The following is a 57021-nucleotide window of genomic DNA, read 5'->3' on the forward strand; positions in this document are numbered from 1 at the left end:
AGAGCGCCGTTGCTGTGCTTGCCCGGGGGCGATCCCCGGACCCCTGGCCGGGAGGGTGTTGCGCTAGCCGTTGGCCAACGCCTGCACCCGGTCCAGAGCACCGTTGAACTTGTCGTGGTCGCCGACGGTGGGGCCGGAGGAGGTGTACTGCCACATCGTGTAGTACGACCAGCCGGCCGGCAGTGTCCCCGGGTCCGAGGCGTACCGGGCGATCCACAGCGGGTTGTTCGCCGCGAAGCCGCCGTAGTTCCCGGTGCAGTCGCTCCACCAGCTGGTCGCCGTGTAGAGGACGGCGTCCCGGCCGGTGCGCGCCTTGTAGGTGTTCAGGAAGTCGGCGATCCAGCTGACCATCGCGCTCGCCGACTTGCCGTAGCACTCGGCGCCGTACGGGTTCCACTCGATGTCGAGGGCGCCGGGCAGGGTCTTGCCGTCCCTGGACCAGCCGCCGCCGTGGTCGACGAAGTAGTTGGCCTGGGTGGCGCCGCTGGTGGTGTCCGGGGTCGCGAAGTGGTAGGCGCCGCGGATCATGCCCACGTCGTACGAGCCGTTGTACTGCTGGGCGAAGTACGGGTTCGTGTAGTACGTGCCTTCCGTCGCCTTGGTGTACGCCCAGCGCACCCCGCTGCTCCACAGGGTCGACCAGGCGACGTTGCCCTGGTAGCCGGCGACGTCCACGCCCTCGGTCTGGGTGGCGTCACCGGTGCTCGGCGTGCCGCTCTGGCCGTCGTGGGCGAGGACGCCCATGCCCATGTGGGCGGAGCCCCGGCTGGGCGCGGTCGTGGCCTGGGCGGAGGTGAGGGGAAGGCTGCAGGAGAGCGCCGCGAGCAGGGCCGTGACGAGGACGGCGACGGGGCGCGGGCGGAAGGAGCGCGGTGTGCGGGGGGTATGGACGGAGCCGGGTCTGTGCACGGGCATGACGTGCCTCCGGGGAGTGGGGTGGGGGGACCGTGGCCGTGACATCCGATCGGGTGCTGCACTGGCGTGGGCATGCCATTCATTACCTGGTAAAGAAGCTACGCACGTAGATGACGGCGTGGGAAGGGGGTCCGGGCGCCGCCGTTGGTCTACGCCTGCGAAATACTGACGGAGCTGCGGCAATGACGACTTTTGGCAGAAACTTTCAGGATCGCGAAACCGAGCAGGGGTGCTGACGTGCACGAGGCCGGAAACGACGGCGCACATCGCGCCGCCGGGCAGATGACGCCCAGTGGTGCAGACCGGGAATTCCTGGCGCTGGAGCGGGAGTTGACACTGCTGCTCCGGCGCGCCCGGGCCAACCAGGGCGAGATGGCCCGCGAGGTCCATCCCGACCTGGAGTCCTCCGCGTACGGCCTGCTCATCCGGCTGGACGAGCTGGGCGGACAGCGGGCCACGGAACTCGCCGCCTACATCGGCGTCGGCAAGGCGACCATGTCCCGCCAGCTGCGCGCCCTGGAGGAGCTGGGCCTGATCGCCCGCGAACCCGATCCGGCCGACGGCCGGGCCTGGCTCGTCACCCTGACCGACGAGGGGCGCGGCCGGGTCGGCAAGGTCCGCGAGGCCCGCCGCGCCCGCTACGTCAGCCAGCTCGCCCACTGGGACCGCCACGAGGTCTCCGAACTCGCCCGGCTGCTCCATCAGTTGAACGGCGTCATGGAGAAGTAGGCGAAGCCCGAGCCGCCCGCGGGTCCCGGCGGACCCCGACGGGCCCCGGCGGTCCGCGGAAGTCCGGTCCGCGGAAGTCCGGTCCGCGGCCGCTCACAGCTCCACGTACGCCACCGTCGCGTCGTCGTGCGTCTTGCCGCGCCGCAGGAACGCCCGCTCCACGCTGTCCGCCGTCTCCAGCTCCCGCACCCGGTCCACCAGCGACCGGGCACCCTCCTTCTCGACCACGTCGAACAGGGCCGTCCAGTCACCCTCGCGGAACTTCTCCGTCCAGCGGGTCGCCCCGTCCGTCAGCGCGGCCAGGGCGCGGACCGCGCCGCGGGGTGCGGTGCCGGTGACCGCGCGGGCGGCCACCGCGGGGTCGGCGGCGGCCGTGAAGAAACCGCCCTCCTTGTTCCGCAGGTCGGCGTCCACCAGGGCCTCGGTGGCGAGCGCGGAGCGCGGGAGTCGGTCGAGACGGTCGTCCAGGACCGGGGTGACCGCGCCGTCGGGGGCCTTCAGGAGCAGCGCGGAGTCGGACAGCACCAGGTACTCGACGGCGTCGGCGGACCAGCGGGCCAGGGCGACGGTTGCCTGGGGGGTTCGCGGGTGAGAAAGGTCACAGGTGTCCGCGTGGGCCTCGGCGGTGCGCGCGATCGCCCGGGAAAGAATCTCCGGGAGCGTCAGATCTCGCCTTGAAACGGTCAGTTCGGTCAGCGCGCCGCCGAGTCGCGCGGTGAACCAGGGGACCGGGTGAAGACACCCCGTCCCGCCCTTCGGCGGTGTCACCCCGTCCAGGACGATCACGCAACCGCCCTGTCCGGAGGCGGGTAGTCCGACACCGGCGAAGTCCTCGTTGGGGCGGTTCGCGTCACCGGGTTCCGAAACGAGATCAGTTCGCATCCGGCCAGTCTGCACGAGGTCTTCACGGGTTTCGTCAAAGGCTGGCAAGTGCCGTCGAATCGATACGACCTCGCAGGTCAGGCGCCTGTTTTGAGGGGGAATAGGCCATTCCGGGAAGGCGTGGTTGGCGAATACTGCCAAAGCCTGCCGCGTGCGTCCAACCGGCGTGCCGGGCAAGAGCGATGCACACGCCACAGGAACTTGCCCGCCAACTCACCTCCGATGTTCACTCCTTCGGGTGGCGGGTCAGGTGATGCGCGACCACCGCCAACCGGCGCTGGGAGGGTCGGGAACCGTACGAACCGGGTGTACGCACCACTTGGCACCGAGATGACGGGGCGCCACCCGGGCCCCTGCGTAGACGAGTTCAGGATTGCGAGCACCGGTGCAGAAAATGCGGCCTCGGCGCACAGGCAGGCAGACGGACCCCGTGGGGACCGCCGAGCGGACCCCCGTGGGCAGCGGCCGCCCCACTCATGTGCGCACCCGGCTGATCGTCGCCGTCGCCGTGGTGGCCGCCGCCATCGCCGGTGCCGGGGCGCCCTCCCTGCTCGGCGCTTCCCAGCAGGTCAGTGACTCCCAGGACCTGGTGACGCTGGCCGCCCGCACCCAGGACGCGCTCCAGCTCGCGCACTCACTTGCCGACGAGCGCGACGAGGTCACCTCCTACATCGCGGCGGGGCGTGCCAAGTCCAAGGCGCCGTCAGAGGACCGCAGCGCCCGCGTCGACCGCGAGGTCGAGGATCTGCGCGCCGACTCCGACACCCCGGCGGACCTGCGCGGCGACCTCGACGGCATCGCCGCCGTCCGCCGGTCCGCGCTCACCGGCAAGACCACCGCCCTCCAGGCCCACCAGGCCTACTCGCAGACGATCGCCGCCCTGCACAAGGTCGCCGAGCAGCTGGCCGAGCAGTCGCCCCCGCGGGCCGGCTCCGGCGCCCACGCGCTCGCCGAACTGGACACCGCCGTCCAGCAGTCCGCCGCCGCCCGCGGGCTGCTGCTGGCCGCGCTGAACGTGCCCTCCGCCTCCCGGACGGTGATCAGCCCCGTCACCGGCCTGCCGACCACGACCTCCACCGCCTCGGAGGCCGACAGGAAGCAGCGCGACGGCCTCACCGCCGCCGCCCAGCAGGCCCGGCTGCGTGCCGACGCGGCCCTCGCCGACTTCCGCGAGACCGCTCCGCAGTCCGCCGTCGACTCCTACGACTCCACGGTCACGGGTTCCGACGTCAACTCGGCGGACACCTACCTGGCCACGCTCACCGGCCAGCCCACCCTCGCCGACAGCGAGCTGACCACGAGCACCAAGAAGCTGGACGCGGCCCTGTCCGCCCGGGTCGACCTGATGCGCGGCGCGGAATCGGCCCTCTACGACCACCGCACCAAGGACCTGGCGAAACTCCGGGACGACGACGTCACCGCCCTGGAGATCCGCATCGCCGTGCTCGGCGCCCTGATGCTGGTGGCCGTGGGCATCGCGACGGCCATGGCCCGCACGCTCACCCGCCCGCTGTCCGTCCTGCGCCGGGGCTCGGCCCGGCTGGCGGAGTCCGAGGACCCGGCGGCCCAGGAGCCGATCGCCTTCACCGGCCGCAACGACGAGTTCGCCCAGGTGGTCCGCGCGGTCAACGCCCTGCACGGGCACGCGGCGGCCCTGCACGAGCGCGTGAGCACGCTGGAGACGGACCGCAAGCACCTGGTCGGCCAGCGCCAGAAGATGGCCGACGCCCGTGCGGAACTCCACGCCGAACTGGCCGACGCGGAAGCCCAGTTGCGGCGCCTGCGCACGAGCATCGGCGGTACGTTCGTCAACCTCGCCCTGCGCACCCTCGGCCTGGTCGAGCGTCAGCTCGCCGTCATCGAGGGCCTGGAGGAGCGCGAACAGGACCCCGACCGCCTCGCCACGCTCTTCAAACTGGACCACTTCGCCACGGTCATGCGCCGGCACAGCGAGAACCTCCTGGTCCTCGCCGGCACCGAGCACGTCCAGCAGCACCACGGCCCGGTCCCGCTGGTCGACGTCGTCCGCGCGGCGGTCAGCGAGATCGAGCGCTACGAGCGCGTCCGTATCGCCGCGCTGCCCCCGCACGCCCACGTGGCGGGCTTCGCGGCCGACGACCTCTCCCATCTGCTGGCCGAACTGATGGAGAACGCCACGTCGTTCTCCCCGCCGGACCTGCCGGTCGAGGTCTCCGGCTGGCTCCTGGAGAGCGGCGAGGTGATGCTCTCGGTCCAGGACGAGGGGATCGGCATCGCGGCGGACCGCCTCGACCGCCTCAACGCCCGCCTGGCCGACTTCGACCCCGAGTCCCACTACGACAACGAGGGCGACGCCGGTCTCGGCCTCGGCCTCTACGTCGTCGCCCGCCTCGCCCACCGCCACGGCGTCCGGGTCCGGCTGCGCGAGCAGAAGCAGGGCGGCATCGCGGCGGTCGTGGTCCTGCCCGCCACCCTCCTGACCGAGGCCCCGCCTGCCGCCCTGCCCCCGCAGACCTCGGCCATGGGCACCACCGGCGCCTTCTCCCTGCCCGGCGCCGACGCCGAGGTCAACTCCAACGTCCTGCACGGCCGCACGAAGGACACCGACCCGCTGGTGACCCTGGCGGAGCAGGTGATCCGGGCCGAGGGAACCGCGGTCCACGAGCAGGCCGAGCCGAGCGCCGCCCAGCACACGGCAACCCGCCCGAAGGCCCCGGCGGAGACGCCCGCCGAGACGACGATGGAGCTGCTGCTCCCGGACCTGACGCAGGAGCCGGCACCCGCGGCCCCGGCGGCACCCGCGGCCCCGGCGGCCGCCGACGGCGAGGACGAACGCGCCGAGACCGAGGTCGAAGCCGAGGCCGAGGCCGAGACCGAAGGCGAGACGGTCACGGCCAAGGGCCTCCCCAAGCGCACCCCCAAGATCACCGCACCGACCCGCGCCCCGCGCCAGCGGACCGGCACCGTCGACGCCGAAGCCCTCCGCAGGAGACTCGGCGGCTTCCGCCGCGGCGCCCAGGCCGGCTACCGCGACGTAGAGGCGGAGATCGAAGAACAGACCGCCGGCCACCAGCGGCCGACCAGCTACGCACACGCCGAAGAAGCCACGGGGGGCACAGCCGAGGAGGCAAGCAGTTGACCGCGCCCAGTACCTACGGACTGAGCAGTGAAGCACGCAACCTGCACTGGCTGCTGACCAACCTGGTGGAGGAAGTACCCGGTATCGAGTCGGTCGCCGTGGTCTCCTCGGACGGCCTGCTGCTGCTCTCGTCCGATCCCGCCCGGACCGAGCAGTCCCGGCAACGCCGTCCGGCGAAGGGGCCGCGCGGCTCCTCCGCCGACCTCGCCACCATCGTCTCCGGCATCGGCAGCCTCACCGTCGGCGCCGCCAGGCTGATGCAGCTCGGCGGGGTCAAGCACACCATGGTCGCCATGGAGGAGGGCAGCCTCTTCGTGATGTCCATCAGCGACGGCTCGCTGCTGGGTGTGCACGGTTCCGCCGAGTGCGACATGAGCGTGGTGGCGTACCACATGGCCCTGTTCGTCGGCCGCGCCGGCCACGTGCTGACCCCCGAACTCCGCACCGAGCTGCGGAAATCCCTGGAAGCCGAGTCGACAGGGAGTGCCCGATGACCGGCACGCCGAACAAACTCCCCGTGCGCGGCGGCGACCGCAAACCCGCCCGCGTCCGCCCCTACTCGCTCACCGGCGGCCGTACCCGTTTCGGCCACGTCCTCCTCGTGGAGACGTTCGTCGCGGCGCTGGAGGCCCCGGAGGAGCGCAAAGAGCTGACGAATGGTTCCCTCACCACCCGGGTCATGCCGGAGATGCGGGCCATCGTCGAACTGTGCCGCCGTATGCGCACGGTGGCCGAGATCGCCGCGCTGCTGAAGATGCCGCTCGGCGTGGTCCGCGTCCTGCTGAGCGACCTCGCGGACCAGGGAAAGATCCGTGTGTACGGCACCGGCACCGGTCACGGCACCGGCCGCCCGGACCGCGCTCTGCTGGAAAGGGTGCTGAGTGGACTCCGTCGTCTCTGACGCCGCCCCCGTTGGGGGCACCCCCCTCGTCGCCGGGTTCACCGAGCCCGACGAGGACCTGAGGTCCTGGCAGACGGACCGCACCCGGGCTCCGATCGCCACGAAGATAGTGGTGGCGGGTGGCTTCGGCGTCGGCAAGACCACGCTGGTCACCGCCGTCTCGGAGATCACGCCGCTGCAGACCGAGGCGCTGATGACCGAGGCGAGCGAGGAGACCGACGACCTCACCGCCACGCCGGGCAAGCTCACCACCACCGTGGCGATGGACTTCGGCCGCATCACGCTCGACGACGACCTGGTGCTCTATCTGTTCGGCACCCCGGGCCAGCAGCGGTTCTGGTTCATGTGGGACGACCTGGTGCGCGGCGCGATCGGTGCCGTCGTCCTGGCCGACACCCGTCGTCTGAAGGACTGCTTCCCGGCGCTGGACTACTTCGAGAGCTGCGGACTGCCGTACGTCGTCGCGGTCAACCACTTCGACGGCAGCGATCGGTTCGATCCCGAGGACGTACGGGAGGCGCTGACGATACCGGCGCACATCCCTGTCATGATCATGGATGCGCGGCGTCGAATTTCGGCCATCGAGACCCTCCTGGCCCTGGTCGGCCACGCGCTGGACGAAACCCCCGAGTAGTCCCGGTTAGGAGCCATCACCCGCATGCGGAAGATACTCGTCGTCGGAGCCGGCCAGTCCGGCCTCCAGCTCGCCCTCGGCCTGCAGTCGCACGGCTACGAGGTCACCCTGATGTCGAACCGGACCGCGGACGAGATCCGCACCGGCCGCGTCATGTCGACGCAGTGCATGTTCGACACGGCACTGCGGTACGAGCGCGATCTCCAGCTGAACTTCTGGGAGTCCCAGGCCCCGAAGATCGAGGGACTCGGCGTCTCGGTCGCGGCCCCCGGCTCGCACGACCCGGGCCCCACCCAGCGGGCCATCGACTGGGTGGGCAAGCTCGACGGGTTCGCGCAGTCGGTCGACCAGCGGGTGAAGATGGCCGGCTGGATGGAGACCTTCGCGCAGCGCGGCGGCCAGCTGGTCATCCACGGCGCGGCGGTCGGCGACCTCGACTACTTCTCCCGCGCCTACGACCTCGTCCTGGTCGCGGCCGGCAAGGGCGAGCTGGTCCAGATGTTCGGCCGCGACGCCTCGCGCTCCCCGTACAGCGAGCCGCAGCGGGCGCTCGCGGTGGCGTACGTCCACGGGCTCGGCCCGCGCCCGGAGCACCCGGACTTCGACGCCGTGCGCTGCAACCTGGTGCCGGGCGTCGGCGAGCTGTTCGTCATGCCGACCCTGACCACCTCCGGGCGCGCCGACATCCTGTTCTGGGAGGGCATACCCGGCGGCCCGCTCGACGTCTTCAACGGCGTCAAGGACCCGGCGGAGCACCTCTCCCTGACCCTGGAACTCATGGAGAAGTTCACGCCCTGGGAGTACGCGCGGGCGACGAAGGTCGAACTGACCGATGCCGGCGGCACGTTGGCGGGCCGTTACGCGCCCACCGTCCGCAACCCCATCGGCCGCCTCCCCGGCGGCGGCCTGGTCCTGGGCGTCGCGGACGTCGTCGTGGCCAACGACCCGATCACCGGCCAGGGCTCCAACTCGGCGTCCAAGTGCGCCGCCGCCTACCTCGCCTCGATCCTCGAACACGGGGACAAGGAGTTCGACGAGACCTGGATGCAGGCGACGTTCGACCGGTACTGGAACACGGCGCAGCACGTCACCAAGTGGACGAACGCGATGCTGGCGCCGCCGCCGGAGCACATCCTGAACCTCATCGGCGCCGCCGGCCAGCTCCAGCCCGTCGCCGACCGCTTCGCCAACGCGTTCAACGACCCGGCCGACTTCGAGAACTTCTTCTACGAGCCGGACAGGACGCAGGCCTATCTGACGTCGGTCGCCGGGGCCTGATCCGGACGTACGGCGCCGAGCACCGGGTACGACGCCAGGGGTGACACCCCGACGGCCACGCCCGGTCTCGGCGCCTGCACGACCTTGCCGTCCCCGACGTACATCGCCACGTGCGTCGCGTCCGGGAAGTAGACCACCAGGTCACCCGGCCGCAGCGCGCTCAGCGGGATTCTCGTCAGCCGCTCCCACTGCCCCTGGCTGGTGCGCGGAATGGGCGTGCCCGCATGCTCCCAGGCCTGGGAGGTCAGGCCCGAGCAGTCGTAGGAGTCGGGCCCCTGCGTGCCCCACTGGTACGGCTTGCCCAGCTGGTCCATGGCGTAGCGGACCGCGCGGCCGCCGGCCGGGGAGGCGGTGCGGCTCGTGGGGAGGGCGCCCGCGGTGCCGAGCCGCTGCTGGGCCGCGGTGACGCCGCGCTGCTCCAGCCCGGCGATCGCGGCCAGCTGGTCCGGGGTGAGCGTGGCCAGCAGGCGTTCCACGCCGGCCAGTTTGGCCTGGACGTCGTCGCGCTGCTTCTTGTGCTGGTCCGCGAGCGTGAGCTGGGTGTCGAGGGCCGTGCGGGCCGCCCGGGCCAGGGCGTCCCGCCGTTTCTCCGTGGCCGTCAGCCGGGACACCGTCCGGGCCCGCTCGCGCGCCAGCTCGCCGATGACGTGGCCCTCGTCCAGCGCGCGTTCCGGGTCGGAGGCGAGCAGCAGGCGCACATACGGTCCGAGGCCGGTGGCGTTCTGGTACTGCTGGCGGGCCAGCCGGCCGGCGTCGGTCCGGCTGCCTTGCAGGGCGAGCCGGGAGCGGGCCAGTTCGCCGTCCAGCCGGGACACCTCGGCGCGCTGCCGCGTCAGCTTCTCGGCGGTGGCGTTGTAGGTCTCGGTGGCCTGTTCGGTCTGCCGGTACATCTGCTGCAGGTCCGTCAGCAGCTGGGCGACGGAGCGCTGCGGGTCCGGCGCGGCCACGGCGGGTACGGGTGCGAGGACGGCCTGGGCCGCCATCGCCGCCGTACAGGCCAGGCGCAGAAGTGTTCCTGACACGTCGTCACCTCGGGTGCGGGGAGGGCGGGCTTCTTCTCGCCTCCTATCGCACCGGGATAATCAGATGAATCCGTGCGGGGCGCGCGCCCGGTGTGCGCGGTTCGGCCCAAGCCTGTCACCCGTTCGCGTCGTCCGGCTTGCCGGGCGGCTCGGCCGCGGGCTTCGACCAGGGCCACCTGAGCCTGCCGGCGGAGGTGTCGTCCGGGGTGTAGGTGTACTTCCACCCCTGGATCAGGCCCAGCCGCTTGCTGTATCCGCGCGGCACGCGGTGGTAGACGAGCACCGTGGGCGGGCCGCCGTCCGGGGCGGGGACGGGGATGCGGTACGTCTTCGGGGGATGCCCGGTCGGGCCGACCGTCACGGGCAGTACCCGCCCGTCCATGGGGCCGCCCTCGAAGGGGGTGTCCTGGCTCTTCACGGGTTCAGTCTCGGCCATCTCCGGCGAGTGCGCCGACGAGGGCGGCCGTCTGCGGGTCCCGGGCCGCGGTGACCGTGAGGACGGCCACGAACTGCTCCACCAGCCAGTCGCGCAGCTCCTCGACCGGGGGCTGCTTGTCCTCGTCCAGCCAGATCAGGGAGGCGGCTTCGACGGCGGTGATCCACATCCGGACGGTCATCCGCAGCCGGGGGCCGGGGGCGGCGACGCCCAGATGGCGGTAGATGTGCTCGGCGGCGGCCCGGCGTACGCCGTCCACGGTGGCGGTGGTGCGGGAGGTCTCCACCACGCTGCCGCCCTGGAGCAGCGCGCTGAACCCGGTGTCGTGCTCGTCGACGAAGGCCAGATAACGGTCCAGGGCGCGGGACAGCCGGTCCAGCAGGGGGCCCCGCCGGGGTTCGTCGAAGCACTGCCGCAGCTCCTCGGCGGCGGAGCGCAGCGCGGCCTCGTACAGCTGCTGCTTGCCGCCCGGGAAGTACCGGTACACGAGCGGCCGGGACACCCCGGCCGCCTCCGCCACGTCGTCCAGCGACACGTCCTCGGGGGCGCGGTGCGCGAAGAGTGTGAGCGCGGCGTCGAGGAGCTGGCTTCGCCGCTCCTCGACGCTCAGGCGGCGGTAGGCGGGAGTGGCGGACGGGGTCATGTCCGGAAGCCTAATCGCTCCGCTGAGGCGGCCGTCCTTCGTTCGCGGCCTCGTCGTGGCTGCTCGCGCCCACGCGGCGGAGCCGCATACGGACACGGCCCCGCGCCCCTCGGGCCGGCGCTCCGGCCCTACGCCAGGAGGCCCGAGGACCTCCACAGCCGCCGCCCCACTCCCCGGAGCACCCCGATGTCGTCCAGGAAGTCGGTCAACCGCTTGGCGCCGGTCTGCATGACCTCCCGCCGGTGCCCGCTCGCCTTCACCTGGGCCATCGCCTCCCGCTTGTCCAGTCCCACGTTCGTGTAGACCTCGGGATTCACGAAGGCGACCGAGAAGACGCGCGCGAACTCGCCCGAGGTGACCCGGGTGAACTCCTGCGACCACTTGGGGGCGGTCAGCATCTGGCGGCGCAGTTCCTCGCGGGCGTAGCGCACGTGCCGGGCCTCCTCGACCACGTGGATGCGGGTGACGCCCCGGACGAGGGGCTGGACGCGCTCGTCCGGGAAGGTCAGGCGCTGCATCCAGTCCAGGACCTCCTCGCCGAGCAGGGTCGCCGTGAAGGAACCGGGTGTCGTGGAGATGGTCTTGAAGACCCGGCCGAGGTTCTGGTGGGCCCTGCCGACCGGGTACCAGGGCGTGCCGCCGTGCGAGATCAGCCGGGCGAACATCTTCGAGTGCCGGCACTCGTCCTCGATCTCGGTGAGCGCGTAGCGCACATGCGCGCTCGTCGCCGCCTTGTCGTAGACGTGCCGGACGAGCAGCTGCATCAGGATCAGTTCGAACCAGATGCCGAGCGAGGCCAGTGCCGCCGCCTCGTGCTGGGAGAGCAGGATCCGCTGTTCCTCGCTCATCCGCTGCCACATCGGGGTGTCGTACAGCGACACCAGCTCCGGCGGCCAGAACCACTTGCCCTCCTCGAAGGGCGCGTCCCAGTCCAGCTCCTTGTCCGGGTCGAAGGAGTGCCTGGCGGAGGAGGCGAGCAGCCGTTCGGCCACCTGTTCCCGGTCCTTGAGCAGGCCGAGCGCGTCGCGCAGTCCTTCCAGCGCGTCCGCTTCCGTCAGCGTCGTCATGGCTCCCTCACCTCGTTACCGGGGGGTACGTCGTCGTACCCCTTATGAGACTGCCTGTCAGCAAGGCCGTCAATCCCTTGCACATGACTTGTTGACTCCGCGTCTACGTGTGAGCCTGCGGGGTATGCCGACCCATGACCTGTACGCCAACGATCCGGGAGACTCCCCCTGGCCGGTGCCCGCGAGCGGCGCGGCCCGGTTCAGCTGGGAGTACGACGACGGCCGCGACCGGCTGCTCGCCCTGTACCAGAAGGGCAAGGACAAGCAGTGGGACGGGCAGCGGCGCATCGACTGGGACCTGGAGGTCGATCCGTACGACCCGCTCGGCACGCCCGAGGAGGCAATGGCCCTGTACGGCACGCCGTACTGGGACAAGATGACCGAGAAGGACAAGGACGAGCTGCGCCGGCACTTCGCCTCCTGGCAGTTCAGCCAGTTCCTGCACGGTGAGCAGGGCGCGATGATCTGCGCGGCGCGGATCGTGGAGTCGGTGCCCGACCTGGACGCCAAGTACTACTCCGCGACCCAGACGATGGACGAGGCCCGGCACGCCGAGATCTACGGCCGCTTCCTGCACGAGAAGATCGGGATGGTCTATCCGATCAACGACAATCTGCAGTCGCTGCTCGGTGACACCCTGCGCGACAGCCGGTGGGACATGCCCTATCTGGGCATGCAGGTGCTCATCGAGGGGCTGGCGCTGGCCGCCTTCGGGATGATCCGGGACACCACGAACAAGCCGCTGCCCAAACAGATCCTGGCCTACGTCATGCAGGACGAGGCCCGGCACGTGGCCTTCGGCCGGATGGCGCTGCGCGACTACTACAGGCAGCTCTCCGACGCCGAACTGCGCGAGCGTGAGGAGTTCGTCATCGAGGGCTGCTATCTGATGCGCGACCGGCTGCGCGGCGAGGAGGTGCTGGAGAACTTCGGCATCCCCAAGGCCGAGGCGGGACAGCTCAGCGAGCGCTCCGAGTTCCTCCAGCTGTTCCGCAAACTGCTGTTCAGCCGCATCGTGCCCTGCGTCAAGGACATCGGCCTGTGGGGCAAGCGGCTCCAGCAGGCCTATCTGGACATGGGCGTCTTCGAGCTGGGCGATGCCAGTCTGGACCTGCTCATGGCCCAGGACGAGGAGCTGGCCGAGCAGTTGGACGCGGAGCGCTTCGCCGCCGAGGAACGGGAGCGGGTGGCGGAGGTGGCCCAGGCCGTGGAGGCGGGCGCGGCCGAGGACTGAGGCCGGTGCCGGGGCCCGAGGTCCGGGAGCGGCGGCGGGGCGTTCACCCAGGTGCAGTAGCGTGCTGGCGTGTCCATGCCTCCACCACCGCAGCAGCCGCAGCCGCCGTACGGCCAGCAGCCGCCGTACGGCCAGCAGCCTCCCTACGGCCAGCAGCCGCAGGCCGCCCCCGGCCCGTACGGTTCCCCGTACCCGCAGCAGTACCCCCAGCAGCCGTACCCGCCGCAGCCCTACCCCCAGCAGCAGCCCTACCCGGCCTGGGGCGCGCCGCCCATGGCCCCGCCGCCGAAGAAGCGCCGCATCGGGCTGGTGCTCGGGATCGTGGGCGGTGTCCTCACGCTGATCGTCGTGGGGCTCGTCCTGATCGGGGCGGCGATGAGCAGCGGCTTCCCCGAGGCGAAGAACAAGCTCACGCTGCCCAAGACCCTGCTCGACGGGAAGTACCAGCTCGCCCGGGACCTCTCCGACTCCGAGGGCAAGAAGATCGAGGACGAGGCCGACGGCGCCTGGGACGCCAAGGACACCCACGGCGTGGTCGGCAGCTACAACCTGGGCGGCGACGCGGCCAAGGGCACCCTGGCGGTGTCGGGCATGTACGGCCGGTTCAAGAACGCCGACTCCGCCCGCCGGGCCATGATGAAGGGCGCCGCCCAGGGTGACGGCGCCACGGTCGCCGTGGCCCCGAAGGACTTCGACCTGAGCGGCGTGACGATCACCTGCGAGGTGGTGACGCAGGAGCAGATGGGCGCGAAGATCACCGTGCCCATGTGCGCCTGGGCCGACGGCAACACCGGCGCCACGGTCGCGGTGGTCAACACGCCGCAGCTGTCGCAGGACCCGTCGGAGGTGGATCTGCCGGGGCTCGCGAAGAACACCGTCGAGATCCGTACCGAGGCGGTCAAGCCGATCGGCTGACCGCCGTGCGCCCTCAGGTGCGGCAGCCGGTCCTCCGCCTCGGCGACCGTCGGGCGGTGGCCGGCCGGCACCCACCACGGCGCGGCCGTCGGCGAAGGCCCTCGACCGGGGCGATTCCAAAGGGAAGCCGAGGCCGGCGACGGCGGCCTCGGCACCCCCGTCTCACTTCCCGAGCACCGCCCGCATCACGTCCCGCGCGATCGGCGCCGCGTCCCCGCCGCCGCTGATCTCGCCCCGGTTCGCCGAGGCGTCCTCCACCACCACCGCGACCGCAACCTGCGGCTCCAGGGCGTCCTTGGCCTGCGCCCAGGAGATGAACCAGGCGTACGGCACACCGGAGTTGCCGACCCCGTGCTGCGCGGTGCCGGTCTTGCCGCCGACCACGGCGCCGGGGATGGCCGCCCGGCCGCCGGTGCCCTCCCGGACCACGTCCGTCATCAGCTCCTTCAGCCGTACGGCCGTCGCCGGGTTCATCACCTGCCGCACCGGATGCGCCCCGCTGCCGGCGACCGTCTCACCGGTGTGCCGGGTGGTCCGCTCCACCAGGTACGGCGAGCGCAGCTGCCCGCCGTCGGCGACGGCCGACGCGACCATCGCCATCTGCAGCGGCGTGGCCCGCGTGTTGTACTGCCCGATCGACGACAGGGCCAGCTGCGCCCGGTCCACATGCGGGTCGAAGGTGCTGGTCGCGGCGGAGAAGGGGATGCGCAGCGTGGTGTCGTCGAACCCGAACGCCTGGGCCGTGGCCACCATGTTCGTGACGCCGACGTCCACGCCGAGCTTGGCGAACACGGTGTTGCAGGACCACTCGAAGGCCGTCCGCAGCGAGGCGTCCCGGCAGCCGTCGGCCTCGTTGGTCAGCCGGGTCGTGGTGCCCGGCAGCCGGTAGGGCTCGGGGGAGTCGGTGGGCTCGTCCACGTCCATGACCGCCCCTGCGTCCAGCGCCGCCGCCGCGGTGACCACCTTGAACGTCGAGCCCGGCGGATAGGTCTGCCGTACCGCCCGGTTGAGCATCGGCTTCTCCGGGTCGTGGTTGAGCCGCTCCCACGCCGAAGCCACCGCCTCGCCGTTGCCGGACAGCTGCCCGGGGTCGTACGACGGGCTCGTCACCAGGGCCAGGATGCGTCCGGTGGCCGGTTCGATCGCGGCGACCGCGCCCTTGCGCCCCGCCAGTCCCCGGTACGCCGCCTCCTGCGCATGCCGGTTCAGGGTCGTCACGAGGTTCCCGGCCGGAGCGGGCTTGTGCGTCATGTCGTTCCACAGCGGCAGCGGCGACAGCATCGGATCGGTGCCGGAGAGCACCCCGTCCGCGGCGTGCTCCAGGAACGTGGTGCCGTACGTCTGCGAGGCGAAGCCGGTGACCGGCGCGTACAACGGGCCGTTGCGGTAGGCGCGTTCGTAGCGCAGCTGCTCGCCGGTGTCGACGGACCCGGTGACCGGTTCGCCGTCGACCACGATGTCGCCGCGCGGCTGGCCGTAACGGGCGATCGTGGGACGACGGTTGGCCGGGTTGTCGTCGTAGAGGCGGGACTGCACGACCTGCACCCGGGCGGCGTTGACCAGCAGGGCCGCGAGCAGCAGTGTGCAGAACGCGCAGGCGTGCCGGATGTAGCGGGCCATGGGCCGCCCGCCGCCGTAGTCGCTCACGGGGCCTCCTGCCCGTCGTACTGGCTGCGGGCCGAGTCGCTCACCCGGATCAGCAGTGCCACGATCGCCCAGTTGGTGACCACCGAGGAGCCGCCCTGGGCGAGGAACGGCATCGCCATGCCGGTCAGCGGGATCAGCCCGGTCACCCCGCCCGCGATCACGAACACCTGGAGCGCCAGGATCGAGGCGAGGCCGACGGCGAGCAGCCGGCCGAACGGCTCGCGCAGGGCGAGGCCGGCCCGGTAGCCGCGCTCCACCAGCAGCGCGTAGAGCAGGAAGAGCGCCGCGAGACCGGCCAGCCCCAACTCCTCGCCCGCCGTGGCCAGGATGAAGTCCGACTTGACCGCGAAGCCGATCAGGACGGAGTGCCCGAGCCCGAGCCCGGTGCCGAGCACCCCGCCCGCCGCGAACGCGAACAGCGACTGGGAGAGCTGATTGGGGCCCTGCCCGGCCTCGATCGTGGCGAAGGGATGCAGCCAGTCCTCGATCCGCTGGTTCACATGCGGCTCCAGCCGCCCGACCGCCACCGCCCCGAGCACGGCGAGCAGCAGCCCCACCGCGATCCAGCCGGTGCGCCCGGTGGCGACGTACAACAGCACCACGAACAGCCCGAAGAACAGCAGCGAGGTGCCCAGATCCCGTTCCAGGACCAGCACCCCGACGCTCAGCAGCCAGATCGTCACGATCGGGCCGAGCACCCGCCCGGTCGGGAACTGCAGCCGCCACAGCCGGCGGCCCGTGTACGCGAGCGCGTTGCGGTTGGCGGCCAGGTAGGCGGCGAAGAACACCGCGAGCAGCACCTTCGCGAACTCGCCCGGCTGGAAGGAGAACCCGGCGATCCGGATCCAGATCCGGGCGCCGTTGACGGCCGGGAAGAGGATCGGCAGCAGGAGCAGGGCGAGCGCGGCGACCACGCACACGTACGCGTACCGCTGGAGCGCCCGGTGGTCGCGCAGCACCGTCACGACGACGAGGAACAGCGCCACGCCCAGCGTGGACCACACCAGCTGGGCGGGCGCCGCCCGGTCGTTCGGGGTCTCCAGGTCCAGCCGGTAGATCAGGACCAGGCCGATCCCGTTGAGCAGCACACCGATCGGCAGGAGCAGCGGGTCGGCGTACGGCGCCCGCAGCCGTACGACGAGATGCGCGAACAGGGCGAGCACCCCGAGCCCGGCGCCGTAACCGGCGGCGCCGGGCGGGACGGTGCCGGTCCGCGCGAGTCCCACCGCGCAGTAGCCGTCCACGGACAGCAGGACGGCCAGCACGATCAGGGCGAGTTCGATGCCACGGCGCCGGGGGAGGCGTGCGACGGGTGCGGGAGCCTGCGCCGCCGCCACGGTGATTCCGGCCTTGGTCATGCCCGGAACCTACCCAAACGGGACGTCTTGTGTGCCGTGCCCGCTCACACCAGCGTGGCGCGCTGTCAGGGGTGCGGGGATTCGTCCACGGGCAGGATCAACGTGGCGACGGCCCCGCCGTCCACCGCGTTCCCGAACACCAGCCGAGCGCCCAGCACCTCCGCCTGTCCCAACGCGATGGTCAGCCCGAGCCCGTGTCCCGTGGCCCCGCCCTCCGTGCGGAACCGCTGCGGACCGTGCGCCACGAGGTACCGCGGATACCCCTCCCCGTGATCCCGCACGGTCACCACGGGGCCGTCCACCGTCAGCACCACCGGCGGGCCGCCGTGCTTGTGCGCGTTGGCCACCAGATTCCCCAGCACCCGCTCCAGACGGCGCCGGTCGGTCTCCACGCGCGCGTTGCGTACGACCCGCACCTCCGTCTCGGTGCCGGAAGCCCGCACCACGCGCCGGGCCAGCGCCCCCAGCTCCTCGGTGCCCACCTCCAGCCTCTCCCGGCCGGTGTCCAGCCGGGAGATCTCCAGCAGGTCCTCGGTGAGCGTGCGCAGCGCCGCCACCCGGTCCCGCACCAGCTCCGTCGGCCGGCTCGGCGGCAGCAGCTCCGCCGCCGCGTGCAGCCCGGTCAGCGGGGTGCGCAGCTCGTGTGCCACGTCCGCGGTGAACCGCTGCTCGCTCAGCAGCTTGCTCTGCAGCGTGGAGGCCATGATGTCCAGGGCCGCGGCGACCGCGGCCACCTCGTCCTGCGGCCGGGAGGTGTCCTTCGTCAGCGGGTCGTCCACGCGCGCGTCCAGGTCGCCCGTGCTGATCCGCCGGGCCACGCGCGCGGTGGCGTGCAGCCGCCGGGTCACCCGGGTCACCGCGAACACGCCGACCAGCACCGTCGCCCCGATCGCGAGCCCCGACGACCACAGGATCGACTTGTCGAGACCGGCGATGGTGCGGGACTGCTGCGAGTAGTCGACCTCCACGGCCAGCGCCCGGTGCCCGGCCACCGGGCCCGCCGCCCACATGGTCGGGCGCCCCCGGTGCTGGGAGACGATCGTGCCGCGCTCACCGGAGGCCGCCAGCGTCCGCAGGGCCGGGGGCAGCCCCTCGGGGTCGACCCCGGCGCCCGGCAGCAGCGTGTCCCCGGCCTCGTAGGCCTGGGTGGCGTCCGCGAGGCGGGACAGCGCGAGGCCGCGGGCCTGGCCGACGGTCTGGTTGGTCACCGAGACGTGCACCAGGACGCCGAGCAGCGCGGCCAGCGCACAGCACATCACCGTGATGAACGCGGCCGCCTTCACGGCGAGCGCCCCGGCCCACCGGGGCAGACCGGGCTTCACCGGCTGCTCGCCGAAGGGGTGGCCGACGGGGAGGCGGACGCGGACGGCTTCGTGGCCTTGCGGCCGTCACCGGTGTGCAGGTACTCGTCGCGCGAGAACACCATCGCCCGCTGCCCCGGGTCCCACTCCCAGGTCGTGCGGTACTCGTAGCCGGAGATGTCCGCCGGGGAGCGCTCGATCAGCGTCCGGCCGGCCAGCTCCACCCCGAGGATCGCGTCGTTGTCGGCCAGCACCTGCACCAGGTGGTGCTTCTCGACGGTGTAGACCCGCACGGCGGTCTGGTTGGTCGGATAGAGCCGGAAGCCGAGCGTCATGTCGTCCCGGCCGTCGCCCGTCAGGTCCCGGTAGTTCGGCTTCAGCAGCGGGCAGCGCGCCTTGTCGCCGCCGGGCCGGCAGTCCTCCAGCCGGTCCACGGTCGCGTGGTACGCCCCCTTGGACCCGTAGTCGTCCGGGGTCGCCTTGATCTCCGCCTCGACCACGTCGACCGGGTCCACCTTGCGGATGTCGTCACCGGGGACCTTGACGCCCTTGACGACCACCCGGGTCGATACGGCGTAGGGGTAGGCCGGACTGGACGCCGGCCGGAGGTCGGGCCAGAGCTTGGCCGGGCTGACCGCGGTCGGGGTCGGCCCGGCGGCCCGCAGTCCGCCCCGGTCCCCGCAGGCCGCGGCCGTCATCGACAGCAGGGCGACGACGACCGCGGTGAGGGCGGTGCGCGCGGGACGGCGGGCTGGCACGGTGCTCCTGGGGGCGTCGGGGTCGGGCGGGACCCCGTACACCTTATTCGTAGAATCGAAATTTCGTAGGTTAGTCCTTTTTGCGCCCCGGGGGCGACGCTGGGAGAGAGGCTACTCGGCCAGTTCCTCCAGCAGTCGAACGGTCGGCAGTCCCGCGCGCAGGTACTCCACGAACAGCTCGTTGTGCAGCGCCCAGGCCGAGCGCCGGGCCCGGATCAGCTGGATCACCTCGTCCGGCGAGCAGCGGCCGTGCTCGACCAGGGCGTGCGCGATGACCAGGCCGGACCGGTTGTACCCGTGGTAGCAGCGCACGAGCACCCGGCGCCCGGCGTCCAGCGCCTCGTTCACCGCCCGGGCCAGCCTCATCACCCCGGCGAGCTGCGTTCCGTCCAGCGGGCCGTCGGGAATCGGCCACACATGGTGCTCGACGCCCGGATCGGGGCCGTACCCCGGCAGCCGTAACAGTGACTGCACCACGTCGAACTCGTCGCGTACGACCGCCGACTCCGCTTGCCCGAAACGGCCCCGGAACACGTGCCCGCCCATCCACAGGCCGGGCACGATCTCGCTCCACGGACGCTCGGGAGCCGGTACGTCGGGCTGCCTTCCGCGGATCCGCAACGGCGCCTCCCCAACTCCTCCTCGCGGGGCCGTCCTCCAAGGTAACCGGTCTTGCCCCGGGAGCACCCCGCCTGGTCCCATGGTCGAGGGGTGATGGCGCATGAGCGCACTGCGCGTGGTGCCGGCCGTTCGGCACGGCCGGGAACGGCTGTACGTCCGCCGGCCGGACGGCGGCAATGTCGCCTGGTACGACCGGGAGACGGGCCGGGTCAACCTGCTCGGCGAGGACAGCAGGGACGACGTACTCGAAGCCCTGAAGCCCTTTCTGACCGGCCCGGTGACCGTGGGCCCACCCCCGGTCCCGACCCCTGCGGAACTGGCCCGGCTGACCCTGCACCCGGACGACGACCTGGCGCCCAACCGTCCCGGCGAGGCCCTGCTCGTCGCCCTCGACCGCGACCCCGGCCCCGCCCGCTGGCTGCGCCCCGACCCGCGCCGCCGCGCCCTCGCCGCCGAGCAGGCCGTCGGCCAGGCCCTGGACGCCCTGGAGGGCGCCGGCTGGCACACCCTGCACTCCGTCCCGCTGCCCGGCGGCGACCGCATCCACCATCTGCTGCTCGGCCCCGGCGGCCTGTTCGCCGTACACGCCCTGTACGCCCGCAAGAGCCGGATCCTGGTCGCCGACCCGATGGTCACCGTGGGCCGCCGCGAGGCCGAGCCGCTGCTGCGCCGGCTGCGCGCGGAGGCCGACCGGGCCTCCTACGCCCTGACCGCCGAGGTGCGCCCGGTGCTGGCCCTGGCGGGTCCCGCCGAGGTGACCGTCACCGCCGCGCCGCGCGCGGTACGGATCGTCCAGGACACCGAGCTGACGGGCCTGGTCCGGCTCGGCGGGGTGCTGAAGCCGGCGGACGTGGAGGCCCTGCACGGGATGGCACGGGACCGCACCACCTGGGGGAGGGTGTAGCGGCTCAGCGGGGCAGTGCGGCGGCCGCCTCCGGGTCCAGCAGGGGGGCCATCAGATCGCCGTGCTCCCGCAGCCGCGCCGCCATCTCGCCCGCCTCGAACTCCAGCTGGGCCGGGCGGCGGCAGTCCGCGACCTCCTCCCAGGTGACCGGAGCCGATACGAAGGGGGCCGGGCGGGCGCGCAGCGTGTAGGGCGCGGCCGTCGTCTTGCGGGCGGCGTTCTGGCTCCAGTCGACGAACACCTTCCCCGGCCTGAGGCTCTTCGTCATCCGGTGCACCACCAGCCGGGGCAGCGCCCGCTCGGCCGCCACGGCCAGCTCCTTGGCGTACGCGCTCGCTTCGTCGGGCGACCCGCCGCGCACCGCCGCCAGCAGGTGCAGCCCCTTCGACCCGGCCGTCTTCGGGTACGCCGCGATCCCGTCCGCCGCGAGCCGCTCGCGCAGCCACAGGGCCACCTCGCAGCAGTGGACGACGGTCGCGGGCGGTCCGGGGTCGAGGTCGATGACGAGCCGGTCGGCCCGGTCCGGAGCCTGCACCAGCCACTGATGCGTATGGAACTCGGTGACGAGGTTCGCCGCCCAGACGAGACTGGCCAGATCCTGTACGACGACCATCCGGGCCGGCCCCTCCGCTCGCGGCACCTCGGCGGTCATGACCCACTCGGGCGTACCCGGCGGCACGTTCTTGGTGAAGAACAGCTGCCCCTGCGGGCCGTCCGGATAGCGCAGGAAGGACACGGCCCGGTCGCGCAGATGCGGCAGCAGCACCCCGGCACTGGTCGCGTAGTAGTGCACCAGCTCCGCCTTGGTGAAGCCGGTCTGCGGATACAGCACCTTCTCCAGGTTGCTGAGCGCGACCCGCCGCCCCTCCACCTCCGTGATAGGCGTCATACGATGACAATCCCAGATGAAACGGGAAGGGTGGGTGTGGCACGTGCGGTCGATATGGAACGGCGCCATCTCCTTCGGTCTCGTCAGCATCCCGATCAAGCTGGTGAACGCCACGGAGAGCCACGCGATCTCCTTCCGCCAGATCCACACGGAGGACAACGGGCGCATCCGCTACCGCAAGGTGTGCGAACTGGAGGACCGCGAGGTCAGCCAGGCCGAGATCGGCAAGGGGTACGAGGACGCGGACGGCACGATCATCCCGATCACCGACGACGACCTCTCCCAGCTGCCCATCCCGACCGCCCGCACGATCGAGATCGTGGCCTTCGTGCCGGCCGACCGGATCGACCCGCTCCAGATGGACGCGGCCTACTACCTCGCGGCGGGCGGAGTCCCGGCCGCCAAGCCGTACGTCCTGCTGCGCGAGGCCCTCAAACGCAGCAACAAGGTCGCCATCACCAAGTACGCCCTGCGCGGCCGGGAACGGCTCGGCATGCTGCGGGTGGTCGGCGACGCCATCGCCATGCACGGCCTGCTCTGGCCGGACGAGGTCCGCGCCCCCGAAGGCGTGGCCCCGGACACGGACGTCACCGTCCGGGACAAGGAACTCGATCTCGCCGACGCCCTGATGGACACCCTCGGCGAGGTCGACCTCGACGATCTGCACGACGAGTACCGGGAGGCGCTGGAGGAGGTCATCGCCGCGAAGGCCTCCGGCGAGGCCCCGCCGCAGGTTCCGGAACCGGCTGCCGGGGGCAAGGTGCTCGATCTGATGGCGGCGCTGGAGAGCAGCGTGCGGGCGGCGCGCGAATCCCGGGGCGAGGCGGTGTCCGGGGGCGAGGCGGAGGTCAGGGCGTTGCCCCGGAAGAAGGCGCCGGCCAAGAAGACGACCGCCACGGCGAAGAAGGCTTCGGCTGCGAAGAAGTCGACTGCGAAGTCCGCCGCGAAGTCTGCTGTGAAGTCTGCCGCGAAGAAGACGACGGCGAAGAAGGCGGCGTCGCGCAAGCGGTCTGCGTGAGGGGCATGAGGGGCGAGCCCGTCCGCCGGGAGAACTGCGGTGCCGTCGGCCCCACCGGTCAGCCGTTCCAGGCGCGCCCCCGTCGCCCGGCCAGCACCAGCACACCCCCGGCGACGGCCGACGCCGCCAGCGTCACGCCGAAGGCCGTCGTGCCGGTCGTCAGTCCCACCGCGTCGCTCAGATGGCCCGCGGTGACCGGGAGGAGGCCGGCGGGGAGGCCGGCGGGGAGGTAGCCGCCGATGTTGAGGGCCGCGTTCGCCTCGGCCAGGCGGGTCGCCGGGACGGCGGAGTTCAGGAGGGACAGGCCGCCAGCCGGCCCATGCCCTGGCCCGCGCCGGCCAGCAGCGCGGCGGCGCCGCGCTCGTGGCCCAGGAGGCCGGTGAGCCGGGCGATGTCCTTCGGCTGGAAACCCGGCCTGTTCCCACACCGGGATCCGGTCAGGCGTTGATCCGGGTGAAGGCGACTCCGATTCACGCCAGCGACCTGCATGTGCTGCGTGGCCGCTACGGTTTCTCCCCCGGATTTCCCGCTGTCGGGGGGAACATGGAATGCGTGGGCCGTATCGAGGCCCTGGGCCCGGATACTGCGGGGCTGAACATCGGCGAGCGCGTGGTGGTCGCCGCTGTCCCTGCGGTACCAGGGCCGCGTGTGGCCGGCACGTGGCAGGAATACCTTGTCGCCGACAGGCACAGGCTTCTTCCGGTCCCCGACCGGCTGAGCGACTCCAGTGCCTGTCAACTCGCTGTCAACCCGTTGACCGCGCTGCTCCTGGTGACTCGCGAACTCGACGTACAGCAGGGCGAATGGTTGTTGCAGACCGCCGCGGGCTCCACCGTCGGCCGCCTCGTCATCCAGTTGGCCGGGCATCTGGGTACGCGCACGATCAACGTGGTGCGGCGGCGCGATGCCGTCGAGGAGATCAAGGCATGCGGCGGCGACGAGGTCGTGTGCACCGAGGACGAGGACCTGGTGCAGCGCGTGGCCGAGATCGCAGGACCGGCCGGCGTGCGCAAGGCCCTCGACTGCGTCGCGGGCCACGTGGGTGCCGAGGTGTCCCAGGCGTTGGCTCCGGGAGGAGAGGTCGTGGTCTACGGCGCGCTCTCCACCCATCGGCAGACCGACCCGGCGGCGCTGACGATCCCGCTGCAGGCGCGCTCGGTCATCTACGAGACCAAGGCGGTCCGCGGCTTCTGGCTGAACCTCTGGTTCGGCACTGCCTCACCTGCGGATGCGTTGCGCGCGCTGTCCGAGGTGCGCAGCCTCGTGGCCGATGGGGTGCTGACCATCCCCCAAGGCCGGCCGTTCCCGCTCGAACGCTTCGCCGAAGCCGTCTCACTCGCCGAAGCGCCCGCACACGGCGGCAAACCACTCTTCGTCTTCGAAGACGGCCGGGACGGAAGACGCTCGGCGGACGGGCTGTGCTAGGCGTGCCGCGAACGCCGAGAGACAACAACCCATCCAGGAATTCCACATGGGCTCGGTGGGAGGGGACCAGAGAGCGCGAGCGGGTCACTTCATCGGTCGCACATGGAACGCCATGTCGTCGCCGATCGGTGCTGTCACGTGCTGACCACAGGCGACGTACTCCGGCTGATCGCCGTCGGGGGTCACGATCCACTTCGCCCCGCTGGTGCAGGCGTTCCCGGTACGGCTCTCGAGATGGCGGCACTCTGCCGTGACGTACCGGAAGGTCACGGTGAGCTGCTCGGGGGCCTTTTCACCCACGTACCGGTCATGGATGGGGTGACCGGCTTCAAGGACACGGCCCACGATCGCTCGCGTCCTGCGTCCGCTTGGGGCGTGGCCGGCATCCTCAACGCGGTCTACCTCAACCGCCAGGCGCACGATGCCGTCACCGGTCGAGGCGAAAAGCGCGATCGTGTGCCGGTCCGCTTCCTCACCCAGCTCCCAGCAACCGCGGTTGAGGGCGTAGGTGATCTCCGGCGCCATGCCGTCACGCCAGCCGTAGCAGGGGCGTCCGAGAGCGTCGATCTCGGGCAGCGACGTGATGTCAGTGAGGCTGAACTGGATCAAGAAATCGTCCTCTGGGCGTGTTGTCCCGGCGGTAACCGGTCTGCGACCGATGGCTGAACCACGCGGACACCCCGCACGCCCCGAGGGGACGCCGGAGAGACGGCGCGGGTCTACTGGACGGTTGATCTTAGAGCGCTGCTCAGGCAGCGAATGCGGCAGTCCGGCCAAGCGTCGCTCGCCATCGGCAGGCTTGGGACCAGGCCCGAGTCGGTCGCCTCGGCGGAGTGCCGGCGGTCCTCGTGGACGCCCGCTGCCGGCCCCCGCGGCGTGCTGATTCGTGCGGGGCGGGGTGCCTGGCGGTGGCGCGGGCCTCGCCGTTTCCTGGACCTCGCCTGCAGCGACGCTCCAAGATCCCGTCCACGCCTCGTGCACAGACCCCGGCATACGGTCACTTCCGGCGGCTTACGTCTGCGGATACGAGCCGCCGTCCCGGCGCGGGCCCGGCAGTGGTACGCCGGGCGCCCGCGCCTCGGGGGCAGGATGCGGTCAGCCCTCCTTGGCGAGGGCCGGGACGAAGCGGGCCGCGTCGATCGTTCCGACACCGGTCGCCATGTCGTAGCCCTTCACCGCGGTGTAGCCGGTGACTCCCGCGTAGCTGTTGTTCGTGCCGTCCTTGACGTCCACGATCCCGGTGGACGGGTTCGACGAGGACTGCGCGTACAGCGAGTACAGCGCCTGGTGGATGTCCCCCAGCCGGTGCCCGGCGACCTGGTCGGCCAGGGCCACGATGCCCGCGAAGAGCGGGCTGGCCTCGCTGGTGCCGACGTAGACGTCCCAGCCGACCCTCTTCGGGTCGTAGCTGGAGTACACCCACCCGCCGCCCTTCAGGGAGGCGGACATGGAGACGTCCGGGGTGCTGCGGTGACTGTCGACCACCCCGTTCTGATACGAGGGACGGGCGAAGACGTGGGACTGGCCGCCGCCGCTGGCGCCGTGGTCGTTGTAGACGCTGTCCGGCGCGATGCGGTCGCCCTTGGCATCCAGGTGCAGCTGGGTGCCGCCGAGCGAGACCACCAGGGGGTCGTCAGTCGGCCAGGCGTTGACCCTGTACGGATAGGTTGTCTGGCCGTTCGCGGTGGTGCCGGTGGGTCCGCTGTCGCCGGAAGCGTCGGTGACGGTCACACCGTGCTTGGCCGCGTCCTTGAAGGCGTACCGCAGGTTCTGGATGCTGGAGAAGTCACCCTTGCTGAAGCCGGGGAAGTTGTTCTCCGCCACGCCCCAGCTCTGGCTGATCACATCGCCCACGCCGCGGTCGATGAGCGATTTCTCGGCGTCCATGACCTCTCGCAGGCCGGTGGTGCCGTCCCCGATCCGGCCGACCCCGGTCTCCGCCAGGACGATGTGCGCGTCCGGGGCGACGGCATGCGCCATCTCCACGTCGAGGGTGGTCTCACCGGCCCAGCCGATCTGGTCGGCGTCACCGGGATCGAAGCGCGGGACGTTGCCCCACTTGACCACGTCGACATGGGTGCTCTTCATGCCGAACCGGGCGCTGTAGACATCCAGGTCCTTCTGGATGGTCGGCGAGCCGAACGGATCCACGATCACGATCGTGCGCCCCTTGCCGGTCACCCCTGCCTGGTACAGCGGGTTCAGGTCGTACGCCTGGCGGTACTGGATCGCGTTGTAGCAGTCGAACCCCCACGTCGCCCGGCACTGCGCAGTGCTCATCAGGCTGCCGGCCCCGCTCTTCGATTGCTGCCCGGCCGCCGGCACGGGCTTGACTTCTTGCGCCGGTCGCACGGGTGCAGCGACGGCGACAGAACCAGACAAAAGTCCTGCTATCGCGGCGAAACTGGTGAGGCTGGTGACCCAGGCTGCGGCGACCGCAGTGCGCCGCCGCGCATGAATCCTGCGCATAGATGCTCCTCGTAGTGGACCAGGCCACGCTCGGCCGTGGAGTGCGATCCCATCCCGAGGCCGTCCATGAGGCAAGGGATTTCCCTTGTGTGGCTTTTCACTGCTTCATCCGATTCGATGCCCTATGTCCATGCCGAGGGCGTCCCGCAGGGCCTGGGCAACCCATCGAGGGTGCGCATGCCGGCCTGGCTGTCGCGCGGCTTCGGTCCAGGTGGCAGCGGGGCCTTCGTGTGCCGGGTTGCCTCCTGCGGGAGTCGCGACCAGTTCGATGCCCGCTGTGTCGGTTTCGCGAGATAAGTCGCTTCTGACCGCTTCATGAGATACATCACGATCTGACCATCGAGGAGCGGGCGGCCCGTGAGCGGGATCGGGGGTCGCTGGAGTCGGACATGGCGCCACGCGGCCACTTGGTGCCGAGCGGAGCGGTCGGTGGCGTCGGAGCCCTCGGAGGGGCAGCCGGACGCAGCTGACGGTCCGTCGAATGTGGCGACTGACCTCGGAGGACACTCCAAGATCCCGTCCACGCCTCGTCCACAGACCCCGGCATACACCCGCTCCGAGCGACATACGCCTGCACAAACGCGAAGACCCCGACCTCAGCGTTTCCGCTGGTGACGGGGTCTTTGGGCACTCATGTTGGGTGCCCCCGGCAGGATTCGAACCTGCGCACACGGCTCCGGAGGGCATGCTTCAAACCGTGTCGGCACTGGCTCTGACCTGCACGTATGACCATAGAAGTCATCCCTCGGCTCTATCTCTATCGCATACCGTGCACAGGACGGCTTCCACCCCCCCCTGTTGGTACAGGCGCCGGCCAGCTGCGGCATCTCTGTCCGCGGCTCGGAGCGCCGCTTCATGCCGCTTGTTGCGGAGGGAGTGGCGCGGCCTAGAAGCGACCTCACGTGATCGCTGCCAGCGCAGCGTTGGCCGGGGCCGAGCGGTCGTCATTGAATGTCGTTGATCGCCTTGGGCCGCCGTTCGACGGCCCACAGACGGCCCGACAACCTCTTAGTCCCGAACGCGATTGAGGCCTGTCCAACCTCGTGCCCGGACCATTGGCCTGCCCGTTTACCTCCGCCACAGTCCGTCACTGTCCGCCGCGATCCCGGGGCGGCTGCGGCATTTGGCCCCCTGCTTGACCCCCGCCGCGTCGGATCGCGAGCCCAGTCCGGCTACGCGAACGCGCTCCCCTGGAGAGCCCTCAGAGACCCTTCCTAAACCATTAGTGCAAGGAATTCATGATCAACTGAAGTGTGGGGTGTATGGTTCTTGGCTAACCGCTAGTTTCAGATGGGAGTGGTACGTGGACAGCTCGGTCCCTCAGTGGGCTCGTGACCAGTACGGCGACGATGCCGATGCCATCCGCGCCGCCGTCTGGTGGGCGCTGGAAGACACTCAAGAGGCAACGCTCGACGTGCGCGCTGCGGCCCGGTCGAAGTACGGGTTCGCTCCTGGTGGCGCACGGATGACCAATCAGTTCGAGAGGCTCGTTGAGCGCATCCTCGACCTGGGGGTTGAAGGCACCGAGATAGTGAAAACCGGTACCTGGTACAAGCTTCCGCTCGTTCACAACACCGTGCTGTTCCCCGTCTGCGCTGAGGTGGATGGCACGGAGCCGGCCAGTCACTGGCCGCGGAACAGGGATCTCTCGGGAGTCGTAAAGGAGATCTTTGCAGCTACCAGTCCATCCGAGAAGCTCTGGGTCGCGGATCCGTTGCCTGATCTGGCAGTTCCTGAGCAGGTCCTGCGCCCCTCGCTCGCAGAACTTGCAGGGCGGGACCCGCGCCCACAACTGGTTCTGGTGGTCTACGAGATGGACCGCTCCGGCCTCAAGCGCGCCTGGTGGGGCAAGGCTGAGCTGCTGGATGAGACTGGCACCCTTGGGTGGATGACTGAGCGGTCACTGATCACCGCGCCGGAAGGCACCCCCCTGTTCGCTGTGCTTGACCTGAACGCGGATGATGAACGCTTCGACTCCGGTGACCTGCCGGAGGTGCCGATGACTGGTCGTAGTGACGAAGAGCGAAAGCTTGGGACTCCACCGACGACGGAAGCGGCTGAAGAGACTGAGGACGACTCTGCTGAGAGCGATGAGGGCTGACTATCCAACGATCCCCGGACTGGGTCTGGACGACACAACGCTGAAAGCCGTTTGGGACGGCTTCCACCCGCCCAGGCTGACTCAAGCACGTCACCTTGCCGGGCTGACGAAGAAGGAGGTTGCGGAAGGGATCGGCGTATCACCTGCTGCCGTTGGGCAGTACGAGACAGGGAGTAGCAAGCCTCGTGTCGGGCTGATTCCACGATTGGCCGAGGTTCTGGACGTGCCCGTCCAGTTCTTCCTGGCGGGTCGTCCGATGGGCAAGCTAGACACATCCATGGCTCACTTCCGGGTATTGCGCTCCACCAGTGGGGCACAGCGTAATAGAGCTCTGGGCTTTGCCGGGCAGACGTGGGAGCTCACGTACGCGCTTGAAAAGCGCGTACGGCTGCCTCTTGTTGATGTGCCAGGCTTTACCGGCGGAGAGATCCATCCTGGGACGGAGATCCCGGCCGAACCCGTTGGTGCTGCGCGCGAACTGCGGAAACGCTGGCAGCTGGGGAAGGGCCCAGTCCGGCACCTGATCCGACAAATGGAAGCCCACGGAGTTGTGGTTGTCACCCCGCCAGAGGCAGACCAAGCGACTGCGAAGATCGACGCTTTTGCGAGCGGGGGCCTTCCTCGTCCCCTGGTCGTCCTTACGCCGAACCGCGCAGACGACGTGTATCGGCATCGATTTAGTGCAGCTCACGAGCTCGGTCACTTGGTGCTTCATGCGGCGTCTACAGGAGATGCTCGTCAAGAACGTGAAGCTGACGCGTTTGCTGCGGAGTTCTTGACGCCTCGGACCAGCATTCTTCCTCTGCTGCCGCGGAGGATGGATCTAGCGCAGCTGGCCGACCTCTCGCGTACATGGGGTGTGTCAGTTAAGTCGTTGATTTACCGGTGCCGGGAGCTCGGGCTAGCCTCAGAGGCCACGGCAAGTCGGGCTTACCAGCGCCTGAATGCACTGGCTGGCCAACCTGGTTTCTCCGCCGAACCGGTTAGTGGATTCCCCGGAGAGCAGCCCGTGATGTTGCGGCAAGCTTTCGAACTCGCGGAGCGTGATCAGGATCTAACCGTACGCGACCTCGCGCGTGAGCTTGCCTGGAAGCCGGCCCGTGTAAGGGAATTGCTCGGCATGCCTGATAGTCGTCCGGTTCTGCACCTAGTGTGAGTGTGACCGTCTTGAGGGGTCGGTGAATGCTTCCGGCCCCTCGATTCCCTTCTAGGCGTATTTCATAGAGCGTTGTACCACAGTGCCCACATCGCGGCTGCCAGTTCTGGCTCCTCGCGTAAGGTCGCACCGATGACGTCCATCACGCGAATTCCGTGCCGCTCGCATGTAAGCTCCACCTGGATTGCGTCCAGTTGAAAAGCTTTCATGAACAATATAGTGGCGTGGCTACGGTAACTCACCCCACTATCTGATACCGCCTGCGCGCTGTCAAATATGGCTATTTCTGTCAATCTCTCAGCGTGTTCCGCCGGATGTAGATCCAGGATGGACGCTGCGGACTCTAGTGTGCTATCTCCGAGAAGATCTGGAGCGAATTTTTCTTGATTTCTCTCGATTATTTCAAGCAATTCATGCTTGCTGAATTCAAATATGTTGACGAGTTGTCTGATTAGATCTCGTGGATACGGTGGGCGCTCCCAGTTTGAACGCTGCGCGGGAAGTAGTTCTTCGAGCTCATTATTCCAGTGGTGACTAAAATCTATAAGGGTCCGCTGTCCGAAGTGCTTCCTCTCCTCTTCGTTGATCCTGGCCGCCAGGAAGGAAAGATCCTCGATTTTCATTCGGCTGGTGTAGGCCCGTAGGAGGTCAAGGACTCTGCCGTCTTGTGGCGCTGTCAGTAGGCAGCCCTCGATGGCGATCCTCCTTGCCACTGGGTCGCTGTTTGATAGGGCCAAAATCCAGTCCCCGGGGCTCGCCTGTCTGGCAACTCTTAGAATCTGAGGGACTGTTTCAATGCTGAAGGGGTGCGGTGCGCTTAATACCGTCAAATCGCGGTTTCGATGCAATTGCTCGGTGATATCTCCCCAATGCATTATCCTGCTGTCTGGGTCCACCGTGATGAGAATCGATGGAATGGGACCGTCTGCGTAGTAGGATCGGTGTTCGACGTCAAGCTGACATCGGCCGGTTCCATCGCTCCTATGGTATTTATTTCTTCCGCTTTTGACTTGGATCCTCACCAGTGCGCCGGACAGCTGATTCGTTCCGTTGTGGGGAACCTGGGCGATTAGATCAGTTCCGTAGTCATCTCCTTGGTCCACGCTGATCACCGGCACGCCGGCTTCGAGGAATGTTAGGCGGACAAGAGATTCTCCTGCGTTTCCAATCAGATGTTGCGGCTTGATCTTTGGCCCGATCGGATGACTCACAAATATCTCCCGATAACGCTCACTGGGGAAGGAAGCCCGGCTTCTCCTGTCCCAGGGCTTGCAGTCGAGCAAGGTAGTCCTGCGCGGCAGGTTCTGTGGCGTAACGACGCCGCATCTCGGCAGCAAGTTCTCGGCTGGTCATGATGAGCGAGGGCACAGATTGCCGGTCACCTTCAAGGGCTCGCTCTCCCATGATGAGAGCCTGCTCCAAGTCGCCCTCACGCGCCGCGGTGACTCCGAGCGTGACGCGTGCTTCCGCGTTGCGCATCGGCGAACGCTCGGTGCCGTCGAAGTCCGTTCCCGCCCTCAACACCTCGTTGGCGAGTGTGCGGGCAAGCTTGTCTTCACCGACGAGGCGGTAGCAGTCCATCGCGTAGAAGTCGAACTTGGCCGGGTCCACAACGAAATGGTTGTCCAGGTTCTCGGGGTAGGGCATCCCTTCGAGTAGCCGCCGCCCCTTGTCCAAGGCCACCTCGACTTGTCGGCGGTCCCCGATCCGCGCCCACGCCTTTGCCTCCTGCGCAGCGAGCTGCACGGCCACGCCGTGGTGTGCTGCCGTCTCGGCTCCGGCCCGCGCTGCCGCGATAACGCCCCGGTAGTCGCCGGTCGTAAGGGCGAACCAGGCCCGCATCTCGTGCGCCCACCCGGCGACCTCCACGTGGTCAGCCTCGGTCGCAAGCGAGAGCGCGGCCTGCCGCGTCGACTCAGCGGCGTGCCGGGCGCCTGTGTCGTACTCGACACAGCCGACCAGTAGGGCAAGCCAGCCGGAGAGTGCGAGCACCTCGCGGTGCTGCGCGAGCGTGAGGCTCTTCGTGTGAAGCTCGACAACGCGGCGAAGCCACTGCCGCCCCTCGATAAGAAGCTGCTCGCTCGGCATGAACGGGTACTCCGAAGCGAGCCGGTCCGTCGTGATGCGGAGAGCATCAAGCGTGGCGTTGTCGACGTCGGACCGATTGAGACGGCTCACGATCTCCAGCGTCTCCATGCCGGACGCTGCAAGGATCTCCCTATCCCCGTCGCGCCGTGAGGGTGCTGGGAAGAGCGCGTGGGTCACGGTGCCGAAGAGGGCCGCGATGATCGGTTGGTAGAAGTCGTTCGGCATCTGGCCTGACTCCCAGCGCTTCCACTGGCGAATCATGCTTTCTTCTGCCGGCAGTTCCGTGGGGGCGTGCGCCCGCAGTGCCCTGACTGCATCACGTTGCGACCAGTCGCGCGCCGTCCGTTCAGCCGCGATGCGCCGCGCCCATGCGGGCCTGTCGTCGGTCATGTGCCCTCCTCCGAGTGCGTACACCGAGTCTCGCGCGCGAACCGGGGGGACAGGGAAGGGGACAGAGGGGTGTCACTGGACATGTCCCCTCCTCCGTTCCTTCGTCCCCCCGCTGTCACTTACTCCACACCCTCCGTTACTCGCATGCTGGTTGCAGATCAAGCGCCACCCGGTTCGGAGCGGTTTTCCAGAGCTTCGAGCCGTTCAGTCAACGCCTGAAGCTGGGAGCGGATCTCCTTGATGTCATCGCGTACGTTGCCACTGGGGGCAGACCCGTCGCTGACGAAGTTGCCCAGGTTCCCCGCCGACACGATCAGCCCTTCGGCACGGAGCGTGGCTAGTCCGTTCTGGATGGTCTGGCTCGCGTACCCGAAGCGGTCCATCAGCTCTCGCTGAGACGGGAGTTTCTCCCCCGGCTTCATCTTCTTGATGTCGTCGCGGAGTGCCTCCGCGACCTGCACCGCCTTCGGCTTCGGCCCTCCTGTGACAGTCATGCCTTGAGGGTACCCACCACAGCGAACTAGTGCGCATCACCTCGTAAGGGTTGTGCACCACAGCAGACTAGTGCAAGCTAGTCAGCACGGCCCCGGAACCTCCGGGTGGCAACTGTTTGACCTGCACGAATGGCTCGGGATTGCCCGTATGGCTGCCGCTCGCGGCAGCCGGAAAGCGGCTTCTGTCGCACGCCGCGGGCCCCGCGCTGGTTGTTCTTTGAGAACGCTCCACTGCTGGTGGAGCCGCATAAGTGGGTCTCTGAGCCGTCTCCCCCGAAGTGACGGCCGCGCGGCTGCAAGACCGCGCACCCAGCCAGCCCCGGACCGGCCGTGATGGTGCCGCATCGAATGCGGCCCGGGGCGCACGCCGCCACTCATCCACCGAGCAGGAAGAAGCCTGACGTGAACCGTACCTACCGCTTCACCGCGACAGTCACCGACTTGGACACCGGCAAGACGGAGGAGGTCTCCGACACCGCGACCTTCGACCACTTCATGGTCACCAGGCATGAGGCCAAGGTTGCCATCGGCCGGGAGTTCGCCAGCCAGCGCAAGACGGCCCGCAACATCCGCATCACCGGCTGATCGAACCGCGCCGGCGCTTCCCAACTCCAACCCGGAACATCCAGCCTCGGTCCCGGCATGACGCTGCCGGATCGAATCCGGCCCGGGGCACTCTCCCCGCCGCGCTCGCGGCGGGGGATTTCGGAGCGGTCGCCGTCTCACCACACGCCTGCGGCCCCTCCGGCTCCCAGTCCCTCCGTATCAGGAGCCCCCAATGCGCACGTACATCGGCGGTCATCAGGCCGTCTCCGTGAACGACTTCATCGAACTGGCCCTGGGCACCCCGGCTGAGCTGTGGCTCGGGGTGGAGGGCGAGACCGACGAGGAGCGCGCGGCCCGTCTGGACGCGGCGCGCGACATCCTCGCCGAGAACCCCGATCTTCCGGACGACGTGAGCCGGGTCATCAAGGTGATCGAGGCGCACGCCCCGGAGCTGTTCAACGTCGTCCCGCTGGCCCGCCCGGTTGGGCGCCGGCGGCCCGCGCGACAGGGAGCGGCGGCATGAACGAGCCGGTGACGCTGGACGCGCTGGCCGTTCCAATGCGCGTGCTGCGGCTGCTGGCCGCTGACTTCGGATACCTGCCCGCCCCGGACGTCGACCTGTCCCGCATCTACCCCGAGCGGCTGACCCTGCGGTTCCACGAGGGTCTGCACGCGTTCGAGGCGTGGCGGGAGGCCTTGGCCGTGCCGCCGGAGAAGGTGGCGCACGGGGTGCAGGGCGACGGCGCGACGCGCGTGCTGAAGGCGTCGACCGACTACGCGGGTGCAGAGGTGCACCTGATCGGCTACGCCGACGTGCCCGTTGCGGACGGGGGTGCGGAATGAACGCCCCCGAGACGACACAGACCGCGGAACGTCCGGCGGTCCCGCCGCTGACGAAGCCGGAGATGGGTCTTGCCGGTGTCGGTGCCCTTGCTGCCGCCGCGGTCGGCGCCCTGGGCTTGGTTTCCTCCTTCGACGCGGTGTCTCTCGCCGCTGCCCGTTGGGGCTTCTCTCAGCCGTGGATGCTGCCGGTCGGTAACGACGTAGCCATTCCGGTGTTCACCGTGGCCAACCTGCTGTTGATCCGGCTGGACATGGCGTTGGCGTGGGTTCGGTTCGTGCCCTGGGCGCTCACCCTGGTCACCTGCGGGCTGAACGTCGCCGCTGGGCACTCGCTGTGGGCGAAGGTGGCGCACGGGACGATGCCGCTGCTGTGGGTGGTCTTTTCCGAGATCGGCGCGCACGTCTACGCCGTCCGCATCGGCGCTGTGACCGGTCGGCGTATGGAGAAGATCCGGTTCTCTCGCTGGCTGCTGGCCCCGGCGCCTACGTTCGCTCTGTGGCGTCGGATGACGCTGTGGGAGGTCACCTCCTACGCCGACGCCCTCGCGCTGGAGAAGGAACGGCTGCTGGCCCGCGCGGACCTGCGGGAGCGCTACGGCCGCACATGGCGCCGCCAGACCCCCCGCCGCGAACGCGTCCTACTGCGACTGGGAGAACTCGCCCCGGCCGCCGCAGACATCAAGCCCGACCCGACGCCGGAGTCGGAACAGGCCCCGGCGGAGCCGAAGCGCGAGGTGCCCAAGCCGCGGCGCAAGCGGCCGGCCAAGGAAAAGGCCACCAAGCCGCAGCGCACACCGGCCGAACTGCTCGCTGAGGCACGCACCATCACGGCCGACTGGACGAACGCCAAGGTCAACGCCGAGGCACTGCGTAAGGCGCTGCACTGCGGAGCCCGTCCCGCCCGGCAGGTGCGGGATGCTCTGCTCGATGAGCGGGCCGCGAGCTACCCCCTGTACGCCGCCCTCGCCCCGGACGACGAGGCGGAGAGCGTCGCTGAGGGGGTGGCCGTGTGAACACCCTGACCACGGTCCTGCTGTCCGTGCTGCCGCTCGCCGTCGGTTGGGGGGTCCACGTGTGGTGGTTGCGGGGCTGTTTGAACACCGCCCGGCGTGACCCGCTCACCGGGTTACGCACCCGCGACGGCTTCACCCGCCGTGCCACAACCCTGCTCAAGGACCCGCGCGCGGTCGTCGTACTGGCCGACGTCGACAAGTTCAAGCACATCAACGACACCCACGGGCACGCCGCCGGGGACGCCCTGCTGAAGGCGACCGCGGACCGGCTCGCCCACTACGTCGGCCGCTCCGGTGTCGCCGGACGGCTCGGGGGCGATGAGTTCGCCGCCGTGCTCATCGAGGACCACGGCACCGCTGCGGACCTGCTCGCCGTCCTGCACGGCGTGCTCGCCCGCCCCGTCGACGGCCAAGACCAAGCCGTCCGCACCACGGTCAGTCTCGGGTGGGTGCGCGCCGCGGACTTCCCCGGCGACGACCTGTCCGGGCTGCTGCGCAGGGCGGATGAGGCGATGTACGCGGCCAAGCAGGGCCGCGCCGGGGCCCGCCGCGCGGGGCTTGGCTGGCTGTTCGCCACCGTCACAGGCCGTCGCGCCGGCCGAACTGGCGCCCGCACCGATGCCCCGGTCGTGGGGGTGGCGGCATGAAGTCCCAGCCGCTCGCCGCGGTCGGCACGTGGCGGCCGGTGATGGAGGTGGCGGGCTACCGCTGCCAGTGCACCGGCCAGTGCGGCAACCCGCATGCCAAGACGGAGGGTCGCTGTCCGCGCGAGCACCACGCGTACACCAGCAAGCGCGGTCACCGCATCCGCCTGATGGCGGCCCCTGCTGATGCGCTTACCCCGCCTGTGAAGGCCGCCGCGCTGCCGGTGGGGGAGCTGCGTGCCTGGTGCCCGGACTGCCACATCGCCGCCGCCCGCCGTGCTCGCACTACGGCCCCGGTGGACGACGCGCCGGGCCTGTTCGATCTGTGACGCCATCTGCTCCCGGCGGGCTGTGCGCCCGCAGACGACTCATCACCCCTAGGAGGGGTTAACCATGGCTAAGCCCGACACTCGCCGCCTGGACCGCGAGATCCAACAGACCACCCGCAAGCTCAAGGCCGTTCAGGACCGCGAGATGTGGCCGCTGACCGGCCGCGAGCGCCGCGCCGTCCTGGCTGCAATGGCTAGCGGCTCATACAGGGTCGTACGCGGCAACAGCCCCGCGCGAGCCGAACGGAAGCTGACAACCGCGTGGGGCTCGGCCGAGACGCGGCTGTCCACGGAGATCCACGCCCTGCAGACCGCGCGGCAACGGATCGTGAACGAGGCCGCCACCGTTAAGGCCGCCAAGAAGTCCTCGGGGTGGTGGTGACCGTGGCCGGCAAGAACACGCTGAGCCTGAAATGGATCACCGATCTATTCCGCGGCTCGGGTGACTCGATCCGTCAGCCGCTCCCCGCCGACTCGGCACAGTTCGTCTGTCTGTCCGGCAGCAACTTTGGCATCCACGGCCCGATCCCGGCGTCTCGGGCCCGCTTCACGGTCAACCGACGCCGGGCATGGGGACACGACGTCCGCGCTTATCCGACCACCGGCCGCGACGGCACCCCGTTCACGGTCATCTACACCCGCGTCGCCTACACCGACGCCCCCGGCCTTGAAGCCCTGATCACGGTCTTCGAGTTCCCCGCCGGCAGCGCACTCCCGCCCGGCATGTAACCCAACGGGCCCGGCCGCCCACCTCTCACAGCGACGGCCGGGCCTTCCCTCCCGCCATTCCGGAAGGACCCTCAGTGAAGCACCCCGACGACGACAACGAACTCTTCAACCGACTCGAAGCCGAGATGGCCACCGACTCCCGCCCCGACACGGGCGGTGAGGTAGTCGACCTCGACAAGGCCCGATCGGCGCGTGCCGAGTCGACCGACCCGAGCGCCCGCCCCGGCGCCGACCGGTCGCCCGACTCGCCCGCCGAGGAGTCGGCCGACCCGACCACCCGCGCTATGGTCGACCAGCCGACCCCGAAGGCCACCGGTCCGGGCTACCTCGGTCGGCTCGCCGCCGCCAAGCGCCGGGCCGTGATCCCCATCTGGCTGCGCTCGCTGGCCGAACTCAAGACCGCGTCCGCGTGGGTGGCCCGCCACTACACGCATACCGTGGCCTACCACGCGTTTCGCTCCCCGTGGTACGCCGCCCGCCTGTCCATGCAGGCTCCGGCCGGGCTGGCCCGGTTCACCGGGGGCACGATGCGGTGGGTGGCCGACCGCGAGGGCGAGCCGGTCCGCCTCGCGGCCGTGCGCCGCGAGGACGCCGCCGAGTACCTGAAGCTCTCGCGGCAGCGCGACGGACGGGTCCGACTGCGCACGCTGGTGGCCGTGCTGGGCATGTTCGTGGGCTTCGGTCTGGCGCTCGCCCTGTACGTGCTCGCCCCCGGCTGGCTGCAAGCCGTCTCGGTCGGCGCCCTGGTGCTCGCGCTCGGGGCCGCCGGACGCAAGGCCGATGATCCGGTTATCCACAGGGCTGTGGAAGTTCCGAAGGCATCCAAGCTCACGTCGGACATCGTGCTGCGGGCGCTTGGTGCGATCGGCATTGCCGCGATCAACCAGGCGCAGTCCAAGGGCCGGGACGGGTTCGAGTTCACGGCCCCGATCACCCGCGACGGCCCCGGCTGGCGGGCAGAGGGCGACCTGCCCTTCGGCGTGACCGTCACGGACGTGATCGAGAAGCGGGAACGCCTCGCGTCGGGACTGCGCCGGCCGCTGGGCTGCGTGTGGCCGGAGGCGGAGTCGGAGGAGCACCCCGGCCACCTCGTTCTGTGGGTCGGTGACCAGACCCTCAAGGCCGCACGGAAGCCCGCGTGGCCGCTGCTGAAGTCCGGCACGGTCGACCTGTTCAAGCCGGTCGCCTACGGCACCGACCAGCGCGGACGGTGGGCCGAGGTCACGCTCATGTTCATCGCCGGGATCATCGGCGCCATCCCCCGCATGGGCAAGACCTTCCTGCTCCGGCTGCTGCTGCTCATCGCCGCCCTCGACCCGCGGGCGGAAGTGCACAGCTACGACATGAAGGGCACCGGCGACCTGGACCCGGTCGGCGAGGCCGTCTCACACCGGCACGGCGTCGGCGAGGAGGACGCGACGATCCTGTACGCGCTCAACGACTTCCGCGCCCTGCGCGAGGAACTGCGGCGCCGTACCAAGGTGATCCGCTCGCTGCCCCGGGACATCTGCCCCGAGAACAAGGTGACCAGCGCACTCGCGGACAAGCGCTCCCTGGGACTGCACCCGATCGTGGTCGGTGTGGATGAGTGCCAGGTTCTGTTCGAGCACGCCGAGCACGGCAAGGAGTTCGAGGAGATCGCCACCGACCTGGTCAAGCGCGGTCCCGCCACCGGGATCGTGCTGCTGCTCGCCACGCAGCGCCCCGACGCCAAGTCGCTGCCCACCGGCATCTCGGCGAACGCGAGCACGCGGTTCTGCCTGAAGGTGATGGGCCAGACCGAGAACGACATGGTTCTCGGCACGTCCTCCTACAAGCGTGGGGTGCGGGCCACGATGTTCGCGTGGGGTGACAAGGGCCTGCACTACTTCGTGGGTGAAGGCTCCGACGCCCGGATCGTCTCCAGCACGTTCCTGGACGCGCCCATGGCCGAGCGCGTCGCGGTCCGCGCCCGCAGCGTGCGGGAGAAGGCCGGACTGCTGTCCGGCTACGCACTCGGGGAGGCACCCGAGGCGGTCACCGGCCCGTCCTACGACCTGCTCGCCGACGTCGCGGCCGTGGTGCCGGAGACCGAGGAGCGGGTGTGGAACGAGCGGATCGCCGCCCGCCTCGCCGAACTGCGCCCCGAGGTCTACGGCGGCTGGAGGGGCGAGAACGTCACCAGCGCGCTCAAGCCGCACCACGTCCGCACCCGCGACGTGGCGGGGACGACGGACGACGGCACCCGCACCACCCGCCGGGGCATCGCCCGCGCCGACCTCATGAAGGCGATTGCGGAGCGTAGCGAAAACCCGGGCGCCGCATAGGCCCGGACGGTGCTACCGGTAGCACCCACACCTGCTACCGGTAGCACCCCCGCTAGCACCCCAAACACGCCCCCACCTGTGATCTAGCGGATAGCACCCCACCTGCGGAAACCGCTGAAAACCGCCTGGAAGGGCCCCTGATGACCCCCATCCTCCTTGCTATCGCCTGCCTGTTCATAGTCACCCTGAGTTACGGCGGGCTGTGTGCGGCCTCGCCGTTCGGTAACTGCCGCAAGTGCCGCGGCATGGGCCACCAGCTCAAGACCGACCGCAAGGGACGCCTCAAGCGCGGCAAGGACTGCCGCCGCTGCCACGCGACCGGCAAGCGCATCCGCGTCGGTCGCTGGCTCTACAACCGCTGGGCCCGCATCTACCGCGCCGGCACCGCCGACTGACCACGAAGGGACCACCCATGACCCACAACCCCGAGCCCGCTCAGCCCCCGATCGTCATCGTCCACGACGAAGGCGCGGACCTCCTCAACCTGGCCCGCGCCGAACGCTCTCTGTCCGGCGAGCCGCCGGTCACCGTTGATGAACTCCGCCGTCTCATAGCCGAGATGCGTGCCCGCGCCGCCCACTTCGGCTCGCGCCCGGAGACGGGCCGATGATCCTCACCTTCTCGGCCGTGCTGCTCTTCGGTCTCGCCTCCGCCATCGCCGTCAAGACCAGGTCGACCGGCGCGGGTGCCGCGGTGCTGCTGTTCCTCTTCGGGTTCTTCACCGCCGGAACCGGCGCCTACGGGCCCATTCGCGACCTGGTGGCGTCCTTCGCCCGGTTCCTGTCCCAGCTCGGCCACTGACCGGAGGCATCCCGTGAACGAACCCATCGTCGTGCGGCACTGGGCTATCACCGCCGCGCCCAAGGCAGCGCCCGCCGTCGCCACCACGACCGTGCTCGCCCTCGCCCGGATCTGGAACGCCAACGGCGCCGAACACTCCGTCGGCAACGCCGCCCTCATGGCGGTCCTCGCCGCCGGAGCAGCAGCGGGCGGCGCTTCCCTGGCTCGCGCCGGTGAGCCCGTGCTCGCCGCTACCGGTTACGCCGTCTCCGGCAGCCTCGCCCTCGCGGGCGTCGCCGGATACTCCGACGACCTGTCCCTGCCGCTGCTGCTGTGGGCGCTGGCCACCGTGCTCGCCTACTGCTTCACCGCCCGCCACTGGCGCCAGGACCGGCGCGACGCCCTCGACCACCAGCGGCACATGGGCGAGCGGCGCGAGGAACGCGCCCACATCGAGCGCGTCGAGACCATCCGCGCCACCGCTCAGATCGAGGTGGCCCGCGCCGGAACCGCCTACGCCGAACAGCTCGCCCAGGCGCTCATCACCCGATCCACACTGCCCGGCTTCGACGCCACGGCCCTGGAGTCCGCCGGACTGCCTGAACTCCCCATCGCACGGGAGGCCCGGTGACGTTCGAGATCCGCGTCATCTGCACCCCGGACGACGCCGACTGCGTCAGCAGCGCTCTCGCCGCTGTGTTCGAGACCGGCGCCGCGCGCCGGTACCCCACCCGCGACGGCAAACGACTGCGGCTCTACGTCACCGCCGATCACCGCAACTCCGGCACCCACCCCAACCACCTCGAAAGCGAGTGATCCCCATGGCCGTGGGAGAGACCACCATCACCGTCGTCGGCAACCTCACCGACGACCCCGAACTCCGCTTCACCCCGTCCGGCGCGGCACTGGCCAAGTTCTCCGTCGCATCCACCCCGCGCACCTACGACAAGACCTCCGGCCAGTGGCAGGACGGCACCGCGATGTTCCTGCGCTGCACCGCATGGCGCGACCTCGCCGAGCACGTCGCCGACAGCCTCACCAAGGGCATGCGCGTGGTCGTCACCGGCCGTCTGCGTCAGCACAACTGGCAGAACGAGCAGGGAGAGAACCGCTCGATGCTCGCCCTGGAAGTCGACGACATCGGCCCCTCGCTCCAGTTCGCCACAGCCAAGGTCGAACGCTCCCAGCGCAAGAACGCCGCGACCGCCCCGGCCGCCGACCCGTGGAACACCGCCGCCCCCGCCTCCAGCGGATGGGGCACCCCCGCTCCCGCCGGTGGTGACCGGCAGCAGGGCGACGAACCGCCGTTCTAGATACACCCGGGGCGGGCGCCGTCTCACCACAAGCCTGCGCCCGCCCCGGTTCTCCAGTCCCTCCGCAGAGAATCAGGAGACCCCCAGCATGACCCAACACGCGGCATTCGGCGAGGGCCCATCGACCCGTACCCCCCAGACGAGGCGCACCCCCTTCCGGCCGCCCCTCTCCCACCTCCCACTCGTCACGTGCGAGCACCTGCGCACCGCCCTGGCCCTGGCAGAAGCGGGCGTTCCGGTGCTGCCCCTGCGGGAGGGCAAGGGGCCGTTCGGCAACTGCCGCACCTGCACCCGCGGCGCCTGCGGCGGCCGGCCCAACATGAAGAGCGCAGGGACATGCCGCTGCCCCGCCCCGTGCCACGCCTGGGCCGCAGCGACCACAGACCCCCGTGTGATCACCTCCCCCGCCTGGTCTCCGGCATGGCGTGCGGCCGGAGCGGTCGGCTACCACCCGGCAGGATGCAGGCTCACCGTCGTGGACCTGGACAACGCCAGCGCCGTGGCCTGGGCATGCCGAACGCTCCCGGCCACCCGGACCGTGCCCACCACCCGCGGCGAGCACTGGCTATACCTCGGGACCATGCAGTCCGCCAACGCCGTCCGGCCCGGCCTGGACATCAAATCGCGCATGGTCTACGCCCGCTGGCTCGGACCCGGCACCGGCACCATGAGCGCACTGCCGTCCACCGTCCGCGCCCTGATGGTGAAGGAAGAGGCCACCCCCGCCCGCGCCGGGGTGGCCTCTTCCCTCACCCCGCGCGCCACGTGGGACCGGTCCGTGGCCCACGGATGCCGCCACACCGAGCGCTACATCCGCACCGGCCTGGAACGCGGCCTCGCCATGGTCACCGCCCACACCGAATCCGGCGCCGGATCACAGGCGTTCGGCGTGGCCCGGTTCCTGGCAGCCCAGCACGCGCAGTGCGCCGGACCGTGCGGCCTGGACGCCATCGGCGAAGAGATCGTGGCCGCGGCCGTCGCCGTCGGCGTCCCCGAGCCGTACGCCGAGCGAGCCGTCACCAACGGCCTCGCCACCGGCAAGGAGCACGCCGCATGACCGCCGAGGAACTGCCCGCACCCACCAACCCGCTCGCCGTCGCCCGGCGCCTCCTGCCCGACTGGCAGACCGAGGACGGACACCTGACCCGCCGGCGCTGGCGCGGCTCGTGGATGCGCTGGACCGGTACCAGCTGGCGCGAGCTGGACGAGGCACAGGTACGTGCCCACATGTACGAGCGCCTTGAACACGTCGTCTACCAGACGCCCGGCAAGGACGGACAGCCCGAGGAACGCGACTGGGCACCGACCAAGCAGAAGATCAACAACCTCCTCGACGCGCTCGGGGCAATCACGCTTCTGGCCACCGACACCGACGCCCCCGCATGGCTCGACGGCCAGCAGGACGGCGGCCCGATCGTGGCGTGTGAGAACGGGCTGCTCCGGATCCGTGACCGGCAGCTTCTGCCGCACACTCCCGGTTTCTTCAACCTCGTCTCCGTCCCCTTCGCCTACGACCCGGACGCCACCGCACCGGCCTGGGAACGGTTCCTGGCGCAGATCTGGCCCGACGACTCCGACGCGATCACCGCGCTTCAGGAGTGGTTCGGCTACGTCCTGTCCGGCCGCACCGACCTGCAAAAGATCCTGCTCATCGTGGGCCCGTCCCGCTCCGGCAAGGGCACGATTGCGCGGGTGTTGAAGGCGCTGGTCGGCAAGGAGAACCTTGCCGGGCCGACGCTCGCCGGGCTGGGCACGAACTTCGGGATGTCGACTCTGATCGGGAAATCGCTGGCGGTCATCTCCGACGCCCGGCTGTCCGGCAACGACAACAGCCAGGTGGTAGAGCGGCTGTTGACCATCTCCGGTGACGACACGATCGACGTGGACCGCAAGTTCCGCGAGCAGTGGACCGGCAAGCTGCCGTCCCGGCTGATGATCCTTTCCAACGAACTGCCGCACTTCGGCGACTCCTCCGGCGTCATCGCGAACCGGTTCGTCCTGCTCAGCATGCGGGTTTCATGGCTGGGCAAGGAAGACCCCACCCTCACCGACCGCCTCACCGCCGAGATGCCCGGGATTCTGAACTGGGCCCTGGAAGGACTCGCGCGTCTTCAGCGGATCGGCCGGCTCACCGAACCCGCTTCCAGCCGTGAAGCGGTCACCACCATGCGGGACTCCGCCTCACCTACGTCCGCGTTCGTCCGCGAGCGCTGCACCACCGGCCCCGCGTGCACCGTCGCCGTGGACGACCTGTGGGCCGTCTGGCGGGAGTGGGCCGAGGACAACGGCGTCCGCGCCGGCACGAAACAGCTCTTCGGCCGCAACCTCCTGTCCGTCATCCCCCAGCTCAACCGCACCCGTCCCCGCGCCCCCTCGGGCGAGCGGATCGCTACCTACAACGGCATCACCCTCGCCGGTTGAGCCGACAATCCGCCGGGTCGCGGCCCATCGCGGCCCACCTCGCCTGACCTGCGCTTTTCCCACACCCCACCACCGGCCCATCGTGGCCCACCGCTTCCAGGCCGCGGGCCGCGATGGGCCGCACAACACCGCCACAAAGCTGCAGGTCACAGCCTTGGGCCGCGATGGGCCGCGACCCACAGCATTGTGAACCCAACCATGCCCCGGACCGCCCTCAGTCTTCCCCGAGGAGTGTCATGGCTCGTGCCCGTGACGAGATGCTCACCATCCCCGAAGTGATCGAAGAGATAGGCGTACCGCGAGCGACGTTCTACCGCTGGCGGCAGTACAAGAAGGGCCCGAAGTCCATCAAGCTCCCGAACGGCGCGGTGCGAATCCGGCGGTCCGAACTCAGTCGGTGGCTCCAGACGCTGGAGGAGAGCGCGTGACGAAGGACACCGACAGCGGAGCCGAGCAGAACAACCGCTCGGCTCCGGAGGGGTTTTCACTCGATGTCCGCCTGTGGAAGGTGTCCAAGGCGCAGAGCAAGACCCGTCCCTACCAACTCCGTTGGAAAGTCGGAGGAAAGGTAAGTAGCGCCACCTTCGCTACGGTGGCCCTCGCGGAGAGCCGCAGATCTGAACTGTGGCAGGCAATGCGCCGCGGCGAGGCATTCCGCATCACGGATGGTTTGCCTGAATCCGAGGTACGTGCCGAGGTCAGTGCGGAGCAAACACGTGAGGAACTGCCCTGGTTCGCGTTCTGCCGCGAGTACATGGCGATGCGCTGGCCGACTGCCGCGGCCAAGACCCGTGAGAGCATCGCCGACGGGCTCGCCGCGGTGACGCTGGCTCTGGTGGAGCAGGAACCTAAAATGCCGTCACCGGAAGAGTTGCGTCTCGCCTTCCGGTGGGCGGTTGTTCCCAAGAACGCCGAGCTTGACCCGCCGGAGGAACTTGAAGACGCGTACGGGTGGATCTTCAAGAAATCGCTTCTCGTCTCCTCGTTGGAAGACCCGAAGATTCTTCGCGATGTTCAGTATCGGATTTCCTTCAAACTGGACGGCGCCCCCGCAGCGGGGGAGACCTCCCGTCGCCGTCGGCGCGCGCTCAGCACCGCAGTTGAATACGCCATCGAGCGCAAGCTTCTAACGGAGAACCCACTTACTGCCATCAAGAGGGTGAAGAGTTCCTCATCGGACCGTGTGGACCCCCGCGTTCTCGTGAACAAGACGCAGGCCGCTCAACTACTCGCATCGGTCTCGTACGTCGGGACATGGGACCGCAAGAAGGGCCGGCGCCTGGTGGGCTTCTACGCGGTCATGTACTTCGCGGGGCTCCGCCCGAGTGAGGCTGTGGGCCTCAAGAAGACTGATTGCTTTCTCCCGGAGAAGGGGTGGGGCGTTCTGACGCTTCACGACACGCACCCCGTATCGGGCAGGCAGTGGACCGACAGCGGAGAGCGCCACGATAAGCGCGGCCTGAAGTCGAGGGAAGCCAAGGAAGACCGACCGGTCCCGATCCCCCCGCCACTCGTGGCCATGCTCCGTGCCCACCTGAAGGAGTTCGGCACGGCCAAGGATGGGCGGCTCTTCACGAACGAGCGGGGCGGTCTCGTGGGCAGCAGCACCTATTGGCGCGTGTGGCGGGACGCTCGGGAGTACGCGCTGCCGCCGGACCTTCAGACGTCCATCCTCGGCGGGCGGCCGTACGACCTGCGGCACACGTGCATCACGACGTGGCTGAACGCCGGAGTGCCCGTGGCCGAGGTCGCCCGTCGGGTCGGCAACTCGCCCGAGGTGATCCATCGCGTCTACGAGGGGTGCATCTACGGCCAGGAGGAGGTCATGAACAAGAAGATCGAAAAGGAGCTGGATTGGCCCGAGTGACGGGTCAGTCTGGTTTGCGGCCGGGGCACGCGGATGTGCGATGCGCCCCGGCTATCGGCTAGCTAGGTAGCCGTTGTAAGCAGGAATGCCAAGCTGCGAGGTTGCCGGAGATCGCCTACCCTGAAGGTGCCACCAATTGGCCGGGAGGCATCATGACCAGCTATACACCAGGCACCGGCGCAGAGCCACGCACCGGCGCAGAGCCCATCATGCTGCTTATCCCCGAAGACAAGCAGCCTGACGTGGAGGCGCTAATAAACAGCGGAAAAGTTGTCAGGGCCACCGCTAAAAGCACCGGGACTAGCTGTGATGGGTCGGGGCCGGGCTGGGTATGCGGCGACAAGGACGAAGACCAGCCTTGCACTTAGCCCCGTTCCCTCACTTCGGTGTGGTGGTAACTTAAGCCGCCACACCGAACGTGCCGCATCAATCACCGTCTGGCGGGTCGATGCCAAGATCACCACGGACTCAAGCTGACGATCGCCCTCTCCCTTTCGTCCTCAGGGTTGCCACAGAGTGGATTGCCATGGATAACGAGGCAATTACAGGAGAGAGCTTCTTCCTGCGAAGCACTCGACTGACGGGTAAGATCTTGACTACGAAAGATGGTCGGGACATAGAATTCTCCGACCTGGGGATCGACCCGTGATCTTGGTCATTTCAAACTCTGAATTCGATGGCCATGTCCCGCCAGTCACAGCCGAGCTCTCTCGGCGCGGAAGGCACTTTGTAATCTACAATCCTGCTACGTACCCTGATAAATCGTCGCTCACCCTGGAGAGCAGCTCCGATGCCATCAAGGCGTTCTTGAGCATAGATGATTCACTTATAGATCTCTCTTGCGTGACAAGCGTATGGTATCGGCGACCAGGAGACTTCGCCCTTTCGGATAAGCTGTCTCCGGAAGAGGATAGATGGCTTCGAGCTGAGTGTCGCAGTCTCTTCCAGGGATTCTGGAGCGGCGAGTTCCTACCTCAATGGGTAAGTAACCCCGAAGCCATCAGGAAGGCCAGCCTGAAGGCGGCACAACTTAAGGTCGCCATGGAAATGGGCTTCACTGTACCTCGCTTCACCATTACGAATGACGTGGACCGGGCGTCCCGCTTCATCGCCTCATGTCGCCAGGGGACGATCGTAAAAACACTTGGTAACCCCTCCATCTCCTACCCTGACCTAAATGGAACGATATACACGCATCTGGTTTCCAATCAAGATATGGACCTGATATCCTCAGTGCGTTTTGGCCCTACGTACCTTCAGGAGTGCATAAAGAAGAGAATGGACGTCCGAGTCACCGTAATTGGTGAAAAAGTGTTCGCTGTAGGTATTGACTCGCAAAACTTCGAAGAATCCAGCATCGATTTTCGGCGCAGTCAGATATACACCTTGCCCCATCATCCAATCGAGCTGCCCAGAAATTTGAGTAGGTTGTCCATCGAGCTGGTAGGTCGACTCGGGTTGAGATTTGGCGCGATTGATTTCATTCTGACACCCGATGGGGATTACATCTTCCTGGAAATTAACCCTAACGGGCAATGGTATTGGCTCGAAGAAATAACGGGCCTACCGCTGGTTGCAGCTATGTGCGATTTGCTTACTGCCGGAGCAGGTTTTCCTGCTGGGTGAATCTAGGATTACATGCGATCTCGGCGGAGGCTTCTATGTCTGGTGAAAATAGCCGGTCGAACATTCTTCCTTGTACAGAAGATGGCGATATGGCAAGCGGGGGGCCATCCGACCTGACTATCCCGATCGGCCGGCAAGTCATTGAGTTGCCGGCCGCTATTGCGGAGCGGTTGCGGTCAGTTACTAGTTTGGACCTGCGACTGAATGCCACGCAAGTCTATATTACCAGGGTAGACAGTGCCTATAGGATGTACCTAGGAGATGTCTGCCATGCGGACTTAGATGGCTGAATGGCCCACCGGCCGTCGGCAACATGACGGCGAGGACCTGTCGCGGGAAGTTATTAACTAGAAACTCCAAGGGTTCTATTCGAGAATCTAGAGGAGGTTTAACGGCTGAGGTTGCGGCGGTTGGAGGTCGAGCTCAGTTCGGATCCATAGCGGCTGAGGTGTGTCAGTGATGTGGGGTACTAGTTCTGAGAGCTACTCTGACCGGTCCCCTTGGTATTGGCGCGTCGTTCTTTGAAGACCGTGAACTGTGCTGCTAGAACGTAAAGGTAGTCCAGAAGTGCCTCAGCGAGGGCCAGTGCGTCGGCAGCGTCCTCGCGGCTTACCCCTGTACCAGTGAAGTGCGCTCCCTGGTTACCGAGAACTCAAAGTTCCTGAGCCCACTCCAAGAGCCGTCCATGGATTCTGCCCTCGTTCTTGAGCTGCTCAAGCATCTTGACAAGAGGCTTGGGTCGGCCGTTCGCGCCCGCCACTCCCTGCTCGCTGCAAACACCTTCGAGCGTGCGGCGGACCATGACGGCCGTGGCTGTGTACGCCTTGGCCTTAAAGCACTGACGTGCTTCCTCGTGTTCTCGCCGCAAGGACTGAGGAACGTGATGGCTCAAGGGGCGGAGCTGCTCGGGCCAGAGCACGTCCGGACCATCCCAGCCTTGCGCGTAGTCCACATCGACGGTGAGGAATGGTTCGTTGCAGACGCTGCATCGGGCCAGCTCAAGCAGGTACGGCGGCTCTTCCACGCCACCGCCGGCGGCTTCGCTGGCGATCGTGGCCAACGCGGGCTTCTCACAGTGTGGACATATGAGGGGGAAGGTGTGCCCGACCCTGTACTCACGGCTCATGAGGCCAGGCTAGTGATGACGTGTACGTTGCGTGGCTAGATCGCCACGTCTATCGCAGGTCTATCGTGACCAGTGCGCAGCAGTGACAAAGGGCGGGACTCAGTGAGACTGAGTCCCGCCCTTTTGCGTCGGCATCCGCCCTGGTCAGCGCTTGATTTCTGCTGATCCTCGGCGAGTGCCCCCGGCAGGATTCGAACCTGCGCACACGGCTCCGGAGGCCGTTGCTCTATCCCCTGAGCTACGGGGGCGTGTCCGCTGTTGAGCTGGTGCTCGCTCGCGGCGACGGGTAGAACACTAGCAGGTCCGACGGGGTGATCAGGAACGTGTTTCTGCGGGCCGGGACCAGGGTGGTCGGCCGCGTGCGGGGGAACGGGTCCCCTGTACGGGGCGGAAGTGGGGAAAACCCGGACGCGGTGGCCGGTCCCGACCTACTCTCGACGTGTGCCAGGCGCCTCGGGTCGGGTGCTTGTTGTGGACGACAACAAGGTCATCCGACAGCTGATCAGGGTCAACCTCGAACTGGAAGGGCTCGAGGTCGTGACCGCGGCCGACGGTGCCGAGTGTCTGGACGTGGTGCACCAGGTGCGGCCCGATGTGGTCACGCTCGACGTCGTCATGCCCCGGCTGGACGGTCTGCGCACCGCGGCCCGCCTCCGCGCCGATCCCCGTACGCATCATCTGCCCCTCGCCATCATCAGCGCGTGCACCCAGTACGAGGTCGAGAGCGGCCTCGACGTCGGCGTCGACGCCTTCCTCGCCAAGCCCTTTGAACCGACCGAACTGGTCCGCCTCGTCAAGCGGCTGATCCGGCGCGGCGACGGGCATGAGGGAGAAGGGCGCGGGGGAGACGGAGGGCTCCGGGGCGGCGGGGACGGGGATGAGGACGGTAGCGGTGACCGGGGCGGGGAAGGGGACGACGGCGGAGCCGGCGACGGCTTCGCCGACGGCGTTTCCGGCCGGATCTCCTACGGCGGTTAGGGCCCCCACAGCTCGGAAGCCGCAAGAGTCGCCGTCCGAACGTCCCGTACGTCGGAACCCGCCGCCGTCCGTGCCACGGGAGAACCGGCTCGCCTACCCACCCCCCTCCTCCCCTACGCTTGTCCCGTGACCCCCGTCGAGTTGTCCCGCACCGTGCTGCACGCGGTGCGTCGTGCCGTCGACGACGGGGAGCTGAGCGTGACCGTGCCCGAGCGGGCCGTGGTGACCGAGCCGGGGCCCGGAGGGTGTGGGGACTACGCCACCACCATCGCCCTGCAGCTCGCCCGGCCGGCCGGGCAGCCGCCGCTGCGGGTCGCCGAGATCCTGCTGCCCCGGCTCGCCGGCGCCGACGGCATTCGTGAGGTCGTCGTCACCGGGCCCGGATTCCTCAACATCAGCCTTGCCGAGCAGGCCGACCTCGTCACCGCCGTGGTCCGCGAGATCCGGGCCCGTGGTGCGGCGTACGGGCACGGCGACGCCCTCGCCGGGCAGGTCGTCGTGCTGCGCGTGCCGTACGAGGTGCGGGCCGAGGTCGTCGCCGACGCGGTCGTACGGATCGTCGCCGCGCAGGGCGGGCGGGCCGTCGTGGAGCACGCCGAGCCCGTCAATGTGCGGCCCGTGCCCGCGCCGGAGGACCCCGCCCCGCTCGGGCCCGACGCCGCCCGGTGGGCCCTGCTGCACCCCGCCCCGCACGACCGACCCCGGATCACCGCCGACCACCTCGTCCAGCGGGAGGCCAACCCCCTCTTCCGTGTCCGGTACGCCCACGCCCGCGTCCGCTCCGTCAGCCGCAACGCCGTCCGTCTCGGCTTCAGCGCCGAACCCGGCCCGCTCGACCCTGACAGCGGCACCCCCACCGGCCCCGCCACCGCGCAGACCGGCTCCACCACCGGCCTCGCCACCAGCAACGAAGCCGCCGCCGTCCGCGACCTCCTCACCCCCCTCGCCGACCACCCCCGTATCCTCGCCGCGGCCGCAACCCACCGTGCCCCGGACCGGCTTGCCCGTCATCTCGTCACCGTCGCCGATGCCGTGCTGCCGTTTCTGCCCTTCGTGCTGCCCTGTGGTGAGGAGAAACCCTCGGCCGCCCACCGTGCCCGGCTCGCGCTCGCCGAAGCCGCCGGGACGGTGCTGGCCGGCGGCCTGTCCCTGCTCGGCATCGACGCACCCGAACATCTCTGAGGCCCTTCGCGAGAGAAGTCCCTGAGAGAGACGAGAGAGTCTGAGAGTCACCGTCATGAGCCGTTCCGCCCACCCCGCCGGGCCCCGTCACGCCGACGTCCTGTCCGAGGGGCACTACTCCGCGCCGCCCGCCGATCTCAACGTCCTCGACCCCAAGGTGTGGGCCCAGACCGTCGTGCGCGACGCCGACGGGGTCGTCACCGTCGGCGGCGTCGACGTCAACCGGCTCGCCGAGGAGTTCGGCACGCCCGCCTACCTCCTCGACGAGGCCGACTTCCGGGCCCGGGCGCGCGCCTGGCGTACCGCCTTCGGGCCCGGCGCCGACGTGTTCTACGCGGGCAAGGCGTTCCTCTCGCGTGCCGTCGTGCGCTGGCTGGAGGAGGAGGGGCTGAACCTGGACGTGTGCTCCGGCGGCGAGCTGGCCACCGCCCTGTCCGCCGGTATGCCCGCCGAGCGCATCGCCTTCCACGGCAACAACAAGTCCACCGGCGAGATCCGCCGCGCCGTCGAGGCCGGGGTCGGGAGGATCGTTCTCGACTCCTTCCAGGAGATCGTGCGGGTCGCCCATGCGGCGCGGGAACTCGGCAGGCGGCAGCGCGTGCAGATCCGTATCACCGTCGGCGTCGAGGCTCATACGCACGAGTTCATCGCCACCGCCCACGAGGACCAGAAGTTCGGGATTCCGCTCGCCGGCGGGCAGGCCGCCGAGGCCGTGCGGCGGGCCCTTCAGCTCGACGGGCTCGAGCTGATCGGGATCCACTCCCACATCGGGTCGCAGATCTTCGACATGTCGGGCTTCGAGGTGGCCGCCCACCGCGTGGTCGGGCTGCTCAAGGACATCCGGGACGAGCACGGGGTCGAGCTGCCCGAGATCGACCTCGGGGGCGGCCTCGGGATCGCGTACACCAGCGACGACGACCCCCGTGAGCCGCACGAGATCGCCAAGGCGCTGACCGAGATCGTCAGCCGGGAGTGCGAGGCCGCCCGGCTGCGGACCCCCCGGATCTCCGTCGAGCCGGGGCGGGCCATCGTCGGGCCGACCGCCTTCACGCTCTACGAGGTCGGCACGGTCAAGCCGCTCGACGGGCTGCGGACGTACGTCTCCGTCGACGGCGGTATGTCCGACAACATCCGTACCGCGCTGTACGACGCCGAGTACAGCGTCGCTCTCGTCTCCCGCGTCTCCGACGCCGAGCCCATGCTCGCCCGTGTGGTCGGCAAGCACTGCGAGAGCGGGGACATCGTGGTCAAGGACGCGTTCCTGCCCGCGGACCTGGCGCCGGGCGATCTCATCGCCGTACCGGCCACCGGTGCGTACTGCCGGTCCATGGCCAGCAACTACAACCATGTGCTCCGGCCGCCCGTCGTCGCCGTGAAGGACGGCGAGGCCCGGGTGATCGTCCGGCGCGAGACGGAGGAGGACCTCCTGCGTCTCGACGTCGGCTAGGCCCGGCGACAGGGCTGGAAGATCTCCGGTCTGCCCGGCCCGTACAAATGAAATTCATGTCTCACGATCCGGACCAAGGGTAGAAACTCCCGTCCGGTGAGTGAGACTGGTCCAACCGTAGACGGTATGAGGAAACGAGGTCGGATGATGCGTACGCGTCCGCTGAAGGTGGCGCTGCTGGGCTGTGGGGTTGTCGGCTCAGAGGTGGCGCGCATCATGACGACGCACGCCGACGACCTGGCCCAGAGGATCGGCGCCCCGGTGGAACTCGCGGGCGTCGCCGTGCGCCGGCCCTCCAAGGTCCGTGAGGGCATCGACCCGGCGCTCGTCACCACCGACGCCACCGCCCTGGTCAAACGCGGGGACATCGACGTCGTGGTGGAGGTCATCGGGGGTATCGAGCCCGCCCGGTCCCTCATCACCGCCGCCCTCGAGCACGGCGCCTCGGTCGTCTCGGCCAACAAGGCCCTGCTCGCCCAGGACGGGGCCGCCCTGCACGCCGCCGCCGAGGAGCACGGCCGGGACCTGTACTACGAGGCCGCCGTCGCCGGCGCCATCCCGCTGATCCGCCCGCTGCGCGAGTCCCTCGCCGGCGACAAGGTCAACCGCGTGCTCGGCATCGTCAACGGCACGACCAACTTCATCCTCGACAAGATGGACAACACCGGCGCCGGGTATCAGGAGGCGCTCGACGAGGCCACCGCCCTCGGGTATGCCGAGGCCGACCCGACCGCCGACGTCGAGGGCTTCGACGCCGCTGCCAAGGCCGCCATCCTCGCCGGTATCGCCTTCCACACGCGCGTGCGTCTCGACGACGTCTACCGCGAGGGCATGACCGAGGTCACCGCCGCCGACTTCCGCTCGGCGAAGGAGATGGGCTGCACCATCAAGCTGCTCGCCATCTGTGAGCGGGCCGCGGACGGGGCGTCCGTGACGGCGCGCGTGCACCCCGCCATGATTCCGCTGACCCACCCGCTCGCCTCCGTGCGCGGCGCGTACAACGCCGTCTTCGTGGAGAGCGACGCCGCGGGCCAGCTCATGTTCTACGGCCCCGGCGCCGGCGGTTCCCCCACCGCCTCCGCCGTGCTCGGCGACCTCGTCGCCGTCTGCCGTAACCGGCTCAACGGTGCAACGGGGCCCGGTGAGTCGGCGTATGCCGCCCTGCCCGTCTCGCCCATGGGCGAGGTCGTCACGCGCTACCACATCAGCCTTGACGTCGCGGACAAACCGGGCGTGCTCGCCCAGGTCGCGACCGTGTTCGCCGAGCACGGCGTTTCGATCGACACGGTTCGGCAGCAGGGCAAGGACGGCGAGGCCTCCCTCGTCGTCGTCACCCACCGTGCCTCCGACGCCTCCCTGTCCGGGACCGTCGAGGCGCTGCGCAAGCTCGACACCGTGCGGGGTGTCGCCAGCATCATGCGGGTTGAAGGAGAGTAACCAGCAATGACCCACCAGTGGCGCGGAATCATCGAGGAGTACCGGGACAGGCTGCCGGTATCCGACACCACGCCGGTCGTGACGCTCCGCGAGGGTGGCACGCCCCTCGTGCCCGCGCAGGTGCTCTCCGAGCGCACGGGCTGTGAGGTCCACCTGAAGGTCGAGGGGGCCAACCCCACCGGCTCCTTCAAGGACCGCGGCATGACCATGGCCATCAGCAAGGCCAAGGAGGAGGGGGCGAAGGCCGTCATCTGCGCCTCCACGGGCAACACCTCCGCCTCGGCCGCCGCCTACGCGGTGCGTGCGGGCATGGTGTCGGCCGTCCTCGTGCCGCAGGGCAAGATCGCCCTCGGCAAGATGGGCCAGGCCCTCGTGCACGGCGCGAAGATCCTCCAGGTCGACGGCAACTTCGACGACTGCCTCACCCTCGCTCGCGCGCTGAGCGAGAACTACCCGGTGGCGCTGGTCAATTCGGTCAACCCGGTGCGGATCGAGGGCCAGAAGACGGCCGCCTTCGAGATCGTGGACATGCTCGGCGACGCGCCCGACATCCACGTCCTCCCGGTCGGCAACGCGGGCAACATCACGGCCTACTGGAAGGGCTACCGGGAGTACGCCGCCGACGGCGTCGCCACGAAGACCCCCCGGATGTGGGGCTTCCAGGCCTCCGGCAGCGCCCCGATCGTGCGCGGCGAGGTCGTCAAGGACCCCTCGACCATCGCCACCGCCATCCGGATCGGCAACCCGGCCTCCTGGCAGTACGCGCTGGCGGCCCGCGACGAGTCCGGCGGTGCCATCGACGAGGTGACGGACCGTGAAATCCTGCGCGCCTACCGGCTGTTGGCCGCGCAGGAGGGCGTCTTCGTGGAGCCAGCCTCCGCCGCTTCCGTGGCCGGTCTGCTGAAGGCCGCCGAGCAGGGCAAGGTCGACCCGGGCCAGCGGATCGTGTGCACCGTCACCGGCAACGGTCTGAAGGACCCCGACTGGGCCGTCGCCGGCGCTCCGCAGCCGGTCACCGTCCCGGTCGACGCGGCCACCGCCGCCGAGCGCCTCGGCCTCGCCTGAGCGCCCGACAGCGCCCGACCCCGCACCCCGGGAAACCCCTGACAGGGTGCACAGGGGGCTTACGACACGCATCGTGCGCCTCCTGTGCGCCCTATGTCGCCACAGAACCTTCCTTCGATAGGCTGTACTGAACCCGCCCACCGCATATGCCCTGGCGTGTGGCACGGGGCCGCGCCGTCTTTGCGGCCCGACGGGTCTTCGTACGTCATCGGATGTCCACCGAATTTCGGTCGAATGTCCATCGAGTCCATCGAGCGTCATTCGACCGTCACGCAGCTCAAGGAGAGTCAACGAGCGATGGCCGGTCCAGCGTTCCGCGCCGCCGCCGTCCGGGTGCGCGTTCCCGCCACCAGCGCCAATCTCGGCCCGGGCTTCGACGCCCTCGGCCTCGCGCTGGGGCTCTACGACGACGTCGTCGTCCGGGTGGCCGACTCCGGGCTGCACATCGACATCGCGGGCGAGGGCAGTGAGACCCTCCCGCGCGACGAGAGCCACCTTCTGGTCCGCTCCCTGCGCACCGCCTTCGATCTGCTGGGCGGACAGCCCCGTGGCCTGGAGATCGTCTGCGCCAACCGCATTCCGCACGGCCGGGGCCTGGGTTCCTCCTCCGCCGCCATCTGCGCCGGCATCGTCGCCGCCCGCGCCGTGACCATAGGCGGCGAGGCCCGTCTGGACGACGCCGCGCTGCTGGAACTGGCCACCGAGATCGAGGGTCATCCGGACAATGTGGCCGCCTGTCTGCTCGGCGGTTTCACCCTGTCCTGGATGGAGTCCGGCGCCGCCCGTGCCATCAGGATGGAGCCGAACGATTCCATCGTTCCGGTGGTTTTCGTGCCCGGAAAGCCGGTCCTGACCGAGACCGCGCGCGGCCTGCTCCCGCGCACCGTGCCGCACGTGGACGCCGCCACCAACGCGGGCCGCGCCGCCCTGCTCGTCGAGGCCCTCACCCGGCGCCCCGAGCTGCTGCTGCCCGCCACCGAGGACCGCCTTCACCAGGAGTACCGTGCCCCGGCCATGCCCGAGAGCATCGCGCTGGTGGAGCGGCTGCGCGCCGACGGCATCCCGGCCGTCATCTCGGGCGCCGGACCCACCGTCATGGCCCTCGCCGACGCCGGCACCGCCGACAAGGTCGAGGCCCTGGCCGGCACCGACTGGGCCGCCAACCGGCTGAGCCTGGACATGCAGGGCGCGAGCGTGCTGCCGCTCGCGACCTCCGGTGTTGATTAACTGCACACGGTTGCCGGATTTGGAGAGGGGGAATGTTTGTTGGATCCGGTAGTGTTAATCTCAAGTCTGCACCCGACCCCACCATGGCGAGGTGCCTCGTGTCCCCGTCCGGGACAGACATTCTTCCGGGAGCCTCCCACGCCACTCCGTGTCCCTTGCGCCGTACATGGGCAGTACGACGTACGCGGGCATTGAGCCGGCCGCCGGGCACGCTCCGGAATTGGTGCTACCACGCCAAGTGACACTGGGTGCCACGGCACGCGGAAGCGCCATCACCAGCAAATTCTCTTCCGCCGCTTTGGCGGACCACCGCCCCGGCGCGGTTCACAGAAGACAGGACCGTAGCCGGACAGCACAACCGGTCGCCGAGCCAGACAGGCCGACGTCCGCTCCAGGGAAGGACCCTTCGTGAGCGACACCACCGATCTGATGGGCGCACGTGTCGAGGAGACCGCTGCCGCGCCCGCCACGGACGCCTCCGCGCCTGCCACCGGTGCCGGCTCCCGGCGGCGCCGTGGTACCGGCCTCGAGGGCATGGTGCTGGCCGAGCTGCAGCAGGTCGCCTCGGGCCTCGGCATCAGGGGCACAGCGCGGATGCGCAAGAGCCAGCTGATCGAGGTCATCAAGGAGGCGCAGGCCACCGGGGGCGCCGCCCCCAAGGCCGAGGCCGCCACCGAGACCAAGCCCAAGCGCCGCGCCACCTCCAAGGCCCGTACGGGTGAGGCCGCCGACGGCGAGAAGAAGGCCGAAGCCCCCGCCGAGAAGGCCGTGGCCCAGCAGCAGATCGAGATCCCCGGCCAGCCGGCCAGCGACGACGCCCCCACCGAGCGCCGTCGCCGCCGTGCCACCGCCGAGGCCGGCGCTCCCGCCGCGAGCAGCGCCGAGACGGTCGCCGCCGAGGCGAAGAGCGAGGCCAAGGCCGAAGCGCCGGCCCAGCAGCCGCAGCAGCAGGGTGACGCCAAGGGCGACGCCGGTGACGGCGAGGGCCGGGGTCGCCGCGACCGCCGTGAGCGAGGCCGCGACCGCGACCGCCGTGGCAAGGGCGACGACCAGCAGGGCCAGGGCGGCGGCCGGCAGGACCGCCAGGACCGTCAGGACCGGCAGGACCGTCAGGGTCAGCAGCAGGGCGGCGGCCGTCAGGACCGGCAGGACCGCGGTCAGCAGCAGCAGGACGACGACGACTTCGAGGGCGGCCGTCGTGGCCGTCGCGGCCGCTACCGCGACCGCCGTGGCCGTCGTGGCCGCGACGAGATCGCCGAGCCGCAGCTCGCCGAGGACGACGTCCTGATCCCCGTCGCGGGCATCCTGGACATCCTCGACAACTACGCCTTCATCCGGACGTCCGGCTACCTCCCGGGTCCGAACGACGTCTACGTCTCCCTCGCCCAGGTCCGCAAGAACGGCCTGCGCAAGGGTGACCACGTCACCGGTGCGGTCCGCCAGCCGAAGGAGGGTGAGCGCCGCGAGAAGTTCAACGCGCTGGTCCGCCTCGACTCCGTCAACGGCATGGCGCCCGAACACGGCCGTGGCCGCCCGGAGTTCAACAAGCTGACCCCGCTCTACCCGCAGGACCGCCTCCGCCTGGAGACGGACCCGGGCGTGCTGACCACCCGCATCATCGACCTCGTGTCGCCGATCGGTAAGGGCCAGCGCGGCCTGATCGTGGCCCCGCCGAAGACCGGCAAGACCATGATCATGCAGGCGATCGCCAACGCGATCACCCACAACAACCCCGAGTGCCACCTGATG

General features: G+C 69.4%; 58 protein-coding genes, 1 tRNA gene and 2 pseudogenes (1 of these 61 running past the window's edge). 40 read left to right on the top strand and 21 right to left on the bottom strand.

The genetic code is table 11. From position 1 onward, the window contains the following. Positions 1–63: 63 nt before the first annotated feature. The gene (locus tag ADK64_RS21115; protein WP_053661312.1) at positions 64–915 is read right to left on the bottom strand and encodes a lysozyme; all 852 of its coding nucleotides are present in this window, start codon (positions 913–915) and stop codon (positions 64–66) included. Positions 916–1152: 237 nt separating this feature from the next. Between ADK64_RS21115 and ADK64_RS21120 the strand changes: the two genes are divergently transcribed. After that, positions 1153–1644: a MarR family transcriptional regulator gene (locus tag ADK64_RS21120; protein WP_053661314.1), complete on the top strand. Its 492-nt coding sequence runs from the start codon at positions 1153–1155 to the stop codon at positions 1642–1644. 93 nt (positions 1645–1737) lie between these two features. Here ADK64_RS21120 and ADK64_RS21125 read toward each other — a convergent pair whose 3' ends face one another. Next, positions 1738–2526, bottom strand: a complete 789-nt coding sequence (locus ADK64_RS21125; protein ID WP_078992761.1) for a protein phosphatase 2C domain-containing protein — start codon at positions 2524–2526, stop codon at positions 1738–1740. A gap of 385 nt (positions 2527–2911) precedes the next feature. Between ADK64_RS21125 and ADK64_RS21130 the strand changes: the two genes are divergently transcribed. From ADK64_RS21130 to ADK64_RS21150, 5 genes are read left to right on the top strand one after another with little or no spacing between them, the layout of a single operon-like run. Beyond that, entirely contained in the window at positions 2912–5644 is a 2733-nt protein-coding gene (locus ADK64_RS21130) for a nitrate- and nitrite sensing domain-containing protein (protein WP_199829667.1), read from the top strand. Further along, positions 5641–6138, top strand: coding sequence for a roadblock/LC7 domain-containing protein (locus ADK64_RS21135; RefSeq protein ID WP_053661319.1), 498 nt, complete (start codon positions 5641–5643; stop codon positions 6136–6138). Before ADK64_RS21130 ends, ADK64_RS21135 begins: the two co-directional genes overlap by 4 nt. Further along, positions 6135–6545: a DUF742 domain-containing protein gene (locus ADK64_RS21140; protein ID WP_053661321.1), complete on the top strand. Its 411-nt coding sequence runs from the start codon at positions 6135–6137 to the stop codon at positions 6543–6545. The genes ADK64_RS21135 and ADK64_RS21140 overlap by 4 nt, the downstream gene beginning before the upstream one ends. Next, entirely contained in the window at positions 6526–7179 is a 654-nt protein-coding gene (locus ADK64_RS21145; RefSeq protein WP_053661323.1) for a GTP-binding protein, read from the top strand. Before ADK64_RS21140 ends, ADK64_RS21145 begins: the two co-directional genes overlap by 20 nt. A gap of 24 nt (positions 7180–7203) precedes the next feature. Next, complete coding sequence (locus ADK64_RS21150; RefSeq protein ID WP_053661324.1) at positions 7204–8457, top strand: styrene monooxygenase/indole monooxygenase family protein; 1254 nt, start codon at positions 7204–7206, stop codon at positions 8455–8457. Here the strand turns inward: ADK64_RS21150 and ADK64_RS21155 are convergent. The 4 genes from ADK64_RS21155 to ADK64_RS21170 all read right to left on the bottom strand — a co-directional run bounded on the left by ADK64_RS21155 (position 8430) and on the right by ADK64_RS21170 (position 11625). Further along, on the bottom strand, positions 8430–9479 hold the full coding sequence (locus ADK64_RS21155) for a C40 family peptidase (protein ID WP_053661326.1): 1050 nt from the start codon (positions 9477–9479) through the stop codon (positions 8430–8432). The two genes, ADK64_RS21150 and ADK64_RS21155, sit on opposite strands and share 28 nt — an antisense overlap. 115 nt (positions 9480–9594) lie before the next feature. Beyond that, entirely contained in the window at positions 9595–9915 is a 321-nt protein-coding gene (locus tag ADK64_RS21160) for a hypothetical protein (protein ID WP_199829668.1), read from the bottom strand. Next, entirely contained in the window at positions 9902–10558 is a 657-nt protein-coding gene (locus ADK64_RS21165; protein WP_053661328.1) for a TetR/AcrR family transcriptional regulator, read from the bottom strand. The genes ADK64_RS21160 and ADK64_RS21165 overlap by 14 nt, the downstream gene beginning before the upstream one ends. Positions 10559–10686: 128 nt before the next feature. After that, entirely contained in the window at positions 10687–11625 is a 939-nt protein-coding gene (locus ADK64_RS21170) for an AurF N-oxygenase family protein (RefSeq protein ID WP_053661330.1), read from the bottom strand. A gap of 124 nt (positions 11626–11749) precedes the next feature. On the opposite strand from ADK64_RS21170, the gene ADK64_RS21175 reads away from it, so the two are divergent. Together ADK64_RS21175 and ADK64_RS21180 are read left to right on the top strand one after the other, a co-directional pair. Beyond that, positions 11750–12859: a ferritin-like domain-containing protein gene (locus tag ADK64_RS21175; protein ID WP_053661332.1), complete on the top strand. Its 1110-nt coding sequence runs from the start codon at positions 11750–11752 to the stop codon at positions 12857–12859. A 75-nt stretch (positions 12860–12934) separates the two neighbouring features. Further along, positions 12935–13774 (top strand): hypothetical protein, encoded by an 840-nt coding sequence (locus ADK64_RS21180; protein WP_324614431.1) that lies wholly within the window; start codon positions 12935–12937, stop codon positions 13772–13774. On the opposite strand, the pseudogene ADK64_RS43245 reads toward ADK64_RS21180, so the two are convergent. From ADK64_RS43245 to ADK64_RS21205, 6 genes and pseudogenes are all read right to left on the bottom strand, one after another. Continuing rightward, a pseudogene (locus ADK64_RS43245) lies at positions 13756–13857 on the bottom strand (DUF3291 domain-containing protein); the annotation flags it as partial. The gene ADK64_RS21180 and the pseudogene ADK64_RS43245 overlap by 19 nt on opposite strands. A 79-nt stretch (positions 13858–13936) precedes the next feature. Continuing rightward, positions 13937–15394, bottom strand: coding sequence for a penicillin-binding transpeptidase domain-containing protein (locus ADK64_RS21185; protein WP_199829675.1), 1458 nt, complete (start codon positions 15392–15394; stop codon positions 13937–13939). A gap of 23 nt (positions 15395–15417) precedes the next feature. After that, positions 15418–16779 (bottom strand): FtsW/RodA/SpoVE family cell cycle protein, encoded by a 1362-nt coding sequence (locus tag ADK64_RS21190; protein ID WP_053661339.1) that lies wholly within the window; start codon positions 16777–16779, stop codon positions 15418–15420. A gap of 65 nt (positions 16780–16844) precedes the next feature. Further along, positions 16845–18101 (bottom strand): sensor histidine kinase, encoded by a 1257-nt coding sequence (locus tag ADK64_RS21195; protein WP_053661341.1) that lies wholly within the window; start codon positions 18099–18101, stop codon positions 16845–16847. Continuing rightward, entirely contained in the window at positions 18098–18838 is a 741-nt protein-coding gene (locus ADK64_RS21200) for a hypothetical protein (RefSeq protein ID WP_053661469.1), read from the bottom strand. The genes ADK64_RS21195 and ADK64_RS21200 overlap by 4 nt, the downstream gene beginning before the upstream one ends. Positions 18839–18949: 111 nt before the next feature. Beyond that, a complete protein-coding gene (locus ADK64_RS21205; protein ID WP_199829669.1) occupies positions 18950–19459 on the bottom strand; it encodes a protein-tyrosine phosphatase family protein in 510 nt (169 codons plus the stop codon). A gap of 100 nt (positions 19460–19559) precedes the next feature. Between ADK64_RS21205 and ADK64_RS21210 the strand changes: the two genes are divergently transcribed. Continuing rightward, a complete protein-coding gene (locus tag ADK64_RS21210; protein WP_053661346.1) occupies positions 19560–20363 on the top strand; it encodes a nuclease-related domain-containing protein in 804 nt (267 codons plus the stop codon). A 4-nt stretch (positions 20364–20367) separates the two neighbouring features. Here ADK64_RS21210 and ligD read toward each other — a convergent pair whose 3' ends face one another. Then, positions 20368–21252 (bottom strand): non-homologous end-joining DNA ligase, encoded by an 885-nt coding sequence (gene ligD / locus ADK64_RS21215; RefSeq protein ID WP_053661347.1) that lies wholly within the window; start codon positions 21250–21252, stop codon positions 20368–20370. A gap of 43 nt (positions 21253–21295) precedes the next feature. Here ligD and ADK64_RS21220 point away from each other — a divergent pair, with 43 nt between their 5' ends. Then, positions 21296–22270: a Ku protein gene (locus ADK64_RS21220; protein ID WP_053661470.1), complete on the top strand. Its 975-nt coding sequence runs from the start codon at positions 21296–21298 to the stop codon at positions 22268–22270. Between the two features lie 58 nt (positions 22271–22328). Here the strand turns inward: ADK64_RS21220 and ADK64_RS43250 are convergent. Further along, positions 22329–22624: pseudogene (locus tag ADK64_RS43250) on the bottom strand (MFS transporter); the annotation flags it as partial. A gap of 9 nt (positions 22625–22633) precedes the next feature. On the opposite strand from ADK64_RS43250, the gene ADK64_RS21225 reads away from it, so the two are divergent. Further along, on the top strand, positions 22634–23695 hold the full coding sequence (locus ADK64_RS21225) for a zinc-dependent alcohol dehydrogenase family protein (protein WP_234384661.1): 1062 nt from the start codon (positions 22634–22636) through the stop codon (positions 23693–23695). Between the two features lie 84 nt (positions 23696–23779). Here ADK64_RS21225 and ADK64_RS21230 read toward each other — a convergent pair whose 3' ends face one another. Beyond that, the gene (locus ADK64_RS21230; RefSeq protein ID WP_053661351.1) at positions 23780–24304 is read right to left on the bottom strand and encodes a hypothetical protein; all 525 of its coding nucleotides are present in this window, start codon (positions 24302–24304) and stop codon (positions 23780–23782) included. Between the two features lie 486 nt (positions 24305–24790). Then, complete coding sequence (locus tag ADK64_RS21235) at positions 24791–25975, bottom strand: S53 family peptidase (protein WP_234384662.1); 1185 nt, start codon at positions 25973–25975, stop codon at positions 24791–24793. 1492 nt (positions 25976–27467) lie between these two features. On the opposite strand from ADK64_RS21235, the gene ADK64_RS21240 reads away from it, so the two are divergent. Continuing rightward, positions 27468–28265 (top strand): hypothetical protein, encoded by a 798-nt coding sequence (locus ADK64_RS21240; RefSeq protein ID WP_053661471.1) that lies wholly within the window; start codon positions 27468–27470, stop codon positions 28263–28265. Further along, entirely contained in the window at positions 28255–29421 is a 1167-nt protein-coding gene (locus tag ADK64_RS43255) for an XRE family transcriptional regulator (protein WP_078992762.1), read from the top strand. Before ADK64_RS21240 ends, ADK64_RS43255 begins: the two co-directional genes overlap by 11 nt. Positions 29422–29483: 62 nt before the next feature. On the opposite strand, the gene ADK64_RS43260 is transcribed toward ADK64_RS43255, so the two are convergent. The 3 genes from ADK64_RS43260 to ADK64_RS21250 form a co-directional block, all read right to left on the bottom strand. Beyond that, positions 29484–30632, bottom strand: a complete 1149-nt coding sequence (locus ADK64_RS43260) for a DUF4365 domain-containing protein (RefSeq protein ID WP_159046310.1) — start codon at positions 30630–30632, stop codon at positions 29484–29486. A gap of 19 nt (positions 30633–30651) precedes the next feature. Beyond that, entirely contained in the window at positions 30652–31899 is a 1248-nt protein-coding gene (locus ADK64_RS21245; protein ID WP_078992764.1) for a hypothetical protein, read from the bottom strand. Between the two features lie 158 nt (positions 31900–32057). Continuing rightward, on the bottom strand, positions 32058–32393 hold the full coding sequence (locus ADK64_RS21250; protein WP_234384663.1) for a winged helix-turn-helix domain-containing protein: 336 nt from the start codon (positions 32391–32393) through the stop codon (positions 32058–32060). Positions 32394–32795: 402 nt separating this feature from the next. Between ADK64_RS21250 and ADK64_RS21255 the strand changes: the two genes are divergently transcribed. The 20 genes from ADK64_RS21255 to ADK64_RS46060 all read left to right on the top strand — a co-directional run bounded on the left by ADK64_RS21255 (position 32796) and on the right by ADK64_RS46060 (position 46810). Beyond that, positions 32796–32978: a hypothetical protein gene (locus tag ADK64_RS21255; RefSeq protein ID WP_053661357.1), complete on the top strand. Its 183-nt coding sequence runs from the start codon at positions 32796–32798 to the stop codon at positions 32976–32978. 193 nt (positions 32979–33171) lie between these two features. Next, positions 33172–33462 carry a hypothetical protein gene (locus ADK64_RS21260; RefSeq protein WP_053661359.1) on the top strand — a complete coding sequence of 97 codons (291 nt, stop codon included), beginning with the start codon at positions 33172–33174 and terminating at the stop codon, positions 33460–33462. Then, positions 33459–33782: a hypothetical protein gene (locus ADK64_RS21265; protein WP_053661361.1), complete on the top strand. Its 324-nt coding sequence runs from the start codon at positions 33459–33461 to the stop codon at positions 33780–33782. Before ADK64_RS21260 ends, ADK64_RS21265 begins: the two co-directional genes overlap by 4 nt. Further along, the gene (locus ADK64_RS21270) at positions 33779–34795 is read left to right on the top strand and encodes a DUF2637 domain-containing protein (RefSeq protein ID WP_053661363.1); all 1017 of its coding nucleotides are present in this window, start codon (positions 33779–33781) and stop codon (positions 34793–34795) included. Before ADK64_RS21265 ends, ADK64_RS21270 begins: the two co-directional genes overlap by 4 nt. After that, positions 34792–35442 carry a GGDEF domain-containing protein gene (locus ADK64_RS21275; RefSeq protein ID WP_053661365.1) on the top strand — a complete coding sequence of 217 codons (651 nt, stop codon included), beginning with the start codon at positions 34792–34794 and terminating at the stop codon, positions 35440–35442. Before ADK64_RS21270 ends, ADK64_RS21275 begins: the two co-directional genes overlap by 4 nt. Continuing rightward, entirely contained in the window at positions 35439–35768 is a 330-nt protein-coding gene (locus ADK64_RS21280) for a hypothetical protein (RefSeq protein WP_053661367.1), read from the top strand. Before ADK64_RS21275 ends, ADK64_RS21280 begins: the two co-directional genes overlap by 4 nt. A gap of 64 nt (positions 35769–35832) precedes the next feature. Further along, positions 35833–36150, top strand: a complete 318-nt coding sequence (locus ADK64_RS21285; RefSeq protein ID WP_053661369.1) for a hypothetical protein — start codon at positions 35833–35835, stop codon at positions 36148–36150. Then, on the top strand, positions 36141–36497 hold the full coding sequence (locus ADK64_RS21290) for a hypothetical protein (protein ID WP_053661371.1): 357 nt from the start codon (positions 36141–36143) through the stop codon (positions 36495–36497). The genes ADK64_RS21285 and ADK64_RS21290 overlap by 10 nt, the downstream gene beginning before the upstream one ends. Positions 36498–36571: 74 nt before the next feature. Beyond that, complete coding sequence (locus ADK64_RS21295; RefSeq protein WP_199829671.1) at positions 36572–38803, top strand: cell division protein FtsK; 2232 nt, start codon at positions 36572–36574, stop codon at positions 38801–38803. A 140-nt stretch (positions 38804–38943) separates the two neighbouring features. Further along, a complete protein-coding gene (locus ADK64_RS21300) occupies positions 38944–39198 on the top strand; it encodes a hypothetical protein (RefSeq protein ID WP_053661373.1) in 255 nt (84 codons plus the stop codon). Positions 39199–39215: 17 nt separating this feature from the next. Then, positions 39216–39413 (top strand): hypothetical protein, encoded by a 198-nt coding sequence (locus ADK64_RS21305; protein WP_053661375.1) that lies wholly within the window; start codon positions 39216–39218, stop codon positions 39411–39413. Continuing rightward, positions 39410–39604, top strand: coding sequence for a hypothetical protein (locus tag ADK64_RS21310; protein ID WP_053661377.1), 195 nt, complete (start codon positions 39410–39412; stop codon positions 39602–39604). The genes ADK64_RS21305 and ADK64_RS21310 overlap by 4 nt, the downstream gene beginning before the upstream one ends. A 13-nt stretch (positions 39605–39617) precedes the next feature. Beyond that, positions 39618–40214: a hypothetical protein gene (locus ADK64_RS21315; RefSeq protein ID WP_053661379.1), complete on the top strand. Its 597-nt coding sequence runs from the start codon at positions 39618–39620 to the stop codon at positions 40212–40214. Next, positions 40211–40399, top strand: a complete 189-nt coding sequence (locus ADK64_RS21320; protein ID WP_053661381.1) for a hypothetical protein — start codon at positions 40211–40213, stop codon at positions 40397–40399. Before ADK64_RS21315 ends, ADK64_RS21320 begins: the two co-directional genes overlap by 4 nt. Before the next feature lie 5 nt (positions 40400–40404). Next, on the top strand, positions 40405–40896 hold the full coding sequence (locus ADK64_RS21325; protein ID WP_053661383.1) for a single-stranded DNA-binding protein: 492 nt from the start codon (positions 40405–40407) through the stop codon (positions 40894–40896). 88 nt (positions 40897–40984) lie between these two features. Beyond that, positions 40985–41953, top strand: coding sequence for a bifunctional DNA primase/polymerase (locus ADK64_RS21330; protein WP_234384664.1), 969 nt, complete (start codon positions 40985–40987; stop codon positions 41951–41953). Next, positions 41950–43317 (top strand): DNA primase family protein, encoded by a 1368-nt coding sequence (locus ADK64_RS21335; RefSeq protein ID WP_053661385.1) that lies wholly within the window; start codon positions 41950–41952, stop codon positions 43315–43317. The genes ADK64_RS21330 and ADK64_RS21335 overlap by 4 nt, the downstream gene beginning before the upstream one ends. 236 nt (positions 43318–43553) lie before the next feature. Further along, the gene (locus ADK64_RS21340; protein WP_053661387.1) at positions 43554–43745 is read left to right on the top strand and encodes a helix-turn-helix transcriptional regulator; all 192 of its coding nucleotides are present in this window, start codon (positions 43554–43556) and stop codon (positions 43743–43745) included. Then, positions 43742–45184, top strand: coding sequence for a tyrosine-type recombinase/integrase (locus ADK64_RS21345; RefSeq protein WP_199829672.1), 1443 nt, complete (start codon positions 43742–43744; stop codon positions 45182–45184). The genes ADK64_RS21340 and ADK64_RS21345 overlap by 4 nt, the downstream gene beginning before the upstream one ends. Positions 45185–45829: 645 nt before the next feature. Beyond that, positions 45830–46810, top strand: coding sequence for an MvdC/MvdD family ATP grasp protein (locus ADK64_RS46060; RefSeq protein WP_159046311.1), 981 nt, complete (start codon positions 45830–45832; stop codon positions 46808–46810). Between the two features lie 652 nt (positions 46811–47462). Here ADK64_RS46060 and ADK64_RS21350 read toward each other — a convergent pair. Both ADK64_RS21350 and ADK64_RS21355 read right to left on the bottom strand, forming a co-directional pair. Further along, entirely contained in the window at positions 47463–47936 is a 474-nt protein-coding gene (locus tag ADK64_RS21350; RefSeq protein ID WP_053661389.1) for a DUF4145 domain-containing protein, read from the bottom strand. 176 nt (positions 47937–48112) lie between these two features. Next, positions 48113–48184: transfer RNA gene (locus tag ADK64_RS21355), tRNA-Arg, on the bottom strand. A gap of 145 nt (positions 48185–48329) precedes the next feature. On the opposite strand from ADK64_RS21355, the gene ADK64_RS43265 reads away from it, so the two are divergent. From ADK64_RS43265 to rho, 7 genes are all read left to right on the top strand, one after another. Further along, positions 48330–48914 carry a response regulator gene (locus ADK64_RS43265; RefSeq protein ID WP_078992765.1) on the top strand — a complete coding sequence of 195 codons (585 nt, stop codon included), beginning with the start codon at positions 48330–48332 and terminating at the stop codon, positions 48912–48914. Positions 48915–49040: 126 nt separating this feature from the next. Further along, complete coding sequence (nrtL, locus tag ADK64_RS21365; RefSeq protein WP_053661391.1) at positions 49041–50096, top strand: ArgS-related anticodon-binding protein NrtL; 1056 nt, start codon at positions 49041–49043, stop codon at positions 50094–50096. A gap of 55 nt (positions 50097–50151) precedes the next feature. Beyond that, on the top strand, positions 50152–51543 hold the full coding sequence (gene lysA / locus ADK64_RS21370; RefSeq protein ID WP_053661393.1) for a diaminopimelate decarboxylase: 1392 nt from the start codon (positions 50152–50154) through the stop codon (positions 51541–51543). Positions 51544–51690: 147 nt separating this feature from the next. Further along, on the top strand, positions 51691–52980 hold the full coding sequence (locus tag ADK64_RS21375; RefSeq protein ID WP_053661476.1) for a homoserine dehydrogenase: 1290 nt from the start codon (positions 51691–51693) through the stop codon (positions 52978–52980). A 6-nt stretch (positions 52981–52986) separates the two neighbouring features. Further along, positions 52987–54045 (top strand): threonine synthase, encoded by a 1059-nt coding sequence (gene thrC / locus ADK64_RS21380; protein WP_053661395.1) that lies wholly within the window; start codon positions 52987–52989, stop codon positions 54043–54045. Positions 54046–54342: 297 nt separating this feature from the next. Then, positions 54343–55272, top strand: a complete 930-nt coding sequence (thrB, locus tag ADK64_RS21385; protein WP_053661397.1) for a homoserine kinase — start codon at positions 54343–54345, stop codon at positions 55270–55272. Between the two features lie 408 nt (positions 55273–55680). Next, on the top strand, positions 55681–57021 hold the 5' portion of the coding sequence (gene rho / locus ADK64_RS21390) for a transcription termination factor Rho (protein WP_053661399.1). It continues 669 nt past the right edge of the window; 1341 of the gene's 2010 nt are visible here — the first part of the coding sequence; its start codon is at positions 55681–55683; its stop codon lies off the right edge, out of view.

This window comes from Streptomyces sp. MMG1121 (genome assembly GCF_001280015.1).
In the GTDB taxonomy this organism is placed as follows: Bacteria; Actinomycetota; Actinomycetes; order Streptomycetales; family Streptomycetaceae; genus Streptomyces.

Bases quoted from the DNA above. Each gene is read 5' to 3' on its own strand.
- ADK64_RS21235 (WP_234384662.1), bottom strand. From the start codon at position 25,975: ATGAGCACTGCGCAGTGCCGGGCGACGTGGGGGTTCGACTGCTACAAC.
- ADK64_RS21175 (WP_053661332.1), top strand. From the start codon at position 11,750: ATGCCGACCCATGACCTGTACGCCAACGATCCGGGAGACTCCCCCTGG.
- ADK64_RS21375 (WP_053661476.1), top strand. From the start codon at position 51,691: ATGCGTACGCGTCCGCTGAAGGTGGCGCTGCTGGGCTGTGGGGTTGTC.
- ADK64_RS21115 (WP_053661312.1), bottom strand. From the start codon at position 915: ATGCCCGTGCACAGACCCGGCTCCGTCCATACCCCCCGCACACCGCGC.
- ligD (WP_053661347.1), bottom strand. From the start codon at position 21,252: ATGACGCCTATCACGGAGGTGGAGGGGCGGCGGGTCGCGCTCAGCAAC.
- ADK64_RS21260 (WP_053661359.1), top strand. From the start codon at position 33,172: ATGCGCACGTACATCGGCGGTCATCAGGCCGTCTCCGTGAACGACTTC.
- ADK64_RS21265 (WP_053661361.1), top strand. From the start codon at position 33,459: ATGAACGAGCCGGTGACGCTGGACGCGCTGGCCGTTCCAATGCGCGTG.
- ADK64_RS21325 (WP_053661383.1), top strand. From the start codon at position 40,405: ATGGCCGTGGGAGAGACCACCATCACCGTCGTCGGCAACCTCACCGAC.
- ADK64_RS21285 (WP_053661369.1), top strand. From the start codon at position 35,833: ATGGCTAAGCCCGACACTCGCCGCCTGGACCGCGAGATCCAACAGACC.
- ADK64_RS21245 (WP_078992764.1), bottom strand. From the start codon at position 31,899: ATGACCGACGACAGGCCCGCATGGGCGCGGCGCATCGCGGCTGAACGG.
- thrC (WP_053661395.1), top strand. From the start codon at position 52,987: ATGACCCACCAGTGGCGCGGAATCATCGAGGAGTACCGGGACAGGCTG.
- ADK64_RS21270 (WP_053661363.1), top strand. From the start codon at position 33,779: ATGAACGCCCCCGAGACGACACAGACCGCGGAACGTCCGGCGGTCCCG.
- ADK64_RS21180 (WP_324614431.1), top strand. From the start codon at position 12,935: ATGCCTCCACCACCGCAGCAGCCGCAGCCGCCGTACGGCCAGCAGCCG.
- ADK64_RS21310 (WP_053661377.1), top strand. From the start codon at position 39,410: ATGATCCTCACCTTCTCGGCCGTGCTGCTCTTCGGTCTCGCCTCCGCC.
- ADK64_RS21185 (WP_199829675.1), bottom strand. From the start codon at position 15,394: ATGGCCCGCTACATCCGGCACGCCTGCGCGTTCTGCACACTGCTGCTC.
- ADK64_RS21150 (WP_053661324.1), top strand. From the start codon at position 7,204: ATGCGGAAGATACTCGTCGTCGGAGCCGGCCAGTCCGGCCTCCAGCTC.
- ADK64_RS21305 (WP_053661375.1), top strand. From the start codon at position 39,216: ATGACCCACAACCCCGAGCCCGCTCAGCCCCCGATCGTCATCGTCCAC.
- ADK64_RS21335 (WP_053661385.1), top strand. From the start codon at position 41,950: ATGACCGCCGAGGAACTGCCCGCACCCACCAACCCGCTCGCCGTCGCC.
- ADK64_RS21140 (WP_053661321.1), top strand. From the start codon at position 6,135: ATGACCGGCACGCCGAACAAACTCCCCGTGCGCGGCGGCGACCGCAAA.
- ADK64_RS21280 (WP_053661367.1), top strand. From the start codon at position 35,439: ATGAAGTCCCAGCCGCTCGCCGCGGTCGGCACGTGGCGGCCGGTGATG.
- ADK64_RS21300 (WP_053661373.1), top strand. From the start codon at position 38,944: ATGACCCCCATCCTCCTTGCTATCGCCTGCCTGTTCATAGTCACCCTG.
- ADK64_RS21340 (WP_053661387.1), top strand. From the start codon at position 43,554: ATGGCTCGTGCCCGTGACGAGATGCTCACCATCCCCGAAGTGATCGAA.
- ADK64_RS21250 (WP_234384663.1), bottom strand. From the start codon at position 32,393: ATGACTGTCACAGGAGGGCCGAAGCCGAAGGCGGTGCAGGTCGCGGAG.
- ADK64_RS21330 (WP_234384664.1), top strand. From the start codon at position 40,985: ATGACCCAACACGCGGCATTCGGCGAGGGCCCATCGACCCGTACCCCC.
- ADK64_RS43255 (WP_078992762.1), top strand. From the start codon at position 28,255: ATGAGGGCTGACTATCCAACGATCCCCGGACTGGGTCTGGACGACACA.
- thrB (WP_053661397.1), top strand. From the start codon at position 54,343: ATGGCCGGTCCAGCGTTCCGCGCCGCCGCCGTCCGGGTGCGCGTTCCC.
- ADK64_RS21210 (WP_053661346.1), top strand. From the start codon at position 19,560: ATGAGCGCACTGCGCGTGGTGCCGGCCGTTCGGCACGGCCGGGAACGG.
- ADK64_RS21165 (WP_053661328.1), bottom strand. From the start codon at position 10,558: ATGACCCCGTCCGCCACTCCCGCCTACCGCCGCCTGAGCGTCGAGGAG.
- ADK64_RS21190 (WP_053661339.1), bottom strand. From the start codon at position 16,779: ATGACCAAGGCCGGAATCACCGTGGCGGCGGCGCAGGCTCCCGCACCC.
- ADK64_RS21160 (WP_199829668.1), bottom strand. From the start codon at position 9,915: ATGGCCGAGACTGAACCCGTGAAGAGCCAGGACACCCCCTTCGAGGGC.
- ADK64_RS21350 (WP_053661389.1), bottom strand. From the start codon at position 47,936: ATGAGCCGTGAGTACAGGGTCGGGCACACCTTCCCCCTCATATGTCCA.
- ADK64_RS21125 (WP_078992761.1), bottom strand. From the start codon at position 2,526: ATGCGAACTGATCTCGTTTCGGAACCCGGTGACGCGAACCGCCCCAAC.
- ADK64_RS21170 (WP_053661330.1), bottom strand. From the start codon at position 11,625: ATGACGACGCTGACGGAAGCGGACGCGCTGGAAGGACTGCGCGACGCG.
- lysA (WP_053661393.1), top strand. From the start codon at position 50,152: ATGAGCCGTTCCGCCCACCCCGCCGGGCCCCGTCACGCCGACGTCCTG.